The sequence below is a fragment of the Pseudomonas sp. USTB-Z genome, from assembly GCF_019691255.1.
GTDB lineage: Bacteria > Pseudomonadota > Gammaproteobacteria > Pseudomonadales > Pseudomonadaceae > Aquipseudomonas > Aquipseudomonas alloputida.
Genome location: NZ_JAECZP010000024.1, coordinates 1 through 56983, shown reverse-complemented (window position 1 = coordinate 56983; position 56983 = coordinate 1). Strand labels below are relative to the sequence as shown.

Sequence of the window (56983 nt, the reverse complement as noted above, 5' to 3'; positions counted from 1 at the left end):
ATATTCTTCCCGGTGGTGCTCGTCGCTCGCCAACCAGGCATGCAACTGCTTGTGCAGCCCGGCATCCCGAGGCGCATCCTGCACGCGGGCGAACCATGCGGCCGCCTGCTCGCGGACGGCATCGGTACCGTGCTGTTTCATCGAAAAGGCCTCCTGACTCTTCATGCCGACACATCCAGGTGCTCACGCAGGTGCCGAAGCGTGCGGATCATATACTTTTCGACCATGTTCTTGCTCAACCCCATGCGCTCGGCAATCTCGGCCTGGGTCAGGCCTTCGAGCTTCTGCCAGATGAACACCTGCCGGCAGTTGAGTGGCAGCTTGGCAAGCGCCCGCTCGACGCTGTCGGCCAGCTCCAGGGCATGCACGTAGGCTTCCGGGTCGCCACTGCCGGTTGCGCCTTCGTCGAAGGCTTCCCGCTCCAGTGCCTGGCGCCGGTCTTCGCGACGGAAGCCATCCACAGCGATGTTGCGCGCAGCCTGATGCAGGTAGGCGCGTGGCTGCTCAACCTGCTCGCGCGGGGTTTCCAGTACCCGGACAAAGGCATCGTGGGTGAGGTCTTCGGCCTGCTGACGACTGCGCAGCTTGCGCGTCCAGGTGCCGATCAGCTCATGGTAGTGGTCGAGGAAGCCTTTGTGTCCGGACACGGTCGGGGTCATCAGGGAGGCAGATAAGGGTGCGAATAGTAATGTTTCGCATCAAAAGCAGCAAATCCGCCAGTCGGTAACAAAAAATTTATGGGCGGTTTCCTGTACGGAGGTACCAGGAAAATGTGGCCATAAATATGAACACCTCCGCCCTTTTCGCGGGCAAGCCCGCCCCCACATGGAACGCGTATCCCCTGTAGGAGCGGGCTTGCCCGCGAAGGGCCCAACACGCTCCATTCCACAATTTTTTACGCTTGAAAGATCGCAGGGAACATCAGCCGGTCACACGAGTCGGTTATTCAAATGGCTGGTCGTCGATCCACGTCGATCACGCCCGGATTGCCTGTTGATTCTGCATTCTTCACGCCCTAAAGTGCGCGCCGAACGTCCATGCTGGAAACGATCCATCCGGCTCAAGTACTGAGTAGGCGAACCAAAGTGGGGATACGGAGGACGTTCAGTTTGCAGCCACTTAATCTTTCAGTTTGCCCATGGAGTCCCTGAGCATGTCGATCCAGGTCGAAGACTATTTCGCGCGTGAAACCTTCCAGAAAATGAAGGCGTTCGCTGACAAGCAGGAAACCCCGTTCGTACTCATCGACACCCAGATGATCAGCCAGGCGTACGACGACCTGCGCGCCGGTTTCGAATTTGCCAAGGTCTACTACGCGGTCAAGGCCAACCCGGCCGTGGAAATCATCGACCTGCTCAAAGAGAAAGGTTCGAGCTTCGACATCGCCTCGATCTACGAGCTGGACAAAGTGATGGGCCGCGGTGTCAGCGCCGACCGTATCAGCTACGGCAACACCATCAAGAAGTCCAAGGACATCCGCTACTTCTACGAGAAGGGCGTGCGCCTGTACGCCACCGACTCGGAAGCCGACCTGCGCAACATCGCCAAGGCCGCACCGGGCTCGAAAGTGTATGTGCGTATTCTGACTGAAGGCTCCACCACTGCCGACTGGCCGCTGTCCCGCAAGTTCGGCTGCCAGACCGACATGGCCATGGACCTGCTGATCCTCGCCCGCGACCTGGGTCTGGTGCCTTATGGCATCTCCTTCCACGTGGGCTCGCAGCAACGCGACATCAGCGTGTGGGACGCCGCCATCGCCAAGGTCAAGGTAATCTTCGAACGCCTGAAAGAAGAAGACGGCATCGAACTGAAGCTGATCAACATGGGTGGTGGCTTCCCGGCCAACTACATCACCCGTACCAACAGCCTGGAAACCTACGCCGAAGAAATCATCCGCTTCCTCAAGGAAGACTTCGGTGACGAACTGCCGGAGATCATCCTCGAGCCCGGCCGTTCGCTGATCGCCAACGCTGGCATCCTGGTCAGCGAAGTGGTGCTGGTCGCACGTAAGTCGCGTACCGCCGTCGAGCGCTGGATCTACACCGACGTGGGCAAGTTCTCCGGCCTGATCGAAACCATGGACGAAGCCATCAAGTTCCCGATCTGGACCGAGAAGAAAGGCGAAGCCGAGGAAGTGGTCATCGCCGGCCCGACCTGCGACAGCGCCGACATCATGTACGAGAACTACAAGTACGGGCTGCCGCTGAACCTGGCCATCGGTGACCGCCTGTACTGGCTGTCGACCGGCGCCTACACCACCAGCTACAGCGCAGTGGAATTCAACGGATTCCCGCCGCTGAAGGCTTACTACCTGTAATGCACAACGGGGCTGAAAGGCCCCGTTTTCATGTGCGTGCTGTCGGTGCTGGCCTCTTTGTGGATAAACCGTACAACGGCCTGCGCCCAACCACCGATACGTGTGTAGGCGCGGGTTTACCCGCGAATACGGCGGCGGCGGCAACGGTGAACGACCAGTGGAAATTGGCCAGCACAGTCAACCACCACGCCGTTCGATCTCCTCGGCATAGCGCCCGGCAAAGGCCATGAGCACCGGCCCCGCCTCCTGCAAGGTCACCAGCGCCGCACGCAGGAAGTTCATGTTGCCCTCGATCCGCGCCCGCTCCAGCCAAGGCGCGGCCTCCGCCACCTGGCCACGTTCGACCAGCACCAGCGCCAGGCTGAACATCCCACGAAAATCCCCCGCCTCGGCCGAACGCCGATACCAGCGCACCGCCCGCGCCGGGCTGGGCGCCGTGGCAATGCCCTGCTCCAGGTAACGCCCATACAGGTTCATCGATTTGGCATGCCCCAGCTGCGCAGCCTTCTCGTAGCACATCAGTGCCTGCGCCTGATTGGCCGGCACCCCACGCCCGGTCGCCAGAAGGTTGCCCAGGTTATACAGGCCCCAGTCCAAACCCGAATCGGCCGCACGGGCGTAGTGAACGGCCGCCTGCACCAAACTCACCTCGCCGCCCCAGCCATGCTCCAGGCAACGCCCGAGCATGTTGTGCGCCATGGCACTGCCACCCTGTGCAGCGATACCGAACCAACGCCGGGCAACCGTGGCATCCTGCTGGATGCCACGCCCATCCAGCAGGATCTGCCCCAGCAGCAACTGCGCCTCGACCGCGCCCTGCCCCGCTGCCGCCAGAATCGCCTGGGCGGCCTTGCCAGGGGTTTCCTCGAGCATGGCCTGCAAGCCGGCCACATCCACTACTTCCTCACGTCGCAGCAGGTAGGACACGGCTCAGACCTCAGCCCAGCGGCGCAGCAAGTTATGGTAGGTGCCCGTCAGCTGCAACAGCGAAGGATGGTCCGGCACATCGGCGGTCAGTTGCTGGATGGCGTTGTCCATCTCGAACAGCAGCGTCCGCTGGCTGTCATCGCGCACCAGGCTCTGGGTCCAGAAGAATGCGGCATAGCGTTGGCCACGGGTCACTGGGTTGACCTTGTGCAGGCTTGTGCCGGGGTACAGCACCATGTCACCGGCGGCCAGCTTGACCTGCTGCACGCCATAGGTGTCCTGGATCACCAGCTCACCGCCGTCGTAGCTTTCCGGGTCACTGAGGAACAGCGTGGAAGACAGGTCGGTACGCACCCGCTCCGGGCTGCCTTTGGGCTGGCGCAGGGCGTTGTCGATGTGGAAACCGAAGTTGCCGCCTTCGCGGTAGCAGTTGATCAGCGGTGGGAACACCTTGTGCGGCAAGGCTGCCGACATGAAGCGTGGGGTTTTCCACAGGCGGTCGATCAGCGCACTGCCGATTTCCTTGGCCAGCGCATGGCCTTCCGGCAACTGCAGGTTGTGCTTGGCCTTGGCCGACTGATAACCCGCCGTAACCTTGCCATCGGCCCAGTCGGCCCGCTCCAGCGCCTCGCAGATACGGGCCAGTTCATCAGCGTCGAACAGGCCTGGGATGTGAAGCAGCATGGCAACGGCACCGTTAGGAAATGTAAAGGCGCAATGATATTGATTCCCTTTTGCGCTACACAAGCCCCATTCGCCACTTAAGACGTTTCAGCGGCATGAAACCGTAAAGACAAATTGTAAAGATTGTAAATTCTTCACGAATGGTAACGAGTCTCAATTGTTAGTCAAAATTGCTTACATTAAGATCCACCGCCTCAATACCTTGGGGAAGGTTCTTTGCAATGCGCCAGTACGTACCATCTGCTGTGAGTTCGCCACGCCTGATCGTGTCTGCCATCGGTGTCGCCCTGAGTGCCTCGTCGGCCTATGCCGCCGATCCGGCCGCCAGCAGCGCCATCACCCTCGATGCCACCAGCGTCAACGGCAAGGCTGAACAAGCCAGCACCGATTACAAGGTGGACAAGGCCGCCTCGCAGAAGTACACCGCGCCGCTGGTAGACACCCCGCGCTCGATAACCGTGATCCCGCAGCAAGTGATCAAGGACACCAACGCCCTGACCCTGCAGGATGCCCTGCGCACCGTACCCGGCATTACCTTCGGTGCCGGCGAAGGTGGCAACCCGCAAGGCGACCGCCCGTTCATTCGTGGCTTCGACGCCCAGGGCGATACCTACCTGGACGGCGTACGTGACACTGGCGCCCAAACCCGCGAAATCTTCGCCATCGAATCTGTTGAAGTGGCCAAGGGGCCGAACTCGGCCATCGGTGGCCGCGGCGCGGCCGGCGGTACCATCAACCTGGTAAGCAAGCGCGCGCATCTGGGCAACTCGCTGGACGGCGCCTGGACCTGGGGCAGCGACCAGACCCAGCGCTACACCTTCGATGGCAACTACCAGTTCAGCGATACCGTTGCCGGTCGCCTGAACCTGATGACCCACGAAAGCAACGTCGCCGGCCGCGACAAGGTCAACTACGACCGCTGGGGTATCGCCCCGTCGCTGGCCTTTGGCCTGGGCACGCCGACCCGCGTCAACCTTGACTACTACCACCTGGAAAGTGACGACCTGCCGGATTCGGGTATCCCTTACACCATCCCGACCAACGGCAGCGCCGGGCGCACCTCGGCACACCCGAGCAAGCCGAATGATGGCGGCGACAGTGATAACTTCTATGGCCTGACCGGCCGCGACTTCCGCAAGACCCGAGTGGATATCGCAACCTTCGCCGTCGAGCACGACCTGACCGACTCGCTGACCATCAAGAACACCCTGCGTCACGGCAACAGCATGCAGGACTACATCCTGACCCAGCCCGACGACAGCAAGGGCAACGTCAACAACGGCAGTGTCTGGCGCCGCGCCAACACCCGTGTCGGCAACACCGCCACTACCACCAACCAGACCGATCTGTTCGGCGAGTTCTACGTTGGCGGCATGAAAAACAGCTTCTCGACCGGTATCGAACTGAGCCGTGAAGAAAGCGAGCGCTCAAGCTACACCGTCGACACCGACACCGTGCCAGGCGGGTCTGCCAACAGCAACTGCACCCCAGGCATGATCGGCGCCACCAGTGGCTATAACTGCACTTCGCTGAGCAACCCGAACCCGGATGATCCGTGGAACGGCGCCATCTCGCGCAACTATGCCGGCACCACCACCAACAGCAAGACCCGTGCAATCTACGTGTTCGACACCCTGGAGCTTACCCCGGAGTGGCTGGTCAACATGGGCCTGCGCTACGACCACTTTGACACCGACTACAAGACCTACAACGCCGCTGGCACCACCACCGCCAAAGGCAAAGATGTCAGCGAGTTCGTCACCGGCCAGCTGGGCCTGGTGTGGAAGCCGGCCGAAAACGGCAGCATCTACGTGTCCTATGCCACCTCCGCCACACCACCTGGCGCCATGCTTGGCGAAGGTACCGAAGGCAACCCGCTGGGCGGCACGCCAGACCGTAACGGCAACCTGCTGGGCAGCGACATGGAGCCGGAAGAAACCACCAACTACGAGATCGGTACCAAGTGGGACCTGCTTGACCAGCGTCTGTCGCTGGCTGCCGCGCTGTTCCGCACCGAGAAGGAAAACGCCCGGGTCCAGGTCAACACCAATACCTACGAGAACATTGGCGAGACCCGGGTTCAAGGTATCGAACTGTCGGCCAGCGGCAAGCTGACCGACAAGTGGCAGGTGTTCGCCGGCTACACCTACATGCAGGCTCGCCAGATCGACGGCGGCCCGGTGGGCAAGGCCAACGACGGCAACCAGCTGCCGAACACGCCAAACAACAGCGCCAGCCTGTGGACCACCTACTCGATCACACCAAAGCTGACCGTTGGCGGTGGTGCGTTCTACGTGGATGACGTGTACGGCAGCGTGGCCAACACCACCATGGTCGACAGCTACGTACGCTACGACGCCATGGCCGCCTACAAGCTGACCAAGAACGTCGACCTGCAACTGAACGTGCAGAACCTGACCAACGAGGTGTACTACGACAAGGCCTTCTCCACCCACTTCGCCAACCAGGCGGCTGGGCGGACGGCACTGCTGACCACCAGCGTCCACTTCTGATGTCGGGATTGGGTTGATCCGCTAGAAGGGCTGCTCCTGTGGCGGCCTCTTCGCGGGCTTGCCCGCTCCCACAAGTCCACCACAACCTTCAAACCCTGTGGTGTACCTGTGGGAGCGGGCAAGCCCGCGAAGAGGCCGGTACAAGCTTCCACCAAAAGAAGCCCACCCCCGCCCCGGTCATTGAGCGGGGCTTTTGCGTATCAAGGCATAATGCACGCCGCGCTGGTCGCGGCAGCAACTCAAGGTGAGAAACGTGGTGAAGAAGACGCTGTTCCAATTGCACTGGTTCTTTGGCATCACCGCTGGCCTGGTGCTGGCCTTGATGGGCATTACCGGGGCGCTGTACTCGTTCCAGGAAGAACTGCTGCGCGCATTCAATGCCGATGTACTCAAGGTAGAAGTACGCGCCGAAGGCGTGCTACCGCCGGCCGAGCTGGTTAAGCGGGTCGAAGCCCAGCAACACGACAAAGTCTCGATGCTGTGGGTCGACGTGCGCGAAGGCAACGCTGCACGGATCTTCTTCATGCCCGCACCGGGCGAACGCCGTGGCGAGCTGCGCTATGCCGACCCGTACACCGGCGAACTCAAGGGCGAAGCGGCCGGGCAAGGCTTCTTCAACCTCATGCTCAAGCTGCACCGTTTCCTCGCCATGGGCGATACTGGCCGGCAAATCACCGGGGCCTGCACCCTGATGCTGGTGTTCTTCTGCCTGTCCGGCCTTTACCTGCGCTGGCCGCGTAAAGCGCTGGACTGGCGCACCTGGCTGACCTTCGACTGGGCCAAGAAAGGCCGCGCCTTCAACTGGGACCTGCACGCCGTTGCCGGCACCTGGTGCCTGCTGTTCTATCTTCTGTTCGCCCTGACCGGGCTGTTCTGGTCCTATGAATGGTACCGTGAAGGCCTGAACAAGCTGCTGGCCGACGCGCCGGCCGCGGGCCAGCAGCAAAAACGTGGTGAAGGCCGTGGCCGGCACGGGCCGCAAAAAGTCGACAAGAATGCGCCACCGCTGGTGGTGGACTACGACGCCATCTGGGCCAACCTCAAGGACGCCGCAGGCCCAGGCCTGTCCACCTACAACCTGCGCCTGCCGCCTGCTGGCGGTCAGCCGGCCAACCTGTTCTACCTGCTCGACAACGCCGCGCACCCACGTGCCTTCAATACCCTGGTCCTGGACCCGGCCACCGGCCAGGTTAAAAAGCACGACCGCTACACCGACAAGTCCTTCAAGGCGCAACTGCTGCAGAGTGTTTACGCCTTGCACGTCGGCGAATACTTCGGCTTGCCCGGGCGCATCATCGTCACCATCGCCAGCCTCACCATGCCGTTGTTCTTCGTCACCGGCTGGCTGCTGTACCTCGACCGCCGCCGCAAGAAACGTCAGGTGCGCGCAGCCCGTGGCAACGTCGCCAACAGCGGCACTGGCGACGGCTGGCTGATCGGCTTCGCCAGCCAGAGTGGCTTTGCCGAACAGTTGGCCTGGCAGAGTGCCGAGCAGCTGCAGGCAGCTGGCCAGCCCGTTCAGGTGCGCGCCCTTGCCGAGCTGGGTGAAAACGACCTGCGCCAGGCCCATCGCGCGCTCTTCGTGGTGAGTACATTCGGCGACGGCGAAGCGCCCGACAGCGCTCGCGCCTTCGAGCGCAAGGTGCTCGGCCAGCCTTGGGCACTGAACAACCTCAACTATGCCCTGCTCGCCCTCGGTGATCGTCAGTACCCGCACTTCTGCGGTTTCGCTCGTCGTCTCCAGGCGTGGCTGGGGGAGCGCGGTGCCAGCAGTGCATTCAGCCCGGTGGAAGTGGACAACGCCGACAAGGCCGCCCTGCAGCAATGGCAGCAGGAACTGGCGCAACTGACGGGCGTCCAGCCGGTGGCCGCCTGGCAGCCGCCAACCTTTGCCAACTGGTCGCTGGTGCGCCGCAAACTGCTCAACCCCGGCAGCCAAGGCCAACCGGTGTACCTGCTTGGCCTGCAGGCTGCAGAACCTGCGAGCTGGGAATCCGGCGATCTGGTAGAGATACTGCCGCTGAATGGGCAGCCACGGATCGACGCGTTCCTCAAGGGCATGGCACTGGACGCCGGCAGCCAGGTGCAGGTGAATGGCCTGAGTGAAACCCTTGCCCAGGCACTCGCTGGCCGCCAACTGCCGACGCGCCGCGACCACCTGATCGGCTTGCAGCCACAAGCGCTGGTCGATGCACTGGTGCCAATCGGTTGCCGCGAGTACTCCATTGCTTCGATCGCCAGCGATGGTGTGCTGGAGCTGATCGTGCGCCAGGAACGCCACCCCGACGGCAGCCTTGGCTTGGGCTCTGGCTGGCTGACCGAATACCTGCCAATGAATGGCACCCTGAGCCTGCGCCTGCGGCGTAACAGTGGCTTCCATCTGCCTGAGGCCGCTGCGCCGATGATCCTGATCGGCAACGGCACTGGCCTGGCGGGTCTTCGCAGCCTGTTGCGCGCGCGGGTCAATGCCGGTGAGCAGCGCAACTGGCTGTTGTTCGGCGAGCGTAATCGGGCGCATGACTTGCTGTGTGGCGATGAGCTGCACGCTTGGCTGGACAACGGCGACCTGGCACGACTGGACCTGGCGTTCTCGCGCGATCAGGCCGAGAAGGTGTATGTGCAGGACGTGATGCTGGAGCAGGCCGAGGACTTCAAGCGCTGGGTGGCCGACGGGGCTTGCGTGTACGTCTGCGGCAGCCTGCAGGGCATGGCGGCGGGGGTGGATGCGGCGCTCAAAGGCATGCTGGGTGAAGCTGCTGTACAGCAGTTGATCGAGGATGGGCGGTATCGGCGGGATGTGTATTGATCGGTGTGTAGGAGCGGGTTTACCCGCGAATACGGTGGCGGCGGCAACGGTGAACGTCGGATGGAAATTGGCCAGCAGGCCCGGCCCTTTCGCGGGTGAACCCGCTCCTACGACGACCTGTGACCAACCGCCTATGCGTGTGTAGGCGCGGGTTTACCCGCGAATACGGTAGCGGCGGCAATGGTGAACGTCGCATGAAAATTGGCCAGCAGGGCCGGCCCTTTCGCGGGTGAACCCGCTCCTACACAACGGCCTGTGACCAACCACCGATGCGTGTGTAGGCGCGGGTTTACCCGCGAATACGGTGGCGGCGGCAATGGTGAACGACAGGTGGAAATTGGCCAGCAGGCCCGGCCCTTTCGCGGGCAAGCCCGCGAAGAAGCCGGCCCTGCTGTCAGTGCAACTCGAAGGTATCGGCATCCAGGTTGGCCGGGAACTTGGCCCGGTACGCCGCCAGTTCCGCCGCGCTCAGTACTGCAGTGAACACCCCGTCCGCCTCCCCGGCACTGAGCAGGCTCTCGCCCTGGAAATCCAGCACCTGGCTGTCACCAGAGTAAGCAAAGCCTTTACCGTCCGTGCCCACCCGGTTCACCGCCGCCACATAGCACAGGTTTTCGATGCCCCGCGCCGGCAGCAGGCGGTTCCAGTGCTGGCGACGCGCGGCCGGCCAGTTGGCGGTGTACAGCAGCAGGTCAGTGTCCTGGGCGTCACGGCTCCACACAGGGAAGCGCAGGTCGTAGCAGATCAGCGGGCGAATCCGCCAGCCCTTGAGCTCGAACTGCACCTGCCGCTCGCCTGGGGTGTAATGTTTGTGCTCACCGGCCATGCGGAACAGGTGGCGCTTGTCGTAGTGCAGAATCTCGCCGTCCGGCCGCGCCCACAACAGGCGGTTGCGGTGGCTGCCATCGGCGGCCTGGATGATCACACTGCCGGTAATCACCGCGTTGTGCTTCTTGGCCTGTGCCTTCAGCCATTTGTAGGTCGGACCGTTCTCCGGCTCGCACAGGCTTTCCGATTGCATCGAAAAACCGGTGGTAAACATTTCCGGCAGGATCACCAGGTCAACCTCGCCCACCTGCTCCAGCAGCACCTCGAAGTGCGCGTAGTTGGCCTCGCGGTCGTGCCAGGCCAAGGTGGTTTGCACCAGGGCGACTTTCAGGTTCGGCAGTGTACTCAGATCGCGCATAGTCTTTCCGCTGCCTGACGCAGCGTCTCCTCTCGTTTGGCAAAGCACAGGCGCACCAGGCGTTGCTCGGGGATGGGTTGCTGGTAGAACACCGATACCGGAATGGTTGCCACGCCATGTTCGCGGGTAAGCCACAGCGACATGTCGACATCGTTCAGGTCCGGACGGATTTGCGAATAGTCCACCAACTGGAAATAAGTGCCCGTCGTGCGGGTAAAGTTAAAACGCGAGCCGTCCAGCAAACCGCAAAACAGATCGCGCTTAGCCTGGTAAAAGGCTGGCAACTCATCAATATGCTCGGGGTGCCCGGCCATGAAGTCGGCCAAGGCACACTGCAGCGGCGTCACGCCACAGAAATTGACGTACTGGTGCACTTTGCGCAGCTCGGCGCTCAGGGCAGGCGGCGCGATCACGTAACCGGTCTTCCAGCCGGTAACGTGGTACGTCTTGCCGAAGGAACTAACCACGAAGGCACGCGAGTACAACTGCTCATGGGCCAGCACACTGGCGTGGCGTACACCGTCGTAGACCAGGTGCTCGTACACTTCATCGCTGACCAGGTAGATATCGCGGTCGGCAATAAGTGCGGCCAACTGGTCGAGGTCTTCGCGGGTGATCAACGCGCCGCTGGGGTTGTGTGGCGAGTTGAGGATGACCATGCGCGTGCGCGGGCTCAAAGCATCGCTGAATTTCTGCCAGTCGATACGGAAATCGCCGTCGCTCAACTGCACATGTACACAGCGACCACCGGCCAGCTCCACGGACGGCTCGTAACTGTCGTAGCAGGGGTTAAAGACGATCACTTCGTCACCGGCATGCACCACCGCCTGGATGGCACAGAAAATAGCCTCGGTGGCGCCGGGGGTGATAGTCACTTCCTGATCGGCATCCACCCTGGCCCCATACAGCCGCTCGACCTTGGCCGCTACCTGCTGGCGCAAAGCCGGCAGGCCGGTCATCGGCGAATACTGGTTATGCCCGGCAGCCACGTGCCGGCCCACTGCATCGAGCAGGGCCTGCGGGCCATTGAAGTCAGGAAAGCCCTGGGACAGGTTGAGCGCGCCAGTCTGCACGGCGAGCTGGGACATGGTGGTGAAGATGGTCGTGCCGACATTCGGCAGTTTGCTGCGGATCATGGAGCCCTCTTTCCTGGGGTATATCCGGCACGGGGTGGAGTCCGAGCATAGCGGATCGAGCGGTCAGGAAAAAGGTTGAAACAATAGGGGGATTGCTCTGGATCAAAGGGCGTCTGTGGGGGCAGCCTTGCTCGCCCCCACATGGCACCACTTAGCGTTTGTCGCGACGCTTCTTCTCGGCCTTCTTGTGGTGCGACATCAGGCGGCGTTTCTTGTTGACCTGGCGATCGGTAAGGGTGTTCTTCTTACCCTCGTACGGGTTCTCGCCGCCCTTGTACTCAATACGAATCGGCGTACCGACCAGTTTGAGCACCCGGCGATAGGTGTTTTCCAGGTAACGCGAGTACGACTTGGGAATGCTGTCGGTCTGGTTGCCGTGGATCACGATGAGCGGCGGGTTGGCACCGCCGAGGTGGGCATAGCGCAGCTTGATGCGGCGACCATTGACCATCGGCGGCTGGTGCTCGCTCACGGCATCTTCGAGGATCTGCGTCAGGCGGCTGGTCGGCCAGCGGGTGACCGCGGACTGGAACGCAGCCTGCACCGACTTGTACAAGTTGCCCACGCCCGTGCCATGCAGCGCAGAAATGAAGTGGATGTCGGCAAAATCGACGAAGAACAGCCGACGCTCCAGCTCGGTCTTCACGTAGGCGCGCTCAGCCGGCTCCATGCCATCCCACTTGTTCAGGGCAATGACGATGGCGCGACCGGCTTCAAGGGCAAAGCCCAGCAGGTTCAGGTCATGGTCGACCACACCTTCGCGGGCATCCATGACGAAGATGACGACGTTGGCGTCCTTGATTGCCTGCAGCGTCTTCACCACCGAGAACTTCTCGACTTCCTCGTGGATCTTGCCACGCTTGCGCACACCGGCGGTGTCGATGAAGGTGTACTTGTCACCATCACGCTCGAACGGGATGTAGATACTGTCACGGGTAGTACCCGGCTCGTCGTAGACCACCACACGCTCTTCGCCGAGCATGCGGTTGACCAGCGTCGACTTGCCAACGTTCGGGCGGCCGATGATGGCGATCTTGATGCCATCCTTCTCGCTTGGGCCAGGAATGCGCACGGCTTCCTCACCTTCAGCAACGTCCTGTTCGAGGGCTTCGTCTTCGGCATCACGCGGCAGGTGACCGAGCACGGCCTCCATCAAGGCGCTGATACCCCGGCCCTGGGAGCCTGCCACCGGAATGGCGTTGCCCATGCCCATTGGCGAGAATTCGGCGCGGGCAACGTCGGGGTCGATGTTGTCGATCTTGTTGGCAACCAGGATCGCGGCCTTGTTCCGCTTGCGCAGGTGCTCGGCGATCATCTGGTCTGCTGCGGTCATGCCCGCTCGGGCATCAACCAGGAACAGCACGTAGTCGGCTTCTTCGATGGCCATGAGCGACTGCTCGGCCATTTTTTCGTCCATGCCCACTTCGTCACCGGTGATACCACCGGTGTCAATCAGGATGAAGGAACGACCCTGCCAGCTGGCATCACCATACTGGCGGTCACGGGTCAGGCCCGACAGGTCACCGACGATGGCATCGCGGGTCTTGGTCAGGCGGTTGAACATGGTGGATTTGCCGACGTTCGGGCGGCCCACCAGGGCAATTACGGGAACCATCGGCTCTCCACTCTCGAATTCTTGAAAATGCAAAGGCCGCTGCAAGGCAGCGGCCGGAGTTTGGGCGGCGTGTCCTACGCCGCGGCTTGAAGCCCGCCAAGGCTTCAAGCATAGCTTCAGCGGATGGTCAGTGCCTCGAGCTTGCCGCTGTTGCCAAAGACATAGATGGTGTCGCCGACCACAAGTGGGCGGGCGCGCAGGCCATCGCTGTCGATACGCTCACGGCCGACGAAGCGGCCATCCACCTGGCTCAGCAGGTGCAGGTAACCTTCAAAGTCACCCACAGCCACGTAGCTGCTGAACACTTCAGGGGCGGTCAACTGGCGGCGAGCCATGCTGTCGTTGCTCCACAGGGCACTGGAAGAGCGCTCATCCACACCTTCCACGGTACCCGAAGCTTCGCTGACGTAGACGTTACCGAAGCCCTGGGCGACACCCACATAGCTGGAAGCATCGCGCTGCCACAGCTCGCGGCCGCTTTCCAGGTCCAGGCCCGCTACACGGCCCTGGTAGGTGCTGACGTACAGGGTACCACCAGACAGCAGCAAGCCGCCGTCGATATCAACCACACGGTCCAGCTCGGAACGGCCCTTCGGGATGGCCACGCGGCTTTCCCACACCGGCACACCGTTGTTGATGTCAACCGCGACCACTTTGCCGGTGGACAGGCCGGCAACCGCCAGGCGGTTGGTGGCGATCGGCGCACCGGTGCCACGCAGCGTCAGCACGGCCGGCGAGTTTTCGTAGATCCAGCGGCGGTCGCCAGTGGCGGCATCCAGGCCGATCAGGCGGTCGTCCTGAGTCTGCACCACCACCACGTCACCGTTGTTGGCAGGCGGGGCCAGCACTTCACTGGTCACGCGCGAGCGCCAACGCTCTTCACCGGTGCTGGAGTCCAGAGCAATGACTTCACCCTTGAGGGTGCCGAGCATGACCAGGCCATAGCCTACGCCAACTGCACCGGAAACCTGCAGCTCCAGGTCCTTCTTCCACACCACGTCACCCGTGATGCGGTCGAGGGCGAAGACTTCGCCGTTGACGTCGGAAGCGTAGATACGGTCGTTCTCGATGGCCGGTACCAGGGTGTTGTAGGTTTCACCTTGGCCGTCACCGATCGAACGGCTCCACTGCTTCTTCAGCACCACTTCCTCGGTGAACTTGGTCAGCTCGGCCGGGGGCAGTTCCTTCTTGCTGTTGCTGCTGCAACCTGCGGCCAGTACGGCCAGGGTCAGCACTGCTGCATGTTTCCAACCGATCACTTACGCGTCCCCTTTAGCCAGGTCATCCAGCTTCAATTGCAGGCCACCGACCGCCGCGTCATCGGACAGCGCAGCCTTGGCTTTTTCGTAAGCGCTGTGTGCGTCGTCGGCGCGACCCAGCTGCACCAGCAGGTCACCCTTCAACTCTTCACGGCTGGCCAGGAAGGCTTTGTCGGCGTCGCCGTCGAGCAGCTTGAGGGCATCCTCGGCCTTGTTCTGGGCTGCCAGTACGCGCGCCAGACGCTGACGCGAAATCTCGCCCAAGGTAACGTCGGCCGGTTTGTCCAGCACGCTTTTCAGCTCGGCTGCGGCGTCATCGAGCTTGCCGCTGTCGACCGCGACCTTGGCCACGAACAGGCTGCCGTACTGGGCGTAAGCGGTGCCGCCAAACTCGCTCTTGAGCTTGCCGGCCAGTTCCGCGACCTTGGTGGCGTCCGGCTGGCCGGTCGGTGTCAGGCTGGTTTCAATCAGCGCCTGATACAACTGCGAGGCACCTTGCGACTGGTTGGTCTGGTACTTGTGCCAGGTATTCCAGCCCAACACCACCACGCCAGCCAGCAATGCACCGGTCAGCAGCGGCTTGCCGTTGCGGTTCCACCAGTCCTTGACCCCTGCCAGGTCATCATCATCGGTACTCGACACCCCAATACTCCTTTTCGCCTATTCGCTTGTTGAACCGCGTTACGCCTGCGCGATCGCGGTTTCCAGGTGCTCTGCAAGAGCATCCCAGGCAATGTTCTGTTGTTCGCCCTGGCCACGCAGGGGCTTCAAGCCGATCTCTTGCTTGGCCAGCTCGTCGTCGCCGAGGATCAGGGCGAACAGTGCACCGCTCTTGTCGGCCTTCTTGAACTGGCTCTTGAAGCTGCCACCCCCGGCGTTGACAGCCAGGCGCAGGCCCGGCAAGCGGTCGCGCAAGCCTTCGGACAGGCGCAGGCCTGCCAGCTCCGCCTGCTCGCCAAACGCGCACAGGTAAACGTCGATCTGGCGGCTGATGGACTCCGGCACCTTGCCCAAGGTTTCCAACAGCAGGATCAGGCGCTCAATGCCCATGGCGAAACCAACGCCAGTGGTCGGCTTGCCACCCATCTGTTCGACCAGGCCGTCGTAACGGCCACCCGCGCACACCGTGCCCTGGGCGCCGAGCTTGTCGGTTACCCACTCGAACACGGTCTTGCTGTAATAGTCCAGGCCACGTACCAGCTTGGTGTTGATTACGAACGGAATACCGGCTGCGTCCAGGCGGGCCTTGAGGCCTTCGAAGTGCACGCGCGACTCTTCGTCCAGGTAGTCTTCCAGCTTCGGCGCCCCGACCAACACCGCCTGGGTGTTCTGGTCTTTGCTGTCGAGGATGCGCAGCGGGTTGCTCTTCAGGCGGCGCTGGCTGTCTTCGTCCAGTTGCTCCAGGCGCGCCGAGAGGAACTCGACCAACGCGTCACGGTAGCGTGCGCGGGCTTCACTGGTGCCCAGGCTGTTGAGCTCCAGCTTGACCGCGTCCTGAATGCCCAGCAGGCCCCACAGGCGCCAGGTCAGCATGATCAGCTCGGCATCGATGTCCGGGCCGTCCAGGTTGAACACTTCCACGCCAATCTGGTGGAACTGACGGTAGCGGCCCTTCTGTGGGCGCTCGTGGCGGAACATCTGGCCGATGTACCACAGCTTCTGCACCTGACCGTTGCCGGTGATGCCGTGCTCGAGCACCGCTCGCACGCAGGCCGCGGTGCCTTCAGGGCGCAGGGTCAGCGAATCACCGTTGCGGTCCTCGAAGGTGTACATCTCTTTTTCGACGATGTCGGTCACTTCACCGATCGAGCGTTTGAACAGCTCGGTGAACTCGACGATCGGCGTGCGGATCTGGCTGTACCCGTAGGTGTCCAGCAGCCCGGCCACGGTGCCTTCGAAGTAGCGCCACAGCGGCGACTGTTCTGGCAGGATGTCGTTCATGCCACGGATGGCTTGCAGCGATTTGCTCACGAAAAGTCCTTACGAATTCGGTGTGTCAGCCACGGACGATCAGCGCCGCGTCGGCCTCGGCCTTTTCGGCCGCTTTCTGGCGGATGAGCTTTTCCAGCTCATCGACCAGGTTGTCATTGGTCAGTTTCTGCGCAGGCTTGCCGTCGATGTAGATCAGGTTCGGCGTGCCGCCGGTCAACCCGACATGGGCCTCCTTGGCTTCACCCGGGCCGTTGACCACGCAACCGATCACCGCCACATCCAGCGGCACCAGCAGGTCTTCCAGGCGCCCTTCCAGCTCGTTCATGGTCTTGACCACATCGAAGTTCTGCCGCGAGCAGCTCGGGCAGGCGATGAAGTTGATGCCACGCGAACGCAGATGCAGCGACTTGAGGATGTCGTAGCCGACTTTCACTTCTTCGACCGGGTCGGCCGCCAGCGAGATGCGGATGGTATCGCCAATACCCTCGGCCAACAGCATACCGAGGCCGACGGCGGACTTCACCGTCCCCGAACGCAGGCCACCGGCTTCAGTGATGCCCAGGTGCAGCGGTTGCACGATCTGCTTGGCCAGCAGACGGTAGGCTTCGACAGCCATGAACACGTCCGAGGCCTTGACGCTGACCTTGAAGTCCTGGAAATCCAGGCGATCGAGATGCTCGACGTGGCGCAGGGCCGACTCGACCAGTGCGGCCGGGGTCGGTTCGCCATACTTCTTCTGCAGGTCTTTTTCCAGCGAACCGGCGTTGACCCCGATACGAATCGGAATGCCGCGGTCGCGGGCGGCATCGACCACAGCGCGCACACGGTCTTCACGGCCGATGTTGCCCGGGTTGATCCGCAGGCAATCAACGCCCAGCTCGGCAACGCGCAGGGCAATCTTGTAGTCGAAATGGATGTCGGCGACCAGCGGCACGCTGACCCGTTGCTTGATCTTGCCAAACGCTTCGGCGGCGTCCATGTCCGGCACCGAGACACGCACAATGTCCACGCCGGCGTCGACCAGACGCTGGATTTGCGCCACGGTGGCAGCGACATCGTTGGTGTCGGTGTTGGTCATGCTCTGCACCGCGATGGGCGCATCACCACCCACCGGCACATTGCCAACCCAGATTTTGCGGGATTCGCGACGTTTGATCGGAGATTCGCCGTGCATGACTTACTGTCCCAACTTCAGGCGAGCAGTCTCGCCACTGGTGAATGGGGCAACATCGACGGCCTGGCCGTTGTAGCTGACCTGGGCGCCCCGGGCAAAGCCCAGGCGTACCGCGAATGGCGGCTTGCCGGTCAGCTCGAGGTTGTCCCCCTTGCGCTTGATGGCGCTGAACAGCACCTTGCCGTTGCCGTCGCTGACCTGGGTCCAGCAATCGGCGGTGAACTGGATGGCGACCTTGGCGCTGCCAGCTGGCACTGCGGCAGGCTCGGTGGCCGCCACGGCCGGTGCCGGTGCAGGTGCAGCAGTGGCTTGTACCGGAGGCGTAACCGGTGCAGGCGAAGCAGCAGGTGCGGGTTGCACCGGCGCTTGCTGTGCTGGAGCAGGCGCTGCGGCAATGGCGGCCTCAGAGCTTACCGGTGCTTGTTCAGCGGCAGCAGGCTGCTCGGCAGCGCCCTGCTCCAGCGCCAGTGGCGCACTTTCAACTTGCTGGCCAGCGGAAACGGCCTGGTCTTCAGGCTCATCGAGCGGGTGAATCTGTGTGGTGCCGTCGGCGCTTTCGACCTCGACATGCTCCAGGGCAATCTTGGCCAGGTCCTTGCCCCGCAGGCTGCCCTGGTCCTGCCACCAGAAAAAGCCACCACCGACCACAGCCACCAGCAACAGCAGACTGACGCCGCGCAGGATGTTGTGCGACAGACGCACAGGCTCTTCGATACGGCCCAGCGAATGCACGTCGCTGCCTTTGGCGTGGGTACCGGTGTAACGGTCGAAGGCGTCTACCAGGGCGGCCTGGTCGAGGTCCATCAGCTTGGCGTAGGCACGAATGTAGCCACGAGCGAAAGTATGCCCGGGCAGCTTGTCGAAGGCGCCGGTTTCCACGTGGTTCAACGAACTGACAGTGAGGTTGAGCTTGCGGGCCACCTCGGCTTGAGACCAGTCCCGTTTCTCACGGGCCAGGCGCAAAAGCTCACCGGGGTTCTGGCCAGGCGCTACTGCTACTTCGGGGTGCGCGGCGTTCATCGTTGCTCCGACAGGTATTGCTGGTATTCCGGCGTACCGGGATAAAGTCGTTGTAATTGCTGGCCCAGTTCGGCCAGTGCGCCCTGCTCGTCGAACACCCTGGCAAGGCGGCTGCCCAGCAGCAGGCTACGGGCGTCGTGGTCGCTCAACTGGCTGAAACGATCGTAGTAGTCCCGGGCCGGCACATAATGCCTGTTTTCGTAGGACAACTCAGCCATTTCCAGCAACGCTTTTGGTTGCCGCGGGTTGAGTTGTAACGCTTTCAACAAATACGCGTGCGCCTGATCGCGGCGTTCGAGCTTCAGGGCGGTCAGGCCCAGATTTTCGTACACGCGTGAGCGCTCAGGATACAGGGTATCGGCACTGGCCTGGCGAAACATCTGCTTGGCTTCGGCAAATCGCCCCTGAGCATAAAGGAAACTGCCGTAATTGTTGCGAATTCGCGTGTCACCGCGGCTTATCAGCAAGGCCTTGCGAAAGTGTGCTTCGGCCAGCGCCGGCTCGCCTTCGGCTTGAAACACTACTGCCAGGGCGGCGTGCGCATCGACATCCTGGTCATTCAGCGCCAGGGCCTTTCCCAGCGGCGCCTTGGCCTGTTCGGTCAAACCTTGTTGCAAATAACCCAAGCCAAGCTGCACATAAGCCCGCCCCGCCTCCACCCTGCCCTGGCGGCTGGCCAAGGGGTCGCTCGCGCCGCCCGACACGCAGCCGGCCAGCAGCGAAAGCGCAAGGATCGACAGCGCGGCGCGCAGGCTCATGGGCAAGGTACCTGTCAGTGGCTGGCGGCGCTGTCTGGCAGTTCGACGTCCGCAGAAAGCTGGCGAACAGCGATGTAGCGCTCACTGCGGCGAGTACGGTCATTGACCTGGCCGACCAGCTGGCCACAGGCAGCGTCGATGTCGTCGCCGCGCGTGGTACGGGTGGTGACGTTGAAGCCACCGTGGTGCAGCAGATCCTGGAAGCGACGAATGGCGTTGTTGCTCGGTCGCTCGTAGCCCGAATGCGGGAACGGGTTGAACGGGATCAGGTTGATCTTGCAGGGTACATCGCGCAACAGTTCGATCATCTGCGCAGCATGCTCGGGCTGGTCGTTGACGTCCTTGAGCAGGGTGTACTCGACGGTGAGCACGCGCTTGCCACCCAGGGTGGACATGTAGCCCATGCACGATTCCAGCAGCACTTTCAGCGGGTACTTCTTGTTGATCGGTACCAGCTTGTTGCGCAGTTCGTCGTTCGGCGCATGCAGCGACAGGGCCAGCGACACGTCGATGTGCTTGGCCAGCTCGTCGATCATCGGCACCACGCCCGAGGTGGACAAGGTGACACGGCGCTTGGAAATGCCATAGCCAAGGTCATCCATCATGATTTTCATGGCGGCAATGACATTGTCGAAGTTCAGCAAGGGCTCGCCCATGCCCATCATCACCACGTTGGTAATCGCGCGGTCGACTTTGGCAGGAACGGTCCCGAAGGATTTGTTGGCAAGCCACACCTGGCCGATCACTTCGGCGGCAGTGAGGTTGCTGTTGAAGCCTTGCTTGCCGGTGGAGCAGAAGCTGCAGTCCAGGGCACAGCCGGCTTGCGACGATACGCACAGGGTGCCGCGGTCGTCGGTTGGAATATAGACGGTCTCGACGCAGCTGCCGGAGGCAACGCGGATCACCCACTTACGGGTGCCGTCGGCGGAAATGTCTTCACTGACCACTTCCGGTGGGCGTATTTCGGCAACGGCCTCGAGCTTTTCGCGCAAGACCTTGCCTACGTTGGTCATGGCCGCAAAGTCGGACACGCCAAAATGGTGAATCCATTTCATCACCTGGCCGGCACGGAAGCGCTTCTCCCCGATAGAGTCGAAGAATTGTTCCATTTCCGGCTGGGTCAGACCCAACAGGTTGATTTTGCCAGTAGATGTCGTCATGGATTCACCCTCACCCGTAAGCTTTCGCTTAGCGAGTGGTTACCTCGGTAGCAGCGAAGAAGTAAGCGATTTCGCGAGCAGCAGCAGCTTCGGAGTCCGAACCGTGAACGGCGTTGGCGTCGATCGACTCGGCGAAGTCAGCGCGGATGGTGCCGGCAGCAGCTTCTTTAGGGTTGGTAGCACCCATCAGCTCACGGTTCTTGGCAATGGCGTTCTCGCCTTCCAGAACCTGGACAACGACCGGACCGGAAGTCATGAAGGCAACCAGGTCACCGAAGAAGCCGCGCTCGCTGTGCTCAGCGTAGAAGCCTTCGGCTTCGGCTTTGGACAGTTGCTTCATTTTCGAGGCAACGATTTTCAGGCCGGCTTCTTCGAAGCGAGTGGTGATCTTGCCGATGACGTTTTTGGCAACAGCGTCAGGCTTGATGATGGAGAAAGTACGTTGAACAGCCATGGAAAACTCCAGAATATGAGTGTTACGAAAAATTAAACCCGCGAATTATACGCGGGTTCCGGGGGATTGCCTAACCTGCAAGTGACGCTTAGTCGGCTTCGTCGATCCAGGCGGCCTGGATTGCCTCGAGCACTTTCTCACCGCCGCGTGACGGATCGTCGCTGAACTCAGGCAACGCCAGCACCCAGCGGTGCAGGTCCACGAAATTCACATAACGAGGATCGACCTCAGGCTTGCTTTCTGCAAGCTGGATTGCGATCTCAAGTACATCAACCCATTTCAGACTCATGTACAGGCCCTCAGTGCGGTGCTTCGGCGGCATGGTTGAGCGAATACTTGGGGATCTCGATGGTCAGGTCTTCGTCAGCGACGAAAACCTGGCAACCAAGGCGCGATTGCGCTTCCAGGCCCCAGGCTTTGTCCAGCATGTCCTCTTCCAGCTCGTCAGCCTCTTCGAGCGAATCGAAGCCCTTGCGCACGATGCAGTGGCAAGTGGTACAGGCCTTGACGCCGCCGCAAGCGCTTTCCATCTCGATGTGGTGGTCGTGGGCCAACTCCAGGATGTTGGTCCCAGGCTCCACCTCCACGGTCAGCCCCTCGGGGCAGAACTTCTCATGCGGCAGGAATGTCACCAGCGGCATCGATTACTCCTCGATCTCATTCAGGTTGCGCCCGGCCAGTGCGGCTTTGACCGTCGAATCAAGGCGACGGGCGGCAAATGCATCGGTCACCTGCGACAGACGCTTGGTCTGTTGCTCGATGGCTGCGCCATCGGTGCCGGCCAGCAAATCACGTAGTTCTTGCATCTGGAATTCGATGGCGTCGCGCTCGTCACTGCTGAGCAGGCGCTCGCCGTCGGCGTCCAGGGCGCCCTGTACCGCCTCGAGCAGCCGCTCGCCATCTACCTGATGCTCACGCAACTGGCGGGCGTGCTTGTCGGAACCGGCGTGCTCGAAGGAATCCTTGAGCATGCGGGCGATTTCGCCGTCGGTCAGGCCGTAGGACGGCTTGACCTGAATGCTGGCTTCAACGCCCGAACCCAGCTCGCGGGCAGCGACGCTGAGCAGGCCATCGGCGTCCACCTGGAAGGTGACGCGGATTTTCGCAGCACCGGCAACCATGGCCGGAATGCCGCGCAACTCGAAGCGGGCCAGCGAACGGCAGTCACTGATCAGCTCGCGCTCGCCCTGCAGGACGTGGATCATCATGGCCGACTGGCCGTCTTTGTACGTGGTGAATTCCTGAGCACGCGCCACCGGAATGGTGGTGTTACGCGGGATCACTTTCTCCATCAGCCCGCCCATGGTCTCAAGACCAAGCGACAGCGGGATGACATCGAGCAGCAGCAGCTCGCCACCTTCGCGGCGGTTGCCGGCCAAGGTGTCAGCCTGGATGGCGGCACCGATGGCCACCACCTGGTCTGGGTCGATCGAGGTCAGCGGGGTGCGCCCGAACAGTGCACCGACGGCCTCACGCACACGCGGCACGCGGGTAGAACCACCGACCATGACTACGGCGCTGACCTCTTCCAGCTCGACGCCACTGTCGCGCACGGCACGGCGGCAAGCCTTCAGGCTGCGGGCAACCAATGGTTCGATCATGGCTTCGAAGGCGCTGCGGGTCAGCTCACCGTGCCAGGCACCGTGGCTGACACTGACCACGTCAGCGTCGGTCAGGGCCTCCTTGGCGGCGCAAGCGGTTTGCAGCAGCGCGCGCTGGGTAGCCGGGTCGAGGTCAGACGACAAACCCGCCTGTTCGATGATCCAGCCGGCAATAGTGTGATCGAAGTCATCCCCCCCAAGGGCGGTATCACCACCGGTGGCCAGCACTTCAAATACGCCAGCGGTCAGGCGCAGGATGGAAATATCGAAAGTACCGCCGCCCAGATCATAGATGGCCACCACGCCTTCGGCGTTCTGGTCCAGGCCGTAGGCTACGGCGGCCGCAGTCGGTTCGTTGAGCAGGCGCAGCACGTTCAGGCCGGCCAGACGCGCAGCATCTTTGGTAGCCTGACGCTGGGCGTCATCGAAATAGGCCGGCACGGTGATCACCGCGCCTACCAGCTCGCCACCCAAGGTAGCTTCGGCACGTTCGCGCAACACCTTCAGGATGTCGGCAGACACTTCCACCGGGCTTTTCGGCCCCTGCACGGTGTCGATGAACGGCATGTGCGACTCACCACCCACAAAGCGGTATGGCAGTTGCTCGCCCAGCTGCTTGACGTCGGCCAAGCCGCGCCCCATCAGGCGCTTGACCGACAGCACGGTGTTCAGGGGGTCACTGGAGGCAGCATCACGCGCGGCCTGCCCCACTTCGTTGCGCCCTTCGAGGTAGCGCACCGCGGACGGCAGAATGACGTTACCCTGCGCATCGGGCAGGGGCTCGCTACGACCGCTGCGCAGTGCAGCGACCATTGAGTTGGTGGTGCCCAGGTCGATCCCCACCGCCAGGCGGCGCTGGTGCGGCTGAGGGCTTTGACCGGGTTCGGCAATCTGCAGTAGGGCCATGCTTATCTGAATACCTTAGGTGTCATCACGGGCAACACCGGGTTAATCGTCGAGGCGCTCTTCCAGTTGGCGCACTTCTTGGGCGAGCTTGTCGAGGAACTGCATGCGGCGCATCAGGCGCTCGGCCTTGTCGCGCTCGCCTGGGGCATCCCAGCAGGCGGCAAAGTCCTCGTTCAGCGTGTCCTGGGCAGCCTTGAGGCGCTTCTTGAACACGCCGACACCATCAAGGTCGGCTTCGTCCTGCAACTCCTCGAGCTCTTCACGCCACTGCATCTGCTGCAACAGGAAGTCAGGGTCGTGGACCGTGACTTCCTGAGGCACTTCATGGCCGCTGATGGCCAGCAGATAGCGGGCGCGCCGCGGCGCACTGCGCAGGGTCTGGTAGGCGTCGTTGAGTGCTGCGGACTTTTCCAGCGCTACCCGCTGCTCACGCTCGGAGGCGTCGGCAAAGCGGTCGGGATGGACTTCGCGGGCCAGCTCGCGATAGCGAGTGGCCAGCTTGTCGAGATCCAGACGGAAGCTTGGCTGGAGGTCAAACAATGCGTAATGACAAGGAGTACCCACAGCCAGCCTCAAACGTTGAAGCTTTCGCCGCAGCCACACTCACCGCGCACGTTGGGGTTGTTGAACTTGAAGCCTTCGTTCAACCCTTCCTTGACGAAATCCAGTTCGGTGCCATCGAGGTAGACCAGGCTCTTGGGATCGATGATCACCTTGACGCCATGGTTTTCGAACACCTGGTCTTCGTCCGCCAGTTCGTCGACGAATTCCAGCACGTAGGCCAGACCCGAGCAACCGGTGGTGCGCACGCCCAGGCGAATGCCCTCACCTTTGCCGCGCCCGTCGAGGGAGCGGCGAATGTGGTTGGCGGCGGCTTCTGTCATGCTGATAGCCATCAGAACTCCTTACCTTGCAACAGGCGACTTAGATCAAGCCTTTCTTCTGCTTGTAGTCGCGTACGGCTGCCTTGATGGCATCTTCGGCGAGTACCGAGCAGTGAATCTTGACCGGCGGCAACGCCAGCTCTTCGGCCAGTTGGGTATTCTTGATGGTTTCGGCCTCGTCCAGGGTCTTGCCCTTCATCCACTCGGTGGCGAGGGAACTGGACGCGATGGCCGAACCGCAGCCGTAGGTCTTGAACTTGGCGTCTTCGATAACGCCCTGCTCGTTTACCTTGATCTGCAGGCGCATCACGTCACCGCAGGCCGGGGCGCCGACCATGCCGGTGCCGACATCCGGGTCTTCGGCATTCATCTTGCCGACGTTGCGCGGGTTTTCGTAGTGGTCGATGACCTTTTCACTGTATGCCATGGTGCAATTCCTTCCTCATCAGGGAGCCGCTCTTGCCGGCGACTGCTTAGTGGGCGGCCCACTCGATCTTGGAGATGTCAACGCCGTCTTTGTACATATCCCACAGCGGCGACAGCTCACGCAGTTTGTTGACGGCCTCGCAGACTTTCTGCGCGGCGTAGTCGACTTCTTCTTCGGTGGTGAAACGGCCGAAGGAGAAGCGGATCGAGCTGTGCGCCAGCTCGTCGTTGCGGCCCAGAGCACGCAGTACGTAGGACGGCTCGAGCGACGCGGAGGTACAGGCCGAACCGGACGATACGGCGATGTCTTTCAGCGACATCAGCAGCGATTCGCCTTCGACGTAGTTGAAGCTCAGGTTCAGGTTGTGCGGTACACGTGCTGTCTGGCTGCCATTGACGTAAAGCTCTTCAAGGTTTGAGACCTGCTTGAAGAAGCGGTCGCTCAGGGCCTTGATGCGTGCGTTTTCTGCAACCATTTCCTGCTTGGCAATGGCGAAGGCTTCGCCCATGCCGACGATCTGGTGGGTCGGCAGGGTGCCCGAACGCATGCCGCGCTCATGACCGCCGCCGTGAATGATGGCTTCAAGACGTACACGCGGCTTGCGGCTGACGTACAGCGCGCCGATGCCTTTCGGGCCATAGACCTTGTGCGCCGAGAACGACATCAGGTCGACTTTCAGCTTTTGCAGGTCGATTTCGACCTTGCCGGCCGATTGGGCGGCGTCGACATGGAACAATACGCCGCGCGAACGGGTCAGTTCACCGATGGCAGCAATGTCGTTGATCGAGCCGACTTCGTTGTTCACATGCATCAGCGAGACCAGGATGGTGTCGTCGCGCAGCACCGCTTCTACCATGGCCGGGGTGACGATGCCGTCTTCGCCTGGCTCCAGGTAAGTGACTTCAAAACCTTCGCGCTCCAGCTGGCGAGCGGTATCCAGGACCGCCTTGTGCTCGATCTTGGAGGTAATGATGTGCTTGCCCTTGGTCTGATAGAAGTGCGCGACACCTTTGAGCGCGAGGTTGTCGGACTCGGTGGCACCGCTGGTCCAGACGATTTCGCGCGGATCGGCGTTGATCAGCTCGGCAACCTGGCGGCGACCGTTCTCCACCGCTTCCTCGGCTTTCCAGCCAAAGACGTGGGAGCGCGAGGCCGGGTTACCGAAGTTCCCGTCGACCAGCAGGCAGTCGGCCATCTTCTGGGCCACGCGTGGGTCGACCGGAGTGGTCGCAGAGTAATCAAGGTAGATCGGCAACTTCATTTGTCTCTCCTATCAGGCGGTGGCGTCGCTCGTCGTCCCAGGGGATCAATCGACGGCAGACGTCTCAATCTTGTCCAGCTGGGCGGTTCGTCCTGCGACACGGCGCAGGTCCTGGCGCTGGGCGACTTCCTGCACATCACGGCGCTTGACGAGGTCGGCCAGGCTTATGCCGCTGAGGAATTCATGGATCTGCTGGCTGAGGTCGCACCACAGGTGGTGGGTCAGGCAGGTATCACCGGCATGGCAGTCCCCGAGCCCCTGGCAACGGGTGGCATCGACCGACTCGTTGACCGCGTCGATGACCTGGGCCACCTGGATGGTTTCCATGCCCCGCGACAGCTGGTAGCCGCCGCCTGGACCGCGCACACTGGAAACCAGGCTGCTGCGACGCAGCTTGGCGAACAGCTGCTCCAGATAAGAGAGGGAAATGCCCTGGCGCTCGGAAATATCGGCCAAAGACACCGGCCCATGCTTCGCGTGCAACGCCAGGTCGAGCATGGCGGTCACGGCGTATCGGCCTTTGGTAGTCAGTCGCATGGCTATTGGGTACCACGGGAGTTTCAGGATGTGTGCGAGTATGCGATTCCCGAGCATTTAAGTCAACTATTAGACCTACTGCTTTAGTCGGGTTTGCATCAGGGAGGCGGGCGCGATTGTAGCAGACGAGGGGCGCGAGCACACGCCCCACATGCCACCATGACTTCAGTGCGGCGCGATCAATGCGACTGAGTGTCGCGCTGGGCCACCTGGGTAACCTCAGTGAAGTCGTCCTCCGGCAAGGCCGGCAGTTCCTTGGCGCAATAGTCACTGCCCATCTTGGTCAGCGCGCCACACATACCCTCCAACCGTTCGTCGACGGCCTGCAGATGATCGAGCATCTGGCCGATGGCCCGCGCCACCGGATCGGGCATGTCGCCACTGACACCATAGGCGTCAAAGCCGATCTTCTCGGCCATTGCCTTACGCTTGGCTTCGACTTCGGTGTCCTCGCTCTTGACGATGATCCGCCCCGGAATGCCTACCGCCGTAGCCCCGGCCGGCACCGCCTTGGTGACCACCGCATTGGAACCGATCTTGGCCCCGGCGCCGACCGTGAAAGGCCCCAACACCTTGGCACCCGCCCCTACCACCACGCCGTTTTCCAAGGTGGGGTGGCGCTTGCCCTTGTTCCAGCTGGTGCCACCGAGCGTCACCCCCTGGTACAGGGTGACGTCATCACCGATCTCGGCGGTTTCGCCAATGACGATGCCCATACCGTGGTCGATGAAAAAGCGCCGGCCAATGGTGGCGCCAGGGTGGATTTCGATACCGGTCAGCCAGCGACCGAAGTTCGACACCAGCCGGGCCAGCCATTTGAAATCACGCCTCCACAGCGCATTGCCCAGGCGGTGCAGCCAGATGGCATGCATGCCGGGGTAGCAGGTGAGCACCTCGAAGGCAGTGCGTGCAGCCGGGTCACGGTGGAATACACTTTGAATATCTTCACGCAGGCGTTCGAACATCTGGTCAGTCCTTCCGTTTATGCGGCTCGCCCCGGACCACTTTCTGGGTCTCGGTGAGGATGCCGCGCAAAATGCTCATTTCCGAACGCTCGACCGCCACCCGCCCATACAGCCGGCGCAGGCGCGGCATCAGGTGCTTGGGCTTTTCGGGGTCGAGGAAGCCGATGCCCACCAGGGTTTTCTCCAGGTGGTCGTAGAACAGCTCCATTTCATCCATGGTCGCCAGCTCAGCGGCGTCAACCTTCTCGACTTTGCCCGGTGCTTCACCGGCAGCCAGCCAGGCCATGCGCACCTCGTAGGAGAGCACCTGCACGGCAGCCGCCAGGTTCAGCGAGCTGAAGTCGGGGTTGGAGGGAATGTGCACGTGGAAATGACATCGCTGCAGTTCTTCGTTGGTCAGGCCGGCGTGCTCGCGCCCGAACACCAGGGCGATTTCCTCGCCGCCTTTGGCATGCTCCACCGCCTTGGCACCGCATTCACGCGGGCCGATCAACGGCCAGGGAATGCTGCGCTCGCGGGCGCTGGTGCCCATCACCAGGTTGCAGCCGACCAGCGCCTGTTCGAGGCTGTCGACCACCTGGGCGTTATCCAGCACATCGTCGGCGCCCGAAGCACGGGCACTGGCATCCACGGCGGGGAATTCTTTCGGCTGCACCAGCACCAGACGCGACAAGCCCATGTTTTTCATGGCACGCGCAGCGCCGCCGATGTTGCCGGGGTGGCTGGTATTGACCAGAACAACACGAATATTTTGCAGCAAGGTGTTGTGCTCACAGATGCAGGAATCAGGGCCTTCGATCTTACAGAACCGACAGACGTAACGCCATGAAAGCAAATGTGACACTTCTGCCGCCAAAGTTTTCTGCTAGAATGATCGGCTTTCTTCTTTAACATCTCCAGGTGACCCGCCCATGCAGCCTATGCTGAATATCGCCCTGCGCGCCGCTCGCAGCGCCAGTGAACTGATTTTCCGCTCCATCGAACGCCTGGATAGCATCAAGGTCGATGAGAAAGAGGCCAAGGACTACGTTTCCGAAGTCGATCGCGCCGCCGAGCAGAGCATCGTCAACGCCCTGCGCAAGGCCTACCCGAACCACTCCATCCAGGGCGAGGAAACCGGCCTGCACGCGGGTAGCGGCGAAGAAGGCAAAGATTACCTGTGGATCATCGACCCGCTGGACGGCACCACCAACTTCCTGCGCGGCATCCCGCACTTCGCCGTCAGCATCGCCTGCAAATACCGCGGCCGCCTTGAGCACGCCGTGATCGTCGACCCGGTTCGCCAGGAAGAATTCACCGCCAGCCGTGGCCGTGGCGCCCAACTCAATGGCCGCCGCCTGCGCGTCAGCTCGCGCACAAGCCTGGAAGGCGCCCTGCTGGGCACCGGCTTCCCGTTCCGTGACGGCCAGATGGCGGACATGGACAACTACCTGGGCATGTTCCGCGCCTTGACCGGCCAGACCGCCGGCATCCGCCGCGCCGGCTCCGCCAGCCTGGACCTGGCCTATGTGGCTGCTGGCCGCTTCGACGCCTTCTGGGAGTCGGGCCTGTCCGAATGGGACATGGCAGCTGGCGTACTGCTGATCCAGGAAGCCGGTGGCCTGGTGAGCGACTTCAACGGTGGCCACGACTTCCTCGACAAAGGTCACATCGTTGCAGGCAACATCAAGTGCTTCAAGGCAGTACTGACTGCCATCCAGCCGCACCTGCCAGAAAGCATGAAGCGCTAAGCGCAGATTGGCGGCAAACAAAAAGCACCTCTTGAGGTGCTTTTTTGTGCCTGGTGGTTTTGCGCGGCCTGTGCCGGCCTCTTCGCGGGTAAACCCGCTCCTACATGGATCGCATTGCCCCTGTAGGAGCGGGTTTACCCGCGAAAAGGCCGACACAGGCCACGCAAATTACTGACCCGCTTCGCTCAGGATCAACTTGCCATTCTTGTCCAGCGGAATGGTCGATCCCGGCTCGCGATCCATCTTCACCTTGCCTACCTGATCACCGATGGAGTAGGTCACGTTGTAGCCCACCACCTTCTCGCTGATGTCGTTGACCGTGTTGCAGCGAGTTTGCGTGGTTGTGTAGGTATCACGCTCCTGCATGCCTTCCTGCACCTTGTTACCGGCATAACCACCACCGACCGCACCGGCCACCGTGGCAATCTTCTTGCCGGTGCCACCACCGATCTGGTTACCCAGCAAGCCACCGGCCAGCGCACCCACGACAGTGCCGGCGATCTGATGCTGGTCCTTGACCGGCGCCTGGCGCGTAACGGTAACGTCCTTGCACACTTCGCGCGGGGTTTTCACCTGTTGCTTGATCGGCTGCACGTCGGTGACCTGGGCATACTCAGGCCCCTTGTTGACCAAGCTGTAGGTCGCGACAGCACCTCCGGCAGTCACACCGACAGCACCCAGCACCGCACCCACCAGCATTGATTTGTTCACGTGGACCTCCTGATCGTACCAGCGGGTATCAACCCGCGCTTCTCCCAGCCTTGGAGCAAAAAAAAAGGCGCGAGTTCAATACTCGCGCCTTTTACACCGCCAGGCGGTGATGGACTAGCCCTTACGGACGATCATCCACACCCTCGGCCTTGGTCGGCGGGATCAGGTCTTCGCTGTTCAGGTTCAGCCAGATCAGCACCACGTTGGCGATATAGATCGACGAGTAGGTACCGGCCATGACACCAATGAACAGGGCGAGCGAGAAACCGAACAGGTTGTCACCCCCGAAGAACAGCAGCGCAGCAATGGCCAGCAAGGTCGAAACCGAAGTGGCGATGGTGCGCAGCAAGGTCTGGGTGGTGGAAACGTTGATGTTTTCGATCAGCGATGCCTTGCGCATGACGCGGAAGTTTTCACGTACCCGGTCGAACACGACGATGGTGTCGTTCAGCGAGTAGCCGATGATCGCCAGCACCGCTGCCAACACCGTCAGATCGAAGGTGATCTGGAAGAACGACAGGATACCCAGGGTCACAACCACGTCGTGGATCAGCGAAACGATCGCCCCCACGGCGAACTTCCACTGAAAACGGAAGGCCAGGTAGATGAGGATACCGCCCAGGGCCAGGAGCATGCCCATGCCACCCTGGTCGCGCAGCTCTTCACCGACCTGCGGGCCGACGAACTCGACACGCTTGACCGTGGCCGGGTTGTCACCCCCGGCCTTTTGCAGCGCAGCAGCGACCTTGTTGCCCAGCTGCGGGTCATCGCCTGGCATACGCACCAGCAAGTCAGTGGTAGCGCCAAAGCTCTGCACTACCGCCTCGTGGAAACCGGAGTCGACCAACTCGGCACGCACTGCCTTGAGGTCGGCCGGGCGCTCGTAAGTCAGCTCGATCAGCGTACCACCGGTGAAGTCCAGGCCGAAGTTAAGGCCCTTCTGCCACCAGCTGAACAGCGCCAGCACGGTGAGGAGAACGGTAATGGCGAACGCGACATTGCGCACGCCCATGAAGTTGATGGTTTTCATCGCAGCTCCCTCAAACCCACAGCTTCTTGATGTCACGCCCGCCGCAGGTCAGGTTGACCATTGCGCGGGTCACCATGACGGCGGTGAACATCGAGGTGAAAATCCCGAGGGACATGGTAACCGCAAAGCCTTTGACCGGGCCGGTACCCATGGCGAACAGGATACCGCCGACCAGCAGGCTGGTCAGGTTGGCGTCGATGATCGCGGTGTACGCACGATTGAAGCCTTCGTGGATGGCACGCTGCACCGACATGCCGGCTTTCAGCTCCTCGCGGATACGCGAGAAGATCAGCACGTTGGCGTCCACCGCCATACCCATGGTCAGCACGATACCGGCAATACCCGGCAGCGTCAGGGTAGCGCCCAGCAGCGACATCAACGCCAGCAGCAGGACCATGTTGCCCGCCAGGGCGATGGTGGCGATCACGCCGAAGCCGCGGTAGATGGCGATGATGAACAGCGAGACGAACAGCATGCCCCACAGCGACGCATCGATACCCTTGGTGATGTTGTCAGCACCCAGGCTTGGACCAATGGTACGCTCTTCAGCGAAGTACATCGGCGCGGCCAGACCACCAGCACGCAGCAGCAGGGCCAACTCGGACGATTCGCCCTGGCCGTTCAGGCCGGTGATGCGGAACTGGCTGCCAAGCGGCGACTGGATGGTCGCCAGGCTGATGATTTTTTTCTCTTCGACGAAGCTTTGTACGGCAACGTCCTTCTCGACGCCGTCGACGGTTTGCTTGACGTAGCGGGTAACCGGCTTCTGCTCGATGAAGATCACCGCCATGCTGCGGCCGACGTTGCTGCGTGTTGCGCGGCTCATCAGCTCGCCACCGTGGCCATCCAGGCGAATGTTCACCTGCGGGCGGCCATGCTCGTCGAAGCTGGCCTGGGCGTCGGTAACCTGGTCACCCGTGATGATCAGGCCCCGCTCGACTGCGGCGGAGCGGCCGCCCTCACGGAACTCGAACACCTCGGTAGTGGCCTTGGATGCACCCGGTTCGGCACCGAAGCGGAACTCCAGGTTGGCCGTTTTACCAAGGATACGCTTGGCTTCGGCGGTGTCCTGCACGCCTGGCAGCTCGACCACGATACGGTTGGCGCCCTGGCGCTGTACCAGAGGCTCTGCCACACCCAGCTCGTTCACGCGGTTGCGCACGGTGGTGAGGTTCTGCTTGATCGAGTATTCGCGGATCTCGGCGACTTTCGCCTGGGTCAGCGCCAGACGCAGCACCGCAAGCTCGTTGCGATCGGTGGTGGTCAGGTCGAAATCATTGAAATTCTTGCGGATCAGGGCACGTGCCTGTTCGCGGGTGGCATCGTCAGCGAAGCCCAGCATGATGCCGCCATCCTGCTGAGGCAGGCTGCGGTAGCGGACGCGCTCTTTGCGCAGCAAGGTCTTGACCTCGCCTTCGTAGACTTTCATGCGGGCAGTCATGGCCTTGTCCATGTCCACTTCCAGCAGGAAGTGCACACCACCAGACAGGTCCAGGCCCAGTTTCATCGGGCTTGCGCCCAGGTTGCGCAGCCATTGCGGGGTAGTCTGGGCCAGGTTCAGGGCCACGACGTAATCATCGCCCAGTGCCTTGCGCACTACATCCTTGGCTGGCAGCTGGTCTTCCTGATTGGTCAGGCGGATCAGCCCGCTGCCCTTTTCACCCAGGCTTGCGCCCTTGACAGCGATCTTGGCATCGACCAGCGCCTTGCTGACGCGATCAAGGTCGGCCTGATTCACCTGCAGCGCCGAGCTGGCACCGCTGATCTGTACCGCCGGGTCATCCGGGTAGAGGTTGGGAGCGGAATAAATGAAACCGACCACCAGTACCAGCACGATCAGTGCATATTTCCACAGAGGATATTTGTTCAGCATCACGCCGCCCGTTCAAGACGCGGGGCGCGTTGCGCGCCCCGACTGGAAAATAAAACCGGTAACTCAGATAGCCTTGAGCGTACCTTTTGGCAGGGTCGCAGCAATGGCACCCTTCTGGAACTTCAGCTCGACAGTGTCGGACACTTCCAGCACCACGAAGTCATCGGAAACCTTGACGATCTTGCCGGCGATGCCGCCGTTGGTGACAACTTCGTCACCTTTCTGCAAGTTGCTCAGCAGGTTCTTCTGCTCTTTCGCGCGCTTGGCCTGCGGGCGCCAGATCATCAGGTAGAAGATGACCAGGAAACCGACCAGGAAAATCCACTCGAAGCCGGTACCGGCTGGGCCAGCGGCAGGTGCTGCAGCGTCCGCGTATGCGGCGGGGATGAAGAAGCTCATTGGGCACTCCTAATGTAATTTTCTAATAATGGATGCGGACAGTCAGTCCAAGGGCGGTACAGGAAGCCCGCGCTTGGCGTAGAAGGCGTCGACAAAGGCGGCCAATTTACCCTGTTGAATAGCCTCGCGTAAACCGGCCATCAAGCGCTGATAATGGCGCAAGTTGTGGATGGTATTCAGCATGCTGCTCAGCATTTCGCCGCATTTGTCCAGATGATGGAGATAGGCGCGCGAGAAGTTGGTGCAGGTATAGCAGTCACAGGTCGGATCCAGCGGCGATTCATCGTGACGATGGAACGCATTGCGGATCTTGATCACCCCTGTATCAACGAACAGATGACCGTTGCGCGCGTTACGCGTCGGCATCACGCAGTCGAACATGTCGACGCCGCGGCGCACACCCTCAACGAGATCTTCCGGTTTGCCTACCCCCATAAGGTAACGAGGTTTGTCAGCAGGCATCTGGTCCGGCAGATAATCCAGCACCTTGATCATTTCGTGCTTGGGCTCGCCCACCGACAGGCCGCCAATGGCCAGGCCGTCGAAACCGATGTTTTCCAGGCCTTCCAGCGAGCGCATGCGCAGGTCCTGGTACATGCCGCCCTGGACAATGCCGAACAGCGCTGCGGTGTTGTCGGCATGGGCGTTCTTCGAGCGCTGGGCCCAGCGCAGCGACAGCTCCATGGAAGTGCGTGCCACATCGTGCTCGGCCGGGTACGGGGTGCACTCGTCGAAGATCATTACCACGTCCGAGCCCAGGTCACGCTGAACCTGCATCGACTCTTCCGGGCCCATGAACACCTTGGAACCATCGACCGGCGAAGCGAAGGTCACGCCCTCTTCCTTGATCTTGCGCATGGCACCCAGGCTGAATACCTGGAAACCACCGGAGTCGGTGAGGATCGGGCCTTTCCACTGCATGAAATCGTGCAGGCCGTTGTGCTTCTTGATCACCTCGGTGCCCGGACGCAGCCACAGGTGGAAGGTGTTGCCGAGGATCATCTCGGCGCCGATGGCCTCGATGTCGCGTGGCAGCATGCCCTTGACCGTGCCATAGGTCCCTACTGGCATGAATGCCGGGGTTTCCACGGTGCCGCGTGGGAAGGTGATGCGACCCCGACGGGCCTTGCCGTCGGTGGCCAGCAGTTCGAAGGACATTCGACAGGTGCGACTCATGCTTGATCCTCGGGCCCGCGTGGCGCCGGATTGCGGGTGATGAACATGGCATCACCGTAACTGAAGAAGCGGTACCCGTGCTCGACCGCCGCTGCGTAGGCAGCCATGGTCTCGGGGTAGCCGGCGAAAGCCGAGACCAGCATCAGCAGCGTGGACTCCGGCAGATGGAAGTTGGTGACCAGGGCATCGACCACATGGAAAGGCCGGCCCGGGTAGATGAAGATGTCGGTGTCGCCACTGAAGGCCTTGAGCACACCATCACGCGCGGCGCTTTCCAGCGAACGCACACTGGTGGTGCCAACCGCGATCACCCGACCACCACGGGCCCGGCAGGCCTCGATGGCATCGACCACATCCTGGCCCACTTCGAGCCACTCTTTATGCATGTGGTGGTCTTCGATCTTGTCGACCCGCACCGGCTGGAAGGTGCCGGCGCCCACATGCAGGGTGACGAAAGCGCGCTCGACGCCCTTGTCGGCGATCTTTTCCAGCAGCGCCTCGTCAAAGTGCAGGCCTGCGGTAGGCGCGGCAACCGCGCCGGCGCGCTGGGCGTACACGGTCTGGTAGCGCTCACGGTCGGCGCCCTCGTCCGGGCGGTCGATATAGGGCGGCAACGGCATATGGCCGACACGGTCGAGCAACGGCAGCACCTCTTCGGTGAAGCGAAGCTCGAACAGCGTGTCATGGCGCGCGACCATTTCGGCCTCGCCACCGCCATCGATGAGGATGACCGCGCCAACCTTGGGCGCCTTGCTGGCGCGCACATGGGCCAGCACCCGGTGGCTGTCGAGCACGCGTTCGACCAGCACCTCCAGCTTGCCGCCGGAGGCTTTCTGGCCGAACAACCGCGCCGGGATCACCCGGGTGTTGTTGAACACCATCAAGTCGCCGGGGCGCAGATAGTCGAGCAAGTCGGGGAATTGCCGGTGCGCCAGCGCGCCGGTAGGCCCATCGAGCACCAGCAGACGGCTGCCATGGCGCTCGGCCAACGGGTGGCGGGCGATCAGGGAATCAGGGAGTTCGAAGGAAAAATCGGCGACGCGCATGATGATGTTCGGTTCGGCAGGGCCGGGAAGTTTAGCCCAATGTGTGAAAATTGACCATGAAAGCCGATTGACCGACCAGCGGCACCTCTTTATACTGCGCGCCACGCCCTGATGGCGGAATTGGTAGACGCGGCGGATTCAAAATCCGTTTTCGAAAGGAGTGGGAGTTCGAGTCTCCCTCGGGGCACCAAATCCGGAAAAACCGACCTTATGGTCGGTTTTTTTTTGCCCGACGATTTTGTCGGGCTGGGCCAAGGCCCTCTCAGGGACGAACCGCTGTCACTTCGATCTCAACCCGCCAGGCAGGATGCGCCAGGCCTGCAATCTGGAACGCCGAGCGCGCAGGTAGCACCGGCTGCTTGGCGGCTGGCCCGAAGAACTGGGTGTAGCCAGCCATGAAACCGTCGAAATCCATCTTGCCGCCGTTCTCCGGCCCACCCACCAGGAAAACCTGCATCTTCACCACGTCAGTCAGGCCAAGACCCAGCGTTTTCAGCTGCTGCTGGATGCTTTCAAGCACATTGATGGTTTGTGCCTTGGTATCACCGTAGGCTTCCAGCGAATCCTTGGGCGCATCGGGATGGATCACCGACGGGACGGAACCGCTCAGATAGACGACCGACTTCCCGGCAGGAATCTCTACAGCCGACGAGATAGGGAAACTACCTGCGCCATGGCGCACGATATCTTGTGCATGAACGCTGCCACCGGCTATTCCCAACGCCAATGCTGCAACGGTCTTGAAAGCGCATTTCATATTTCTCTCCTGATGGTTACACAAGAATGTACACGCACCGTTTATGCGTGTACGGGTCATTCCATTGCGGTATGCGTATTTAGAATCGATACAAACTGAAGGGTTTCGGGTCCAGCACCGGCGCCTTTCCAAGCAGCAGGTCTGCCGTCAGCTCGGACGACACCGGGCTTTCCGTCATACCCCAACCGGTCGCGGTGTTGATGACCAGGCCTGGGTACTCGTTGACCTGCGAAATGATCGGGTTCTCATCCGGGGCGATGGCCATGGCACCGCTCCACTGATCGATCAACTTCGCATCTTTGAAGGCAGGGAACTCGACTTTGAGCTTTTCCAGAGATGCATCCAGCTCTGGAATATCCGGGGCCGCCGTCATCAGCCTGTTTTTCTCGAAGGGCGATACCTCGTCCAGCCTCCACTGGGTGGGCTGAGTGAACGAATCGATCAGTTGCTTGTTGAGTGAGATGTGCACCGGGAAGTCGGGGATGGCCAGCAATGGCAGGTATTTATAACCATACATGAACGATTCTTTGACCACCGGGGCAACGACGACGCGCGGCGAGGTGGCGTATGTACCGTCGGCCTGCTCACGGAAGTAGATATTCCCTGGCAATGCAACGTTGCCCCCCGGTGCACGGGGCGCCGCGCTGATGATTTGCTGGGACTGGTAGGCCGGCAAGGTAGGCACATCGACGCCCAGGTTCTGCATGAACAGCCTGGACCAGGCGCCGCCTGCCACGACCACGCGAGAAGTCCTGATGGCGCCCTTCTCGGTCACCACATCGGAGATGACGCCCGCCTGGGTTTCCAGGCCCCTTGCGGCGCAGTGGGTGTAGATGCGCACACCCATTTTCTTGGCGTACTCCGCCATGACAAACGATGCGCGCTCGGCGTCCAGGCTACCGGAGTCTTCCTCTAAACCTGCAATTTTCCAGCTTGAGGATGCACCGCGCAGCCGCTGTTCGAGTTCATTCCCCTGAATGATCCGAGTCTTGAAGGGGTTGTCCGCTGCTACTTCCCGGCTTTTGACATCGATCCACTTTCTGACGTTTTCCAGGTCTTCTTCATCGAAAGGAACTTCGACCCGGCCCTGTGTGCGATAGCTGGTATCTGCACCCACTTTGGCATTCATCTCGCGCCACCGTTGTTTGGCAAGATGGTGCAACTGGAACGTCGCATCAGGCATCTTGTAGGTCATGACCTGACCATAGAACCTGCATGACTGCTCGCCGGCAATCTCACCTTTTTCAACGACGACTACCGAGAGGCCACGCTCGACAAGATTGATTGCGGTCATGAGCCCCAGAATACCAGCGCCAACAACGACGACGTCTGCCTGTTTGGGAAGCGCACCTTCGCTACCTTCTACAAAACCAAACCGCGGTTTGCCGGGGATCAACCTGCCTTCGCGGGTCAGCAAGGGGGTCAGAATGCCTGCGCCACCTGCAATAGCCACGACGCCGCCGCCGATCAAAAATTTACGCCTCGTCATTCCCATGACACTTTCCTTTCCTGGTAATCGGTGTGGGTTCATCAGCTCAGGCGGCGAGCCACCTACCCGGCCGCCAGCCGCCGCGGCCAACTTTCGGCCACCGCGTCAGGCTGATGTTTAAAATTGAAGGGCGGCTATTTTGTTGATGACCCGCTTCGGGAAAAAGCGCTGTGGGCAAATACTTAGTTCAGCCATTTTGAAACTATCGCGCAAGTGACATAAATAGTTGATATGGCGACACTCAACACTCGAAAGAGGGAAGTTAGTTCGGGCGAAGATGCTGGCTTAGTTCCGAAAGTGCGCGGGGGCAATAAGCGCTGCGGATTCAGTAACTGTGTGGGTGCATAGCGTTATGCGGCAACACTTCATTGCCACATATTCAGTGTGGACAAGGGCATCAGGATCCGACGGTGGTAGATCTGTCCAATGCACAGGGAGGCATGGAGCGGATCGGCACGGATTAGCAGAGCCTGTTCAGGTTCAGTGAGCACCCGATCCAGATGGATACCCGTTGCGAGACCATCGAGCGCAACCTGGGGTCAATTTTTCGTGTGTCCGCCCGTGGCTCAGGCGCTCTTCACGCCGAGATCTTCAGCAAACCGAAGCAAGTAGCCGTCCGGATCCTGCACCAGGAAATTGCGCTGGCCGACCAGCATGCCGCCCTGGCGGTACCAACACTCTTCAATCGGCTTTCTGATGCTATGCCCCGCAACCCCCAGCGACGCGACCAAGGCCAGTGCATCAGCGCATTCGATCGACAGGTTGATGCCTCGACCATACGGCGGCTCCAGCGGGCCGACCCGCCAGGGTGACTCACTCTGCCAGTCCTGCTCCAGCATCAGCTGGCTGCCGCCAAAAGACAGAAAGGCAAAATGCTCTTCTGGCCGGTCGTATTCAATCTTGAAGCCGAGTACGCCGCAGTAAAATGCCAGGCTGCGAGGTAGATCAGAAACAATCAGCTCCGGCACCAGGGGGATTTAGCTTAAACAATGTTCTGATTCCTTTCAGGGTAAGTCGACTGGCAACTATGAACAGGTCGCCCTGAAAAAGGTAGCTTGTCAGTGTGGTCGCCCAATGCAGCTCAATGCAGTTCACACCCTCAGATCCGCCCGAAAAAAAATCCCTTCACTTTGACGCCGCCCCAATGGCTCTGGGACCTGTAGCCATACCTGCATTCTATTGGCCGCCGTCATGACTAACACTTAAGCTGTCATTCGTCGGATATATGCCGAAAGTATTGCTAGCGTAATGGCACTTAGCCATAGTTGCGTTCCCATTTTTCCACGCCCTGTGTGACACATGAAAACAATCGCGCCCTGCATGGCGGCAATGATGCTGCTCAGTGGGTGCAATGGAGTGCCAACGTCGTACGTTTCAGATCCCGTCTACAGTCAGGCTTTCGTGGTCACTTCTGGTGCCCCTCTGCCGATGTTGCTGATGGCCAGCGCCATCCAGTGGAACGAGGATTACGCTGTAACCGCCAAACACACCCCCTTCCTGCGCAACGTGGTCCACGAGGGCCTCGGTGACGTAGTGTTCTTCAAGCACAAAGCCAGCAGCGTGCCGCACTGGCGCCAGTACGTGCCAGGGGAAGCCGTGACGGCGGTGGGCTTCAACAGTTTCATGATACCGATGCAGGGCAAGGGCCATGCCCTGTCGTCGCTGGTACGGCTTGAAGGTACGCCTGGCAGTGTTTTCTACTCGGTGCATGACGGCCCGATCACCAAAGGCATGTCGGGTGGGCCGGTGTTTGCCGATGACGGCACGGTGGTAGGCATCAACGTCGCCATCATTCCCACCAGCGAGATCGACGCCGGCAAGCGCCCGGACCTGGCCGGTAAAGATCGCATCAGCGTGTTCATGTCGTTTAGCGAGATCGACAAGGAATGGCGGCGCTATCAGTACCTGTTGGCGCACAAGGCCAAGCCGAGGGCGCCGGCTGCGGTCAAAGGCTACGTGGCGGTGGCCGCCAAGCCGTGAATCGGGGCGCGGTGTTGGATGGAAAGCGGCCTATGATGTGAGGCTGATGGCCTCTTCGCGGGTAAACCCGCTCCTACAGGGCCTGCACAGGATCTGAGCCTTGTGCAGTACCTGTGGGAGCGGGTTTACCCGCGAAGAGGCCCTGCCAGCCAACGCGAGAAGGACCTGCCATGCACCTGACCCATCGTCCCATCCGGCCTGAAGACATCCCCGTTATCTGCAGCTTCCCGCAGAGCCCGGACGAACTGTTCTACATGTTCCCCAAAGCCACCTACCCCCTCACCCCCAACCAGCTGAGCGACGCCATAGCCCAACGCAGCGGCTCCACGGTAGTGGAAGATAACGGCGCTGTCCTGGCCTTCGCCAATTTCTACAAAGCCGAACATGGCGGCCTATGTGCCCTGGGCAACGTAGTGGTGGCCCCCAGCGCCCGCGGCCTTGGTGTAGCGCGTTATCTGGTAACGGCAATGATCGACCTCGCCCGCCAGCAGTACAGCGCCCGGGAGGTCTGGGTGTCATGCTTCAATCACAACACCGCAGGCTTGCTGCTTTATCCACAGCTGGGCTTCACACCGTTCGGCATCGAGGAGCGGCAGGCGTGGGACGGCACGCGGGTAGCGTTGGTGCAGATGAAGCAAATACTGACTTAACCGAGCTGGATCAGCGGGTCATTGCATGTGGCTGAACGAGAAGGTCCACCCCCAGAGCACGAATGACCCTCAATACAGTGTCAAAACGAGGCTTCGCGCCAGGGCTCAGCGCCTTGTACAGGCTTTCTCTACCCAGCCCACTCTCCGTAGCAATATGTGTCATGCCCCGTGCACGAGCGATATGGCCAAGTGCTCGAATGATTTCCTCGGTATCGCCATTTGATAGCACCTGGCTAAGGTATTCACTGATTGCCTCATCGCTGCTCAACAAGGCTGCCATATCAAACGGGATCAATTTTTCGCTCATTTCATCTCCTTCAGCAGCTTTCTGGCTTTGAGGATGTCGGCGGCTTGGGTGGACTTGTCGCCGCCGACCAGCAGTAAAACCAACCTCTGCCCCTTTTGCGTGAAATCGACGCGATAACCGGCAGCTACGTCGATGCGAAGCTCACCAATACCGCCTCCAAGCCACTTGATGTCACCAAGATTGCCCGCCGCTGCTCGCTCCAGCCTACGACCTATCGCCAACCTGGCCCTCAAATCTCTCAAGCTCGATAGCCAAGCGGCAAAGCTTTCCGTCTGTTCAACGAGAAACATCAAGTGGTCACCCAATCGTATCCTTATGGATACACCCATTCAAGGATTGAAGCGACCCGCTCTGTCGTTTTTGAGCTGAATCAGGAATTCAGGCACGTCTGATAGGCTGGTCGGAGTTTTCCCTTCGTTTCAGCTACATAATCCCTTGCAACATTCAACCCTCGAACCTTCGACGAGCCTCGGCGTCCCATCCTGCATCCCCCGCGTTTCGAGGTGCCCCCACGTGAAAGACGTCATCGCCCGCAAGTACCGCCTGGTGGTGAAGACCATCGGCTATATCGGTTGGTCGCTGTTCTGGCTGCTGATCTGGGATGTGCTGGTCACCATCGATTTCATGCTGTTCTTGAACAGCAAGTTCACCCTGCCACTGATCCCGCTGACCCTGCTGGGCTCAGCCTTGGTGGTGCTGGTGAGTTTTCGCAACAGCAGCGCCTACAACCGCTGGTGGGAGGCTCGCACCCTGTGGGGCGCGCTGGTGAACAGTTCGCGCAGCTTCGCCCGGCAGACGCTGACGCTGATCGATGACCCGGATGACGGCCTGAACCCGGTCAAGGCCACCCTGCTGCGCCGGCATATCGCCTATGTGAACTGCCTGGCGGCGCACTTGAAAGGCGAAAGCTGCCCGGAGGAGCTGATGGCCTTCATCCCACCGGCGGAGTTCGAACGGCGCAACCGCTCGAACAATTTCGCCAATGACATTCTCGGCGGCTCGGCAGCCTTGCTGGCGCGGGAATACCAGGCCGGGCGGCTGGACAGCATTCGCCTGGCGCGGCTGGAGTCAACGTTGGTAGACCTGTCTAACGCCCAGGGCGGCATGGAGCGGATTGCCAATACGCCATTGCCCTACCCCTATGTGTATTTCCCACGGCTGTTCATCACCCTGTTCTGCCTGATCGTGCCCGTGGGGTTGGTGGAGTCGCTAGGCTGGTTCACGCCGCTGGCGTCGACGGTGGTAGGGTTCATGTTGCTGGCCATCGAGCGGATCGGCACGGACTTGCAGAGCCCGTTCAGGTTCAGCGAGCATCAGATCCAGATGGATACCATATGCGAGACGATCGAGCGTAACCTGGAGTCGATGCAGCGGGAGGCGCAGTGTGCCGAGGCTGTAGACGCTTGAGAGATATAGGGGCTGCTTTGCAGCCCGGGCTCTCCGTCAGGCCCGCACATAGCGCTGACGCAACACATCACTCGACACATCCACCAGCAACACCAACACCAGCATACCGATGATCACCGTGCTGGCCTGGGCCTCCTGGAACAGGCTCAAGGTGGTGTACAGCATCTGCCCCAACCCGCCCGCCCCGACAAACCCAAGCACGCTGGCCATGCGGATGTTGTTCTCCCAGCGGTACAAGCTGTAGGCCAGCAACTGCGGCCACAGGTTGGGCAGGGTACCAAAGCAGAACGCCGCCACCTGGCTGCCCCCCTGCAAACGGATCGCTGCCGCCGGCTCGGGCGGGGCGTTCTCAAGCGCCTCGGCAAACAACCGCCCCAGCACGCCAGCGGTGTGCAACGCCAAAGCCAGGGTACCGGCATTCGGCCCCAGCCCAGCCGCCAGCACAGTCAGCGCAGCCCACACCAGTTCAGGAATGGCACGCAAGGCATTGAGCAGCAAACGCGCGGCCCCTTGCAACGGCCAACCGAAGCGGCCCGCCGCCGGCAGTGCCAGCAACATCCCCAATACCATCGCCAACAAGGTGCCCATGCCAGACATGGCCAGGGTTTCCAGCGCCCCGCGCCACACCGCCTTGAGGTGCCCCGCAGACAGATCCGGCTGCAGGAAGCGCCCGGCGTACTCGCCCATCTGCCCCAGCCCGCCATTGCCGACCAGTGCGTGCAGGTCCAGCTCCAGGTATGCGAACGAGGCCACCACCGCTGACACGATGGCACCCAATAGCACCAAGTTGATCACCCGGTTCATGCCAGTCTCCAGCGCAGCAGGCGGCTGAGCAGGTCGGCCAGGATCACCAGCAGCAAGAACGTCAACAGCATGCTCGCCACTTGCGCACCCGCAAACATGCGCATCGACAGGTCGATCTGCTGGCCCAGCCCGCCAGCGCCGACAAAGCCCATCACCACCGAAGCCCGCACCGCGCACTCCCAGCGGTACACGGTGTACGACACCACTTCGGAGGCAGCATTGGGCAGGATGCCGTAGAAAAACGCCGCCAGCCGGCCACTGCCCGCCTGCAACAAGGCATGCGCCGGGCGCTGGTCGACCGACTCGAAGATTTCGGCGTAAACCTTGCCGAGCATGCCACTGTAGGTGATGGCGATAGCCAGTACGCCCGCCGTCGGTCCCAGCCCCACGGCGCGCACGAACAGCAACGCCCAGACGATCTCCGGCACGCTACGCAGGAAAATCAGCAGCCCACGCACCGGCAGGCGCAACAGTCGCGACCAGAACCCGGCCCGCCCACCGCGTGAAGCAGCACGCAAGGACAAGGCACGGCTGGCCAGCAAGCCAGCCGGGATCGCCAACAACAACGCCAGCGCCATGCCGGCAGTCGCCACGGCCAGGGTCTGCAAGGTGGCTTCATACAGCAGTGCAAGAAAATCGGCATCATGTGCCGGCGGCCAGAAGGCGCTGGTAAAGCTGGCAATCTGCTGACGGTTGTCCGCCTGCAACAGCACCCCGGGGTTCAGTTCGCTTGACTGGATAGCCGGCCACAGTACTGCTACCGCCAACAGGGCCAGCAGCAACCGTGGCAGCAGCGCCGGGTCGCGGGCGTCAGCCTTTAGCATCGCGGAATCTGCACGGTCAGGATCGGCCCTTGGGTTGGCGGCGGAGTCAGTTGTTCGTTGGCATACAGCGCGTCCAGCAGATGCTCGGTGACCGCTTCGGCCGGGCAGTCGAACACAACCTGCCCTTCCCGAATGCCAATCACCCGCGGAAAATGCGCCAGCGCGAGCTCTACGGCGTGCAGGCTCGCCACCAACGTCACGCCAGTCGCTTGGGCATGGCGATTGAGCAAGGCCAGGCTGTGGTCGGCCAACACCGGGTCCATGGCCGACACCGGTTCGTCGGTCAGCAGCACCTGCGGGCGCTGGTACAACGCCCGAGCAATGCCCACCCGCTGCAACTGGCCACCGGACAACTGCCCACACTGCACGAACAGCTTGTCGGCCAGGCCCAGTTCGGCCAAGGCCTGGCGCGCCCCCGGTACATCGCTGGGGTACAGCAGGTTGAGCAAGCCGCGCAGCGTACCCCACTGCCCCAGGCGACCCGCCAGCACTGCGGTCACTACCCGCTGACGCGGTGGCAAAGGCGGCGCCTGATGCACCAGGCCAACCTGCGCGCGCAGTCGCTGGCGTGCCCTTGCCGACAGCGCCCAAGGCTGCTCGCCAAGCAACTCCAGGCGCCCACTGGTGGGCTGAACGGCCGTGGCCATCAGGTGCAGCAAGCTGGACTTGCCCGCCCCCGACGGCCCGATGATGGCGACACGCTCGCCCTGCGCGATCCGCAGGCTCACCGCGTCAAGCGCGCGTACCTGGCCATGGCGCAGGCTGGCACCGTGAAGATGGATTGCCGCATTCGAAGCTGTCACTTGAGCAGGCCGGCCTCGCGTGCAGCTTGTTCGGTGCCCTTGTAGTTCTCAGGCTTGGTCTCGATGAAGCGGCTGGCGGCCTGCAGGTCCAGGATCGCCTTGTGCTCCGGGTTGCTCGGGTCAAGGTCCAGGAAGGCTTTCTTGATTTTCTGTTTCAACGCCGGGTCCATGTTGCCGCGCACGGTCCAGTTGTAGTCGAAGTAGGTCGGGGTGGTGGCGAACACCTTCACCTTGGTGGTGTCGACCTTGCCGGCATCCACCAGCTTTTGCCACACGCTGGCGTTCAGCACGCCAGCCTCGACCTTGCCAGCCTGCACCCAGGCCACGGTGGCATCATGGGCGCCAGAATAGGCCACGCGGCTGAAGTACTCTTCAGGCTTGATATTGTCCTGCTTGAGCATGAAGTAACGCGGCATCAGGCTGCCCGAGGTGGACGAAATGGAACCAAAGGCAAACGACTTGCCCTTCAGGTCGCTCAGGCTCTTCACGTCGGGGTTGGCGGTGATGAAATTGGACGTGAACTGTGCGTCCTGCTCACGCTGTACCAGTGGCGTGGCGGTCGGGTCCTTCAGGTGCACCTGAACGAACGTGAAGCCCCCCAGCCAGGCCAGGTCGAGACGGTCTGCGGCCAGCGACTCCACCACCGCCGGGTAGTCGGCCACGGGTACGAACTTCACCTCCATGCCCAGTTGCTTGGCCAGGTACTCACCCAAAGGCTTGAACTTGCGCTGCAGTTCGGTCGGCGCTTCGTCGGGGATGGCGCTGACCCGCAGGGTTTCGGCGGCCTGAACGACAGCGGCACAGCAAGACAGCACGAGGCCGGCGGCAAGCGCCAGGGGGCGGTTGAGCATGGGTGTTCTCCGGTTCAATAGCGGGGAAGTGCCGACACATTTGCCGACACCGGGAATTATAAGAGGCAAGGGCCTAAAGGCCAGCTTTGCTACAATCGCGCAACAATTTGACCTGCAGAGGTGCATATGAGCGAGCCGATTCGCCTGACCCAGTACAGCCATGGCGCCGGCTGTGGCTGCAAGATCTCCCCCAAGGTGCTGGACGTGATCCTCGCCGAAAGCGGCACCCAGGCCCTGGACCCGAAACTGTGGGTCGGCAATGCCTCGCGCGACGATGCAGCAGTGTACGCGCTGGACGACGAGCGCGGCGTGGTTTCGACCACCGACTTTTTCATGCCGATCGTCGATGACCCTTACGACTTCGGCCGCATTGCCGCCACCAACGCCATCAGCGACATCTATGCCATGGGCGGCGACCCGCTGATGGCCATTGCCATCCTCGGCTGGCCGGTCAACGTGCTGCCGCCGGAAGTCGCCCGCGAAGTCATCCGCGGCGGCCGCGCAGTGTGTGCCGAAGCGGGTATCCCGCTGGCCGGCGGCCACTCGATCGACGCGCCTGAGCCGATCTTTGGCCTGGCCGTCACCGGCGTGGTCAATAAACACCACCTCAAACGCAACGACACTGCCAGCGCGGGCTGCCAGCTGTACCTGACCAAGCCTCTGGGCATCGGCATCCTCACCACCGCCGAAAAGAAGGCCAAGCTGCGCGTGCAAGACCAAGGCCTGGCCCGTGACTGGATGTGCACCCTCAACACGCCCGGCAGCCGCTTCGGCAAGCTGGACGGGGTCAAGGCCATGACCGACGTCACCGGCTTCGGCCTGCTCGGCCACCTGGTCGAGCTGGCCGAAGGCAGCGGCCTCACCGCGCACCTGAACTACGCCGCCGTGCCACGCCTGCCTAGCGTCGACCACTACCTGGCCGAAGGCTGCATCCCCGGTGGAACCCTGCGCAACTACGACAGCTACGGGCACAAGATCGGCGCCCTCAGCGACGACCAGAAGCACCTGCTTTGCGATCCCCAGACCAGCGGTGGCTTGCTGGTTGCTGTTGCCCCGGAGGGTGAAACCGAGTTCCTCGCCGTGGCTGCCGAACTGGGCCTGAAACTGTCTCCGATCGGCAAGCTGGTCGAGCGACAGAGCCATGCGGTCGAGGTGATCTGATGCGCCCCGACTGCACCGACTTCCGTCAGCTGTTCTTCGACGACGTGCCGATGATGGACATGCGCGCCCCCGTCGAATTCGCCAAAGGCGCCTTCCCTGGCGTGGTAAACCTGCCGCTGATGAACGACCAGGAGCGGCAGAAGGTCGGCACCTGCTACAAGCAGCAGGGCCAGGCCGCCGCCATCGCCCTGGGCCACCAGCTGGTCAGTGGCACCACCAAGCAAGCCCGTCTGGAGGCCTGGGCAGCGTTTGCCAAGGCGCACCCTGACGGTTACCTGTACTGCTTCCGTGGCGGCCTGCGTTCGCAGATCGTGCAGGGCTGGCTGCGCGATGAGGCGGGTATTCAGTACCCGCGTGTCAAAGGCGGCTACAAGGCCATGCGTACCTTCCTGCTGGAGACTACCCAGCAAGCGGTGGAGCAATGTGATTTCGTACTGGTCGGTGGACTGACCGGCACCGGCAAGACCGATGTGCTGCACCAGTTGGACAACGTGCTGGACCTTGAAGGCCACGCCAACCATCGCGGCTCCAGTTTCGGCAAGCGCGCCACGGCGCAACCGGCGCAGATCGACTTTGAAAACCAGCTGGCAATCGACGTGCTGAAAAAGCGCGCCCGCGGTATCGGGCAGTTTGTGCTGGAAGATGAAGGCCGCATTGTTGGCAGCTGCACGGTGCCGCTGGAGTTGTACCAAGGCATGCAGCATTACCCGCTGGTGTGGCTTGAAGACAGCTTCACCAACCGCGTGGAGCGCATCCTGCGCGACTACGTGGTCAACCTGAGCGCCGAGTTCAAGGCCGTGCATGGCGAAGAAGACGGTCCCCGGCTGTTTGCCGAACGTATGCTGCAGAGCATGGCCAATATCTACAAGCGTTTGGGTGGAGAGCGCCATCAGCGCTTGTCCGAGATGCTGCGCGAAGCCTTGCAAGAGCAGCAGCGCAGCGGCGCAGTAGACCTGCACCGGGGCTGGATCGAAGGCTTGCTGAACGAGTACTACGACCCGATGTATGCCTACCAGCGCGCAGCCAAGGCCGAGCGCATCGAGTTTGCCGGGGATGCCGTGGAAGTGCGCGAGTACCTCAAGGCCCGGGCGCTGCGCGAACCGCGCAAATAGAACCAGCACCCTGCAGTGCCCTGTAGGAGCGGGTTCACCCGCGAAGAAGGCAACGCGGAGCAGGACACCGGTAAAGCCGGTGTTCGCGGCTGAACCCGCGCCTGCAAATGTGGGCCAATCATGCCTGAACAGGCGCTACTGCCCAGGGCTAAGCACCCGCTCCAGCTCCGCAGCGCGGTCGCGGGTCATGTCCAGGATGCAGGTGCCACCTTCCAGCTGCGCCAGGGTCCCGCCACTGGCCTGTACATGGAACTGGCAATTGCCATCACGGTAGGCCAGCCACTTGCGCTGCACATCCCGCAGGCTCTTCTGCTGCCCGGCATCCAGCTTGCCCATCAACTGCTTGTACACCCGGTTCAAGCGCTGGTCCTGCACTTGCGTTTCGGCCCCGATGCACGCGCTCATGGCCACGGTGCTGGAGGCCTTGTCCATGCACTGCCCGTAGGCCGCCGTGTAATCGTCCGCCATCGCTACCGGTAGCACGCAGGCCAGTGCCAGGCCTGCCAGGTAATGCTTGATCATGCTAACCCTCCTTGTGGGTATCAAAGCGTCTGCGGCTGCTCCGGAGGCATCAGCACCTTGCCTGGCTCGAAGCGCAGCGAGGGCATTTGCGTCGCTGCATACAACGTTACCCCCAGGGCGGCAATCAAGGCGACATCAAGCCAGTTCCAGCCTGGCATGTCGTCAGCCCTTCGCGCCTTCCAGCAAAACCAGGCTTGCCCCAGGCAAAACACCACCATTGCTACCAGCCACAGGTAGAAGCCAGCACCAAAACCGGTAAGGTCATGAAACTCGTAGCTGCGGTTATCCGGCAAGCGGTCGATGCCAAAACTGCTGGCAGCCAGATACGCCGCCCCAAGCCCGGCCAGCAAGGCCAGCCGGCGAAACCGCCGATGAGCCAGGATGGCCAGGGCCAGCAGCGGATTGGCAAACCATTGGTACAAGCCGAACGGCATGCCCCATGGCCCGTACAGCAGCATCTGCAGGGCCGGCATATGACGCTCGCCGCTCATCAGCGCACCATCGAAGAACAGGGCGAGCAAATACAGCAGCAGGCTGATACTCAGGTAGAAAGCGGGCAAAGGGGATTCCTGAGAGAAACGGGACAGCCTACGACCTTAACCCAGGCCCTGCCCCGCTTCCAAACCCTCAATAGGTGCCGCGCAGGGTCACCATGAAGTTGCGTGGCTCACCATAGTAGTTGCCATAGGTCGAAGTACCCACGGTTTCGTAGTACTTCTTGTCGAACAGGTTGTTGCCGTTGAGCGTGACGTTCCAGTGATCATCGACACGGTATTCGACCAACGCGTTCCAGATCGCATAGCCGCTCTGGTCGAAGTCGAACGGTACGTTTCGCTCAACCAGCGCGCCGCTGCTGTCGTAGCGATTCACTGTACCGCTCATGTACGTGGCGCTTTGCACCTGCACGCCGCCGCCGACCTTGAAGTCGCTGAGGATACCCGGCAGCCGGTAGGTGCTGTACAGCTTGAACAGGTGCTTTGGCATCACCGTGCTCAGCGGTGCATCGGCGCTGCGGTTACGGTTCAGGTTGAAGGTGTAGCCCCCCACCAGCATCCAGTCCGGCAGCAGCTCGCCAGACAGCTCCATGTCGATGCCCTTGCTCACCACCTTACCGTTGGACACATAGCAGCAGCTGCCCGAGAAGCCGGCGTTGGTGGCCAGGAAGTTCGGGTCTTGCACCGCTTCGTTTTCGCGGGTGCTGTAGTACAGCGCCACGCTGGCGTTGAGCGCGCCATTGAACAACTCACCCTTGAGGCCGGTTTCGTAGGTTTTGCCGGTCATGGGCTCAAGCGGCGAACCGCTTTGCGCAGGGCCGCTGATTCGGCTGGACTGCGGTTTGTAGATTTCCGAATAGCTGACGTATGTCGACCATTGATCGTCAAGGTCGTAGACCAGGCCACCGAACGGGGTGACCTTCGTGCCTATACGCTGCTCCGGGCTGGAGATACTTGCTGGCGAGGTCAGGTTGTTGGTGTAGGTCTGCCAAAAGTGGAAACGCTGTGCACGCGCACCGACAATCAGGTGCAGGGGCTCGGCCAGCTGCAAACGCAGGCTGCCGTACAGGCCGTACTGACGTTGCGAGTTGGGGCTGTAGTCGCGCTTGTAGTCACGCCCGTTGCCGGGGTCGTCGAATGCCGAGCTGTCGGGGTCGAACACGTTGGCCGGCGCGCCCGAGGCGGCATAAGGCGCAGTGCCCAGCCACCGGCTGTCGATCTTCTGGTAGTCGGCGCCGAAGACCACTTCATGGTCCAGACCAAAGGCCTGGAAGTGGCCAGAGACGTTACCGTCATACAGGTGCTGCTCGTTCTCCTGGCGGGTCGAGGTGCCGTACCAGGTCGCCCCGCTATTGGTCACCGGGTCTACTGCATTCAGGGTGGTCGCCGTCTTGAACAGCCCAAGGTCCCACGTGTTGGTGTAGCTGAGGTTGAGCTTCCAGTCGTCGTTGAATCGGTGGTCCACCTTGGCGAAGTACTCGCGTGCGGTGGCGTCGAGGTAGGCCCACTTCTTGGTCAGGCCGGTATGCCGTGGCAGGTTCAGGTCAGCACCATTGCTGTAGCGCGGCACCGCGCTGTTGCTGCCGGTTTCGTGGGATTTGTTGTAGCGAGCACCGAAGGTGAGCATGGTGTCGTCCGTAACGTCCGCCTCCAGCACGCCATACACCAACGGCCGCTCGGTGGCGCGGTTGTCGGTAAAATACTGGCGATCGGTGTTGGACATCACCAGGCGACCACGCACGCGGCCATCCCAGCCCAGCGGGCCGGACAGGTCGAACTCCTGGCGATAGTTGTCCCAGCTACCGGCCGACAGGGTCAGCTTCAGCTGGTTAAAGGAAGTCGGCCGCTTGCGCACCATGTTGATGATGCCACCCGGGTCACCCGAGCCACCATACAACGCAGCAGTACCGCGCAGTACCTCGATGTGGTCGAACTCGGCCAGTTCGAAGATGTTCGACGAATAGAACGAACCCATGGCGGTGCCCAGCGCCTGCGGTGCAGCGCCGTCGATCTGCAGGTTCTGGATACTGAAACCACGCGAGATGAAGTCCTGGGTGCGGAAGGTGGTGCTCTGGGTGACGATCCCCGGCGTCACTTTCATCGCCTGGTTGATGTCGGTCAGTTGCTGGTCTTCAATCAGCTGGCGGGTCACGGTCGACACCGATTGCGGCGTCTGGCGCAGGCTGGTCGGGGTCTTGGAGCCAACGCTGATCAGGCCCGGTGCGTAGGAGCCGGTGTTCTCGGTACTCTGGCCCATGCCCTGCCCGGCTACGGTGGTCACGCCAAGTTCCATCGCCTCACTGCTCACCGCCGCTTGCGGCTCGGCCACCAGCCGGTAGCCGTTATCGCTACGCTCTACCCGGTAGCCACTGCCGGCCAGCAGCACGGCAAAACCGCTGTCCACCGAATACAGGCCATGCAGGCCGTTGCTTTGCAGGCCGGCCAGTGCTTCGGGGGTGAAGGCCAGCGACACGGCGGCTTGCTGAGCATAGCTACCCAGCGCCTGGGCCAGGTTGCCGGCGGGCACTTCGAAGCTGCGGCGGGCGGCCTCCTCGGCGACGGCCGGCAGGGCCGCAACGGATAGGGCCAGCCCGGCCCAGGAAAGGCGCAGGGCCAGGGCTAGCGGGCTGAGGACGGGGTGGCCAGGGAATCGGCGCATGGTGGATCGGCTCCTTGTTCTTGATCGGTTGGCCTCTTCTCTGACGGGCCACTGCGCAGAAGCGGAACCACCTGAATCAATTTTCTCGTGAGACGGGCTCGACCGTGGTCCACCAGCGGCCAACGCCGCCGATACGAATCGGCAGCGCCTCGGCCAGCAGGCGCAGGGCCCTTTCGCTGTCATCCAGAGGCAGTACCGCCGACACCTTGATCGCCTGCATTGCCTGGCGGTCGAAGCGCAGCACGCCACGGCGTTGCTCGGCCAAGGCATCGAGCACCTGGTCGAGCGGTACGCCGTCGGCCACCAACTGGTGATGCTGCCAGGCCCGAACGACCCGTGCCGGGTCGATGGCCGGCAACGGGCCAAGCCCGTCACGCGCCACCCATGCCCGCTCGCCCGGGCCGACGACCAACTGATCGCCGGACACGGCAGTGCGCGCCTCGACCCGGGACTCAAGCATGGTCAGCTCGCTGCGAGCGTGGCCTTCGCTGACCACGAAGCGCGTACCCAACGCCTTGAAGCTGCCTTCCTCGGTCTGTATCACGAAGGGTCGCGTCGGGTCATGGCTGACATCTACCAGCACCTGGCCATGCAGCAGGCGGATGCGCCGCTCGCCAGTGCTGAACTCGACATCCACGGCAGAGTTGCCCGCCAAGGTCAGCTGCGAGCCATCTTCCAAGGTTTGGCTGCGCCACTCCGCCGGCGCTGTATGCAAGTCGGCCAGCCAGTCGCGCGGCGTACCACCGGAAAGGCTCAGTGTGCCCAGCAAGGAGATTGCCAGGGCCAAACCGAGCAACGTGCGCCGTGCACCCGAGCCTGAAGCCGAAACCTGTGCGCCGGCGCGCAGCCCGGCGCCCACCGGTCCGCGTTGCTCGCGCAGTGCCTGCACCTGGCTGATCACCCCTTGCATGCGGCGCAAGGTGGCGCCGTGGCGTGGGTCGGCCTGCAGCCAGGCGTCGAACTCGCGCGTCTCGTCGGCATCCAGCTCACCCTCGCCCAGGCACAGGGCCCACTCGGCAGCTTCCTGTTCGATACGCGAGGGATTCACGGTTCGGCAATGTCCAGCGTGCGGTGGCAATGGATCAGGGCCTGGGCCAGGTACTTGCGCACCATGCGTGGGGAAATCTGTAGGCGTTTGGCAATCTGAGGCTGGGTCAGGTCGTCCAGGTAGTAACCGACGAAGGCCTCGCGGGCATTCACGTGCAGGCCTTCCAGCAGGAAAGCGATCTGTTCCAGCGCTTCGAGGGTGATGAGGATGCTTTCGGGAGACTGGTGCCCTTCCAGCGCCTCGGCAGCCAAGGCAAGTTCGCTGAGGTAGGCCTCCTCGATTTGCTGTCGGCGCACCCGGTCGATCAACAGGCGGCGTGCGGTGGTACTGAGGTAGGCGCGTGGCTCGCGCATGCCCAGCAAGGCATCACGCGAGGCCAGGATGCGCACGAAGGTGTCCTGGGCCAGGTCGGCTGCGCTGTGCGAACAACGCAGCTTGCGACGTAGCCAGCTGAAAAGCCAGCCATGGTGCTCGCTGTACAGCTGTTCAAGCGGGTACGGGCTCGGTGAGTCGGCTACGGGCATGGGGCACCGGGACACAAGTGAGAATTGTTCCCGAATAGTAGCTATTCGCCGTAAGACTATGCAACAGGTGGTTCGAGCAACAAGCCGTAAATGCCAGAGTCGGACAACTCTCCCGCCACGCACCAGCGCGCCCGCAAGGTGCCTTCCAGCACAAAACCTTGCCGCTCCAGGGTGCGTGCCGAGCCCTGGTTGCGCGGGTCGATTTCGCCTTCCAGGCGGCGCATATGCAGGGTGTGGGCGAGGTAGTCGATGAAGCAGGTCAGCGCTTCGTCCATGTAGCCCCTGCCCTGCACGGCGCTGGCCAGGCAGTAGCCAATTTCGCCACGGCGGGAAATGTCGTCGATGTTGAACAGCTGGACCATGCCGATCAGTTCGCCGTTGTCGCGGCGGTACATGCCGAGCTTGAGTTGGTCGCCATTGGCATAGGCTTCGCGGTCGGCGGCCAGGGCGCTTTCGGCCTCGGCCAGGTCTTGCCAGGGTGCATGGTGCCAATAGCGCATGACCTCGGGGTCGGCCATGATCGCCAGCCACTGCGCGGCATCGGCATGGCGCATGGGGCGCAGTTGCAGCCGTGGGCTGTCGAGGCAGAGGTCACTGGGGAAACTGCGGGGAGGGGTCACGCCGGATCTCCTGTCCATTGCTGGGGAGATGACAGTTTAACGTCAAGTGCAGGGTTCAGGCATCTCGGGCAGCTTTGCAGCCGTCGCCGGCAGGTTCACCACAGGCCAGGAGCCTTGCACGCTATCTGTGGGAGCGGCCTTGCGTCGCGAAAGGGCTGCAAAGCAGCCCTGGCAATTCTCGCGGCGCCGCTGATGCCTGGGGCCGCTGTGCGGCCCTTTCGCGACGCAAGGCCCACATCGACCGCGTCAGGCTGATCGATACTTCAGGCCACCTCAGCCCCATCATCAGGCCAATGCGGCTCGTTGGCCTCTGGCGGAGTCAGCGGCGGCAGGCCATACGCTGCCCGCGCATCATCACAGCTCGGGTTATGCACCCCACCCTCCCACGACGCATCAAACTCGCGGCACGGGCTGGAACGGTTGGCGTAAATCGTACAAGCCACCTCTTTACCGATCTCGCCCTGAAGGCTGACACAGCGGCAAGGCTTGGCATCGGTGCCGATCATGGCAACGCGCGTGGGGTTGATCTGTACCACCAGGTCGTCCGGCACTACGCCCCCGGCAGACTGGCATTCGCCCCAGAAGAAGGACACACGGAAGTACCCGCAGCAGGCGCCGCAGTCAAGGCAAGGGTTATATTCAGACATGATGTCACGGAGGGAAGGTGGTTGTTATCGGGGCTGGCCCGCGGCGCCATTTTTAATCCAACCAGGGGCCGCTGGATAGAGGGGGAATGCAAAAAAAGTTGCCGCTGATCCGGCCACTGAACAAGGGCGACCAGTGCATTCACCGGCCGCCCCCTTTCAGCTAGCAGATGGGCTGGTAGGCTTCAGCATCCCAGCGTTGTAAACCCAGGCCTTCGCTCGGCTTGTAGTTGCCCCCCTGTACCTTGCTGAACTGCGTATGCACCTCACCACAGTGCACCAGACGATCATTTTTATCGCCCTCGGTGAGTACCGTGTAGGACTCACTGCGCATGGCCTGATACTGCCTGTCGGCGGCCGCCATGACCTGGTGATACTTCATCAACTGGCTGCTGCTCAAGGCCAGACGTTTGTCCAGGTGCACGCCCCAGCGGGTCAGGCAAACCTCGGCAAAGTGGCGAACGATCAGCCCAGGTTCGGCCAGCACCTTGCCATCGCCTGCGCCATCAGCCGAGGCGTTGCCCACCAGCGTGGCATGGCGACCCGGCATCGGATAAACGCATATCCGTGTCCCTTTGGCGACCGAAGGGATCACGCAGGCAAAACCTTTGGAGCGCTCATCCCTTGAGTAGAAGCCTACGTACTCTTTGACGTTATCCGCCAACGTTACGCGCTCGGCCTGTACGTTACCGACGCCAGGCACCGGGTCGATGGCAAATATGTTCACCGGTATGCCCCGCAATACCGGGTCTTGCGCCATGGCATTGGCCAGCATGTGGCAGCTGATCCCTCCCCTGCTCCAGCCCACCAGGTTGACCTGGGTTGGCAGGCGCGGTTTGCGGAACATGCTGATGATGCGCTCCTGCAGTTCCTGCGGGGTCGGGTGGCGATCGCCATAGTCGTAGGTTCGCCAGAACCATGAGGCGGAGGAAGACACGTCCGGAATGGGCACGCCGGCAGCTTTCAGCCGCTCGTATTCTTGCTCACTGAGTTTGGTGCGCCGCCAGCTGCTTTCGCCTTTGATGACCTGCAGCACATGGTTGACGTTCTCCTCCCAGCCGCGGCCAAACAGCTGGCCGGTCCAGTTGAAATAGCCGCCGGGTTCGACGAACAGGTTGTCATCCTGAAGGTTGCCGCTGCCTGGGCCATCGACGGCGATCCAGTGGGCGAATTCCCGGCTCTGGTCATTACTGGCCAGGGTCGAGACCAGCTCGCCATTCCAGAAGTTGGGATTGGCGTCGTCGAAACGGTGCGAGCCAGTGCCGCAGAAGTAGGCGGTGAAGACACTCATGGGGAGATCTCTTTGGTGAGAAATGAGTGCTGACGGTAGGCGTACGGGTAACCAGAAGGCAGGCGGAAAACTCACCCAAGAGGCAGTTGGGGCTGCTTCGCAGCCCCAATGGGCTTACTTGCGAGCCAAACCATCAGCCCGGAACATTTGCCGGATCCCGCGGATGGCCTGGCGAATACGGTCCTGGTTCTCGATCAACGCAAAGCGAACATGGTCGTCCCCATAGTCACCAAAGCCGATCCCCGGCGACACGCAGACCTTGGCCTCAGCCAGCAGCTTCTTGGAGAACTCCAGCGAACCCAGGTGTGCATACTCCGGCGGGATCTTCGCCCACACGTACATCGACGCCTTGGGGTTCTCGACCATCCAGCCCAGTTCGTGCAGCCCTTTTACCAGCAGGTTACGGCGCTGGCGATACTGCTCGGCAATGTCGCGCACGCACTGTTGGTCGCCTTCCAGCGCGGCAATGGCTGCAACCTGTAGCGGGGTGAAGGTGCCATAGTCGTGATAGCTCTTGATCCGTGCCAGGGCGCTGACCAACTCGTGGTTGCCGACCATGAAGCCGATGCGCCAGCCTGCCATGTTGTAGCTCTTGGACAGAGTGAAGAACTCCACCGCAATGTCCTTGGCACCCGGCACCTGCATGATCGATGGGGCTTTCCAGCCGTCGTAGACGATATCGGCATAGGCCAGGTCATGCACCACCAGTACGTTGTACTGCTTGGCCAGGGCCACCACGCGCTCGAAGAAGTCCAGCTCCACGCACTGGGCGGTCGGGTTGGACGGGAAGCCCAGGATCATCATCTTCGGCTTGGGGATGGACTCGCGAATGGCCCGCTCAAGCTCGTTGAAGAAGTCCACACCCGGCACCAGCGGCACCGAACGCACCTGAGCACCTGCAATCACTGCGCCGTAGATGTGGATCGGGTAGCTGGGGTTGGGCACCAGCACCGTGTCGCCCTGGTCGAGGGTGGCCAGCATCAGGTGGGCCAAGCCCTCTTTCGAGCCGATGGTGACGATGGCTTCGCTTTCCGGGTCGATGTCGACCTCGTAGCGGTCCTTGTACCAGTTGGAGATGGCCCGGCGCAGGCGCGGGATGCCGCGCGAGGTGGAGTAACCGTGGGTGTCTTCACGTTGGGCGACCTGTACCAGCTTCTCGACGATGTGCGGCGGAGTGGCGCCATCGGGGTTGCCCATGCTCAGGTCGATGATGTCCTCGCCACGGCGGCGGGCGGCCATCTTGAGCTCGGCGGTGATGTTGAAGACGTAGGGGGGGAGACGATCGATGCGCGCAAAGCGGCGCGGCGAACCTGGGTTGGCCATGGCTTCCTCTGAGGACGTAAGCGCCCGGAACCGTCCGAGCGACGTTGGCCGATGTGGCGGCCTGGATCAGAAGATAGTGCCGAAACATGATCCCTGTAAAGGATAATTTCCTGTTTTATTAGAACTTTTCAGATCTATTTTTTGAAAATCAGGCATTTTTATTTTTCTGTGCTGGCCTCTTCGCGGGTAAACCCGCTCCTACAGGAACCTTGTAGGAGCGGGTTTA

The 56983-nt window shown here is 61.8% G+C and carries 58 protein-coding genes, 1 tRNA gene and 1 pseudogene (1 of these 60 cut by a window edge); 11 read left to right on the top strand and 49 right to left on the bottom strand.

Features of this window, described 5'->3' with window-relative positions:
* Both I8746_RS22680 and I8746_RS22675 read right to left on the bottom strand, forming a co-directional pair.
* A protein-coding gene (locus I8746_RS22680) for a FecR family protein (protein WP_221101076.1) crosses the window boundary here: on the bottom strand, positions 1–141 show its 5' end (the start). The gene continues 822 nt to the left of window position 1, outside the view; only the first 141 of its 963 coding nucleotides appear in the window; the start codon lies at positions 139–141; its stop codon lies off the left edge, out of view.
* A gap of 20 nt (positions 142–161) precedes the next feature.
* A complete protein-coding gene (locus I8746_RS22675; RefSeq protein WP_088512986.1) occupies positions 162–659 on the bottom strand; it encodes an RNA polymerase sigma factor in 498 nt (165 codons plus the stop codon).
* A gap of 494 nt (positions 660–1153) precedes the next feature.
* On the opposite strand from I8746_RS22675, the gene I8746_RS22670 reads away from it, so the two are divergent.
* A complete protein-coding gene (locus I8746_RS22670) occupies positions 1154–2317 on the top strand; it encodes a type III PLP-dependent enzyme (RefSeq protein ID WP_003248498.1) in 1164 nt (387 codons plus the stop codon).
* A 177-nt stretch (positions 2318–2494) separates the two neighbouring features.
* Here the strand turns inward: I8746_RS22670 and I8746_RS22665 are convergent, their stop codons facing one another.
* Entirely contained in the window at positions 2495–3244 is a 750-nt protein-coding gene (locus tag I8746_RS22665) for a tetratricopeptide repeat protein (RefSeq protein WP_161774098.1), read from the bottom strand.
* Positions 3245–3247: 3 nt separating this feature from the next.
* Complete coding sequence (locus I8746_RS22660) at positions 3248–3928, bottom strand: Fe2+-dependent dioxygenase (protein ID WP_012051256.1); 681 nt, start codon at positions 3926–3928, stop codon at positions 3248–3250.
* Positions 3929–4149: 221 nt separating this feature from the next.
* Here I8746_RS22660 and I8746_RS22655 point away from each other — a divergent pair, with 221 nt between their 5' ends.
* Positions 4150–6441 carry a TonB-dependent siderophore receptor gene (locus tag I8746_RS22655; protein ID WP_012051255.1) on the top strand — a complete coding sequence of 764 codons (2292 nt, stop codon included), beginning with the start codon at positions 4150–4152 and terminating at the stop codon, positions 6439–6441.
* Positions 6442–6694: 253 nt separating this feature from the next.
* The gene (locus tag I8746_RS22650; RefSeq protein WP_221101075.1) at positions 6695–9247 is read left to right on the top strand and encodes a sulfite reductase flavoprotein subunit alpha; all 2553 of its coding nucleotides are present in this window, start codon (positions 6695–6697) and stop codon (positions 9245–9247) included.
* A gap of 394 nt (positions 9248–9641) precedes the next feature.
* On the opposite strand, the gene I8746_RS22645 is transcribed toward I8746_RS22650, so the two are convergent.
* From I8746_RS22645 to trmJ, 21 genes are all read right to left on the bottom strand, one after another.
* A complete protein-coding gene (locus I8746_RS22645) occupies positions 9642–10433 on the bottom strand; it encodes an amidohydrolase (RefSeq protein WP_012051253.1) in 792 nt (263 codons plus the stop codon).
* On the bottom strand, positions 10421–11569 hold the full coding sequence (locus tag I8746_RS22640) for a pyridoxal phosphate-dependent aminotransferase (RefSeq protein ID WP_221101074.1): 1149 nt from the start codon (positions 11567–11569) through the stop codon (positions 10421–10423). Before I8746_RS22640 ends, I8746_RS22645 begins: the two co-directional genes overlap by 13 nt.
* A 151-nt stretch (positions 11570–11720) precedes the next feature.
* Complete coding sequence (gene der, locus I8746_RS22635; RefSeq protein ID WP_221101073.1) at positions 11721–13184, bottom strand: ribosome biogenesis GTPase Der; 1464 nt, start codon at positions 13182–13184, stop codon at positions 11721–11723.
* Between the two features lie 116 nt (positions 13185–13300).
* Positions 13301–14443, bottom strand: a complete 1143-nt coding sequence (bamB, locus tag I8746_RS22630; RefSeq protein ID WP_003248513.1) for an outer membrane protein assembly factor BamB — start codon at positions 14441–14443, stop codon at positions 13301–13303.
* A complete protein-coding gene (locus I8746_RS22625; protein WP_003248514.1) occupies positions 14444–15085 on the bottom strand; it encodes a tetratricopeptide repeat protein in 642 nt (213 codons plus the stop codon).
* Between the two features lie 39 nt (positions 15086–15124).
* On the bottom strand, positions 15125–16414 hold the full coding sequence (hisS, locus tag I8746_RS22620; protein ID WP_003248516.1) for a histidine--tRNA ligase: 1290 nt from the start codon (positions 16412–16414) through the stop codon (positions 15125–15127).
* Positions 16415–16439: 25 nt separating this feature from the next.
* Positions 16440–17549 carry a flavodoxin-dependent (E)-4-hydroxy-3-methylbut-2-enyl-diphosphate synthase gene (gene ispG, locus I8746_RS22615; RefSeq protein ID WP_003248517.1) on the bottom strand — a complete coding sequence of 370 codons (1110 nt, stop codon included), beginning with the start codon at positions 17547–17549 and terminating at the stop codon, positions 16440–16442.
* A 3-nt stretch (positions 17550–17552) separates the two neighbouring features.
* Positions 17553–18569 carry a RodZ domain-containing protein gene (locus tag I8746_RS22610; protein WP_161774103.1) on the bottom strand — a complete coding sequence of 339 codons (1017 nt, stop codon included), beginning with the start codon at positions 18567–18569 and terminating at the stop codon, positions 17553–17555.
* Complete coding sequence (gene pilW / locus I8746_RS22605; RefSeq protein WP_012051251.1) at positions 18566–19327, bottom strand: type IV pilus biogenesis/stability protein PilW; 762 nt, start codon at positions 19325–19327, stop codon at positions 18566–18568. Before pilW ends, I8746_RS22610 begins: the two co-directional genes overlap by 4 nt.
* 14 nt (positions 19328–19341) lie before the next feature.
* Positions 19342–20487, bottom strand: a complete 1146-nt coding sequence (rlmN, locus tag I8746_RS22600; RefSeq protein ID WP_010952067.1) for a 23S rRNA (adenine(2503)-C(2))-methyltransferase RlmN — start codon at positions 20485–20487, stop codon at positions 19342–19344.
* Positions 20488–20515: 28 nt separating this feature from the next.
* Positions 20516–20941, bottom strand: coding sequence for a nucleoside-diphosphate kinase (gene ndk, locus I8746_RS22595; RefSeq protein WP_003248526.1), 426 nt, complete (start codon positions 20939–20941; stop codon positions 20516–20518).
* 88 nt (positions 20942–21029) lie between these two features.
* Positions 21030–21230: a Fe-S cluster assembly protein IscX gene (iscX, locus tag I8746_RS22590; protein ID WP_003248529.1), complete on the bottom strand. Its 201-nt coding sequence runs from the start codon at positions 21228–21230 to the stop codon at positions 21030–21032.
* A gap of 10 nt (positions 21231–21240) precedes the next feature.
* Positions 21241–21582, bottom strand: coding sequence for an ISC system 2Fe-2S type ferredoxin (gene fdx, locus I8746_RS22585; RefSeq protein ID WP_012051250.1), 342 nt, complete (start codon positions 21580–21582; stop codon positions 21241–21243).
* Positions 21583–21585: 3 nt separating this feature from the next.
* Positions 21586–23448: a Fe-S protein assembly chaperone HscA gene (gene hscA, locus I8746_RS22580; protein WP_161774104.1), complete on the bottom strand. Its 1863-nt coding sequence runs from the start codon at positions 23446–23448 to the stop codon at positions 21586–21588.
* Positions 23449–23490: 42 nt separating this feature from the next.
* Positions 23491–24012, bottom strand: a complete 522-nt coding sequence (hscB, locus tag I8746_RS22575) for a co-chaperone HscB (protein WP_003248535.1) — start codon at positions 24010–24012, stop codon at positions 23491–23493.
* Between the two features lie 8 nt (positions 24013–24020).
* Positions 24021–24344, bottom strand: coding sequence for an iron-sulfur cluster assembly protein IscA (iscA, locus tag I8746_RS22570; RefSeq protein ID WP_003248536.1), 324 nt, complete (start codon positions 24342–24344; stop codon positions 24021–24023).
* Between the two features lie 28 nt (positions 24345–24372).
* Entirely contained in the window at positions 24373–24759 is a 387-nt protein-coding gene (gene iscU, locus I8746_RS22565; RefSeq protein WP_003248539.1) for a Fe-S cluster assembly scaffold IscU, read from the bottom strand.
* Between the two features lie 46 nt (positions 24760–24805).
* Entirely contained in the window at positions 24806–26020 is a 1215-nt protein-coding gene (locus tag I8746_RS22560) for an IscS subfamily cysteine desulfurase (RefSeq protein WP_003248541.1), read from the bottom strand.
* A gap of 45 nt (positions 26021–26065) precedes the next feature.
* The gene (gene iscR / locus I8746_RS22555) at positions 26066–26557 is read right to left on the bottom strand and encodes a Fe-S cluster assembly transcriptional regulator IscR (RefSeq protein WP_003248542.1); all 492 of its coding nucleotides are present in this window, start codon (positions 26555–26557) and stop codon (positions 26066–26068) included.
* Between the two features lie 179 nt (positions 26558–26736).
* Positions 26737–27522, bottom strand: coding sequence for a serine O-acetyltransferase (gene cysE, locus I8746_RS22550; protein WP_221101072.1), 786 nt, complete (start codon positions 27520–27522; stop codon positions 26737–26739).
* A gap of 4 nt (positions 27523–27526) precedes the next feature.
* Positions 27527–28282 (bottom strand): tRNA (cytosine(32)/uridine(32)-2'-O)-methyltransferase TrmJ, encoded by a 756-nt coding sequence (gene trmJ, locus I8746_RS22545; protein WP_029611811.1) that lies wholly within the window; start codon positions 28280–28282, stop codon positions 27527–27529.
* A 151-nt stretch (positions 28283–28433) separates the two neighbouring features.
* Between trmJ and suhB the strand changes: the two genes are divergently transcribed.
* Entirely contained in the window at positions 28434–29252 is an 819-nt protein-coding gene (gene suhB / locus I8746_RS22540) for an inositol-phosphate phosphatase (RefSeq protein ID WP_003248548.1), read from the top strand.
* Between the two features lie 168 nt (positions 29253–29420).
* Here suhB and I8746_RS22535 read toward each other — a convergent pair whose 3' ends face one another.
* The 6 genes from I8746_RS22535 to queA form a co-directional block, all read right to left on the bottom strand.
* The gene (locus I8746_RS22535; RefSeq protein ID WP_003248550.1) at positions 29421–29963 is read right to left on the bottom strand and encodes a glycine zipper 2TM domain-containing protein; all 543 of its coding nucleotides are present in this window, start codon (positions 29961–29963) and stop codon (positions 29421–29423) included.
* Between the two features lie 121 nt (positions 29964–30084).
* Positions 30085–30993 (bottom strand): protein translocase subunit SecF, encoded by a 909-nt coding sequence (secF, locus tag I8746_RS22530; RefSeq protein ID WP_012051244.1) that lies wholly within the window; start codon positions 30991–30993, stop codon positions 30085–30087.
* 10 nt (positions 30994–31003) lie between these two features.
* The gene (gene secD, locus I8746_RS22525; RefSeq protein ID WP_110744937.1) at positions 31004–32866 is read right to left on the bottom strand and encodes a protein translocase subunit SecD; all 1863 of its coding nucleotides are present in this window, start codon (positions 32864–32866) and stop codon (positions 31004–31006) included.
* 63 nt (positions 32867–32929) lie between these two features.
* Complete coding sequence (yajC, locus tag I8746_RS22520) at positions 32930–33265, bottom strand: preprotein translocase subunit YajC (protein WP_003248556.1); 336 nt, start codon at positions 33263–33265, stop codon at positions 32930–32932.
* Positions 33266–33307: 42 nt separating this feature from the next.
* The gene (gene tgt / locus I8746_RS22515) at positions 33308–34423 is read right to left on the bottom strand and encodes a tRNA guanosine(34) transglycosylase Tgt (RefSeq protein ID WP_003248558.1); all 1116 of its coding nucleotides are present in this window, start codon (positions 34421–34423) and stop codon (positions 33308–33310) included.
* Positions 34424–34437: 14 nt separating this feature from the next.
* Entirely contained in the window at positions 34438–35487 is a 1050-nt protein-coding gene (queA, locus tag I8746_RS22510) for a tRNA preQ1(34) S-adenosylmethionine ribosyltransferase-isomerase QueA (protein WP_004576301.1), read from the bottom strand.
* Between the two features lie 105 nt (positions 35488–35592).
* Here queA and I8746_RS22505 point away from each other — a divergent pair.
* Positions 35593–35677: transfer RNA gene (locus tag I8746_RS22505), tRNA-Leu, on the top strand.
* A gap of 72 nt (positions 35678–35749) precedes the next feature.
* On the opposite strand, the gene I8746_RS22500 is transcribed toward I8746_RS22505, so the two are convergent.
* The gene (locus tag I8746_RS22500; protein ID WP_012051241.1) at positions 35750–36244 is read right to left on the bottom strand and encodes a RidA family protein; all 495 of its coding nucleotides are present in this window, start codon (positions 36242–36244) and stop codon (positions 35750–35752) included.
* Positions 36245–36323: 79 nt separating this feature from the next.
* Positions 36324–37739 (bottom strand): FAD-binding oxidoreductase, encoded by a 1416-nt coding sequence (locus tag I8746_RS22495; protein WP_012051240.1) that lies wholly within the window; start codon positions 37737–37739, stop codon positions 36324–36326.
* A 434-nt stretch (positions 37740–38173) separates the two neighbouring features.
* On the opposite strand from I8746_RS22495, the pseudogene I8746_RS27670 reads away from it, so the two are divergent.
* Positions 38174–38284 (top strand): annotated as a pseudogene (locus I8746_RS27670) (effector protein); the annotation flags it as partial.
* A 15-nt stretch (positions 38285–38299) separates the two neighbouring features.
* Here the strand turns inward: I8746_RS27670 and I8746_RS22490 are convergent.
* Entirely contained in the window at positions 38300–38701 is a 402-nt protein-coding gene (locus I8746_RS22490; protein ID WP_017148107.1) for a VOC family protein, read from the bottom strand.
* A 364-nt stretch (positions 38702–39065) separates the two neighbouring features.
* Here I8746_RS22490 and I8746_RS22485 point away from each other — a divergent pair, with 364 nt between their 5' ends.
* Together I8746_RS22485 and I8746_RS22480 are read left to right on the top strand one after the other, a co-directional pair.
* Positions 39066–39713: a trypsin-like peptidase domain-containing protein gene (locus I8746_RS22485; RefSeq protein ID WP_017148106.1), complete on the top strand. Its 648-nt coding sequence runs from the start codon at positions 39066–39068 to the stop codon at positions 39711–39713.
* A gap of 170 nt (positions 39714–39883) precedes the next feature.
* The gene (locus I8746_RS22480) at positions 39884–40363 is read left to right on the top strand and encodes a GNAT family N-acetyltransferase (protein ID WP_047603278.1); all 480 of its coding nucleotides are present in this window, start codon (positions 39884–39886) and stop codon (positions 40361–40363) included.
* A 10-nt stretch (positions 40364–40373) separates the two neighbouring features.
* On the opposite strand, the gene I8746_RS22475 is transcribed toward I8746_RS22480, so the two are convergent.
* On the bottom strand, positions 40374–40670 hold the full coding sequence (locus I8746_RS22475; protein WP_004576347.1) for an addiction module antidote protein: 297 nt from the start codon (positions 40668–40670) through the stop codon (positions 40374–40376).
* Positions 40667–40960 carry a type II toxin-antitoxin system RelE/ParE family toxin gene (locus I8746_RS22470; protein ID WP_088513028.1) on the bottom strand — a complete coding sequence of 98 codons (294 nt, stop codon included), beginning with the start codon at positions 40958–40960 and terminating at the stop codon, positions 40667–40669. Before I8746_RS22470 ends, I8746_RS22475 begins: the two co-directional genes overlap by 4 nt.
* A gap of 223 nt (positions 40961–41183) precedes the next feature.
* Here I8746_RS22470 and I8746_RS22465 point away from each other — a divergent pair, with 223 nt between their 5' ends.
* The gene (locus tag I8746_RS22465) at positions 41184–42077 is read left to right on the top strand and encodes a bestrophin family protein (RefSeq protein ID WP_014861462.1); all 894 of its coding nucleotides are present in this window, start codon (positions 41184–41186) and stop codon (positions 42075–42077) included.
* 36 nt (positions 42078–42113) lie between these two features.
* On the opposite strand, the gene phnE is transcribed toward I8746_RS22465, so the two are convergent.
* Genes phnE through I8746_RS22445 form a run of 4 tightly spaced genes read right to left on the bottom strand, consistent with a single transcriptional unit; the run spans position 42114 to position 45359 of the window.
* Complete coding sequence (gene phnE, locus I8746_RS22460; RefSeq protein WP_003248573.1) at positions 42114–42881, bottom strand: phosphonate ABC transporter, permease protein PhnE; 768 nt, start codon at positions 42879–42881, stop codon at positions 42114–42116.
* Complete coding sequence (locus I8746_RS22455; RefSeq protein ID WP_003248575.1) at positions 42878–43705, bottom strand: ABC transporter permease; 828 nt, start codon at positions 43703–43705, stop codon at positions 42878–42880. Before I8746_RS22455 ends, phnE begins: the two co-directional genes overlap by 4 nt.
* Positions 43699–44508 carry a phosphonate ABC transporter ATP-binding protein gene (locus I8746_RS22450; protein ID WP_221101071.1) on the bottom strand — a complete coding sequence of 270 codons (810 nt, stop codon included), beginning with the start codon at positions 44506–44508 and terminating at the stop codon, positions 43699–43701. Before I8746_RS22450 ends, I8746_RS22455 begins: the two co-directional genes overlap by 7 nt.
* Positions 44505–45359, bottom strand: a complete 855-nt coding sequence (locus tag I8746_RS22445) for a putative selenate ABC transporter substrate-binding protein (RefSeq protein WP_221101070.1) — start codon at positions 45357–45359, stop codon at positions 44505–44507. Before I8746_RS22445 ends, I8746_RS22450 begins: the two co-directional genes overlap by 4 nt.
* Positions 45360–45485: 126 nt before the next feature.
* Here I8746_RS22445 and selD point away from each other — a divergent pair, with 126 nt between their 5' ends.
* Together selD and mnmH are read left to right on the top strand one after the other, a co-directional pair.
* Complete coding sequence (gene selD, locus I8746_RS22440) at positions 45486–46520, top strand: selenide, water dikinase SelD (RefSeq protein ID WP_088513031.1); 1035 nt, start codon at positions 45486–45488, stop codon at positions 46518–46520.
* Positions 46520–47632, top strand: coding sequence for a tRNA 2-selenouridine(34) synthase MnmH (gene mnmH, locus I8746_RS22435; RefSeq protein WP_221101069.1), 1113 nt, complete (start codon positions 46520–46522; stop codon positions 47630–47632). The genes selD and mnmH overlap by 1 nt, the downstream gene beginning before the upstream one ends.
* 135 nt (positions 47633–47767) lie before the next feature.
* Here mnmH and I8746_RS22430 read toward each other — a convergent pair whose 3' ends face one another.
* The 9 genes from I8746_RS22430 to alaC form a co-directional block, all read right to left on the bottom strand.
* Positions 47768–48154: a lysozyme inhibitor LprI family protein gene (locus I8746_RS22430; RefSeq protein WP_012051232.1), complete on the bottom strand. Its 387-nt coding sequence runs from the start codon at positions 48152–48154 to the stop codon at positions 47768–47770.
* Between the two features lie 20 nt (positions 48155–48174).
* On the bottom strand, positions 48175–48714 hold the full coding sequence (locus tag I8746_RS22425; protein WP_004576355.1) for a hypothetical protein: 540 nt from the start codon (positions 48712–48714) through the stop codon (positions 48175–48177).
* 67 nt (positions 48715–48781) lie between these two features.
* Positions 48782–51307, bottom strand: coding sequence for a TonB-dependent receptor (locus I8746_RS22420; protein ID WP_221101068.1), 2526 nt, complete (start codon positions 51305–51307; stop codon positions 48782–48784).
* A 76-nt stretch (positions 51308–51383) separates the two neighbouring features.
* The gene (locus I8746_RS22415) at positions 51384–52355 is read right to left on the bottom strand and encodes a FecR domain-containing protein (protein ID WP_221101067.1); all 972 of its coding nucleotides are present in this window, start codon (positions 52353–52355) and stop codon (positions 51384–51386) included.
* Positions 52352–52879, bottom strand: a complete 528-nt coding sequence (locus tag I8746_RS22410; RefSeq protein ID WP_012051229.1) for a sigma-70 family RNA polymerase sigma factor — start codon at positions 52877–52879, stop codon at positions 52352–52354. The genes I8746_RS22415 and I8746_RS22410 overlap by 4 nt, the downstream gene beginning before the upstream one ends.
* Before the next feature lie 56 nt (positions 52880–52935).
* Entirely contained in the window at positions 52936–53499 is a 564-nt protein-coding gene (locus I8746_RS22405; protein ID WP_003248588.1) for a GNAT family N-acetyltransferase, read from the bottom strand.
* 263 nt (positions 53500–53762) lie between these two features.
* Positions 53763–54146 (bottom strand): YkgJ family cysteine cluster protein, encoded by a 384-nt coding sequence (locus I8746_RS22400; RefSeq protein ID WP_003248590.1) that lies wholly within the window; start codon positions 54144–54146, stop codon positions 53763–53765.
* Between the two features lie 160 nt (positions 54147–54306).
* Entirely contained in the window at positions 54307–55434 is a 1128-nt protein-coding gene (locus tag I8746_RS22395; RefSeq protein WP_221101066.1) for a hypothetical protein, read from the bottom strand.
* 114 nt (positions 55435–55548) lie between these two features.
* Positions 55549–56757 (bottom strand): alanine transaminase, encoded by a 1209-nt coding sequence (gene alaC / locus I8746_RS22390; protein WP_012051226.1) that lies wholly within the window; start codon positions 56755–56757, stop codon positions 55549–55551.
* Between the last annotated feature and the right edge of the window lie 226 nt (positions 56758–56983).

Coding starts and splice junctions, on each gene's coding strand:
- I8746_RS22675 (WP_088512986.1), bottom strand. CDS start 659: ATGACCCCGACCGTGTCCGGACACAAAGGCTTCCTCGACCACTACCAT.
- I8746_RS22670 (WP_003248498.1), top strand. CDS start 1,154: ATGTCGATCCAGGTCGAAGACTATTTCGCGCGTGAAACCTTCCAGAAA.
- I8746_RS22660 (WP_012051256.1), bottom strand. CDS start 3,928: ATGCTGCTTCACATCCCAGGCCTGTTCGACGCTGATGAACTGGCCCGT.
- I8746_RS22655 (WP_012051255.1), top strand. CDS start 4,150: ATGCGCCAGTACGTACCATCTGCTGTGAGTTCGCCACGCCTGATCGTG.
- I8746_RS22645 (WP_012051253.1), bottom strand. CDS start 10,433: ATGCGCGATCTGAGTACACTGCCGAACCTGAAAGTCGCCCTGGTGCAA.
- I8746_RS22640 (WP_221101074.1), bottom strand. CDS start 11,569: ATGATCCGCAGCAAACTGCCGAATGTCGGCACGACCATCTTCACCACC.
- der (WP_221101073.1), bottom strand. CDS start 13,184: ATGGTTCCCGTAATTGCCCTGGTGGGCCGCCCGAACGTCGGCAAATCC.
- ispG (WP_003248517.1), bottom strand. CDS start 17,549: ATGCACGGCGAATCTCCGATCAAACGTCGCGAATCCCGCAAAATCTGG.
- I8746_RS22610 (WP_161774103.1), bottom strand. CDS start 18,569: ATGAACGCCGCGCACCCCGAAGTAGCAGTAGCGCCTGGCCAGAACCCC.
- pilW (WP_012051251.1), bottom strand. CDS start 19,327: ATGAGCCTGCGCGCCGCGCTGTCGATCCTTGCGCTTTCGCTGCTGGCC.
- rlmN (WP_010952067.1), bottom strand. CDS start 20,487: ATGACGACATCTACTGGCAAAATCAACCTGTTGGGTCTGACCCAGCCG.
- ndk (WP_003248526.1), bottom strand. CDS start 20,941: ATGGCTGTTCAACGTACTTTCTCCATCATCAAGCCTGACGCTGTTGCC.
- iscX (WP_003248529.1), bottom strand. CDS start 21,230: ATGAGTCTGAAATGGGTTGATGTACTTGAGATCGCAATCCAGCTTGCA.
- fdx (WP_012051250.1), bottom strand. CDS start 21,582: ATGCCGCTGGTGACATTCCTGCCGCATGAGAAGTTCTGCCCCGAGGGG.
- hscA (WP_161774104.1), bottom strand. CDS start 23,448: ATGGCCCTACTGCAGATTGCCGAACCCGGTCAAAGCCCTCAGCCGCAC.
- iscA (WP_003248536.1), bottom strand. CDS start 24,344: ATGGCTATCAGCATGACAGAAGCCGCCGCCAACCACATTCGCCGCTCC.
- iscU (WP_003248539.1), bottom strand. CDS start 24,759: ATGGCATACAGTGAAAAGGTCATCGACCACTACGAAAACCCGCGCAAC.
- I8746_RS22560 (WP_003248541.1), bottom strand. CDS start 26,020: ATGAAGTTGCCGATCTACCTTGATTACTCTGCGACCACTCCGGTCGAC.
- iscR (WP_003248542.1), bottom strand. CDS start 26,557: ATGCGACTGACTACCAAAGGCCGATACGCCGTGACCGCCATGCTCGAC.
- cysE (WP_221101072.1), bottom strand. CDS start 27,522: ATGTTCGAACGCCTGCGTGAAGATATTCAAAGTGTATTCCACCGTGAC.
- suhB (WP_003248548.1), top strand. CDS start 28,434: ATGCAGCCTATGCTGAATATCGCCCTGCGCGCCGCTCGCAGCGCCAGT.
- secF (WP_012051244.1), bottom strand. CDS start 30,993: ATGAAAACCATCAACTTCATGGGCGTGCGCAATGTCGCGTTCGCCATT.
- secD (WP_110744937.1), bottom strand. CDS start 32,866: ATGCTGAACAAATATCCTCTGTGGAAATATGCACTGATCGTGCTGGTA.
- yajC (WP_003248556.1), bottom strand. CDS start 33,265: ATGAGCTTCTTCATCCCCGCCGCATACGCGGACGCTGCAGCACCTGCC.
- tgt (WP_003248558.1), bottom strand. CDS start 34,423: ATGTCCTTCGAACTGCTGGCCACCGACGGCAAGGCCCGTCGGGGTCGC.
- queA (WP_004576301.1), bottom strand. CDS start 35,487: ATGCGCGTCGCCGATTTTTCCTTCGAACTCCCTGATTCCCTGATCGCC.
- I8746_RS22500 (WP_012051241.1), bottom strand. CDS start 36,244: ATGAAATGCGCTTTCAAGACCGTTGCAGCATTGGCGTTGGGAATAGCC.
- I8746_RS22495 (WP_012051240.1), bottom strand. CDS start 37,739: ATGGGAATGACGAGGCGTAAATTTTTGATCGGCGGCGGCGTCGTGGCT.
- I8746_RS22485 (WP_017148106.1), top strand. CDS start 39,066: ATGCTGCTCAGTGGGTGCAATGGAGTGCCAACGTCGTACGTTTCAGAT.
- I8746_RS22480 (WP_047603278.1), top strand. CDS start 39,884: ATGCACCTGACCCATCGTCCCATCCGGCCTGAAGACATCCCCGTTATC.
- I8746_RS22475 (WP_004576347.1), bottom strand. CDS start 40,670: ATGAGCGAAAAATTGATCCCGTTTGATATGGCAGCCTTGTTGAGCAGC.
- I8746_RS22470 (WP_088513028.1), bottom strand. CDS start 40,960: ATGTTTCTCGTTGAACAGACGGAAAGCTTTGCCGCTTGGCTATCGAGC.
- phnE (WP_003248573.1), bottom strand. CDS start 42,881: ATGAACCGGGTGATCAACTTGGTGCTATTGGGTGCCATCGTGTCAGCG.
- I8746_RS22455 (WP_003248575.1), bottom strand. CDS start 43,705: ATGCTAAAGGCTGACGCCCGCGACCCGGCGCTGCTGCCACGGTTGCTG.
- I8746_RS22445 (WP_221101070.1), bottom strand. CDS start 45,359: ATGCTCAACCGCCCCCTGGCGCTTGCCGCCGGCCTCGTGCTGTCTTGC.
- selD (WP_088513031.1), top strand. CDS start 45,486: ATGAGCGAGCCGATTCGCCTGACCCAGTACAGCCATGGCGCCGGCTGT.
- mnmH (WP_221101069.1), top strand. CDS start 46,520: ATGCGCCCCGACTGCACCGACTTCCGTCAGCTGTTCTTCGACGACGTG.
- I8746_RS22430 (WP_012051232.1), bottom strand. CDS start 48,154: ATGATCAAGCATTACCTGGCAGGCCTGGCACTGGCCTGCGTGCTACCG.
- I8746_RS22420 (WP_221101068.1), bottom strand. CDS start 51,307: ATGCGCCGATTCCCTGGCCACCCCGTCCTCAGCCCGCTAGCCCTGGCC.
- I8746_RS22410 (WP_012051229.1), bottom strand. CDS start 52,879: ATGCCCGTAGCCGACTCACCGAGCCCGTACCCGCTTGAACAGCTGTAC.
- I8746_RS22400 (WP_003248590.1), bottom strand. CDS start 54,146: ATGTCTGAATATAACCCTTGCCTTGACTGCGGCGCCTGCTGCGGGTAC.
- I8746_RS22395 (WP_221101066.1), bottom strand. CDS start 55,434: ATGAGTGTCTTCACCGCCTACTTCTGCGGCACTGGCTCGCACCGTTTC.
- alaC (WP_012051226.1), bottom strand. CDS start 56,757: ATGGCCAACCCAGGTTCGCCGCGCCGCTTTGCGCGCATCGATCGTCTC.